The 57,671-nt window shown below is 58.5% G+C and carries 47 protein-coding genes and 3 tRNA genes (1 of these 50 running past the window's edge); 41 read left to right on the top strand and 9 right to left on the bottom strand.

Annotated features, from left to right (window positions below; translation table 11 throughout):
* From scpB to rluB, 3 genes are all read left to right on the top strand, one after another.
* Window positions 1-699: the 3' portion of an SMC-Scp complex subunit ScpB gene (gene scpB, locus PCLY_RS12295; RefSeq protein WP_061239682.1), read on the top strand. 111 nt of this gene lie to the left of the window's left edge; only the last 699 of its 810 coding nucleotides appear in the window; the start codon falls outside the window, past its left edge; it ends in the stop codon at window positions 697-699.
* 96 nt (window positions 700-795) lie between these two features.
* On the top strand, window positions 796-978 hold the full coding sequence (locus PCLY_RS12290) for a DUF1289 domain-containing protein (protein ID WP_061239679.1): 183 nt from the start codon (window positions 796-798) through the stop codon (window positions 976-978).
* Between the two features lie 137 nt (window positions 979-1,115).
* Window positions 1,116-2,273 (top strand): 23S rRNA pseudouridine(2605) synthase RluB, encoded by a 1,158-nt coding sequence (gene rluB / locus PCLY_RS12285; protein ID WP_061239677.1) that lies wholly within the window; start codon window positions 1,116-1,118, stop codon window positions 2,271-2,273.
* A 76-nt stretch (window positions 2,274-2,349) separates the two neighbouring features.
* Here the strand turns inward: rluB and PCLY_RS12280 are convergent, their stop codons facing one another.
* The 5 genes from PCLY_RS12280 to PCLY_RS12260 all read right to left on the bottom strand — a co-directional run bounded on the left by PCLY_RS12280 (window position 2,350) and on the right by PCLY_RS12260 (window position 7,214).
* The gene (locus PCLY_RS12280; protein WP_061239675.1) at window positions 2,350-3,276 is read right to left on the bottom strand and encodes a GGDEF domain-containing protein; all 927 of its coding nucleotides are present in this window, start codon (window positions 3,274-3,276) and stop codon (window positions 2,350-2,352) included.
* Window positions 3,277-3,519: 243 nt separating this feature from the next.
* Entirely contained in the window at window positions 3,520-4,260 is a 741-nt protein-coding gene (locus tag PCLY_RS12275) for a YciK family oxidoreductase (RefSeq protein WP_061239673.1), read from the bottom strand.
* Window positions 4,261-4,347: 87 nt separating this feature from the next.
* Window positions 4,348-5,019, bottom strand: a complete 672-nt coding sequence (gene mupP / locus PCLY_RS12270; protein ID WP_061239671.1) for an N-acetylmuramic acid 6-phosphate phosphatase MupP — start codon at window positions 5,017-5,019, stop codon at window positions 4,348-4,350.
* A 5-nt stretch (window positions 5,020-5,024) separates the two neighbouring features.
* Window positions 5,025-5,723, bottom strand: a complete 699-nt coding sequence (gene ubiG, locus PCLY_RS12265) for a bifunctional 2-polyprenyl-6-hydroxyphenol methylase/3-demethylubiquinol 3-O-methyltransferase UbiG (RefSeq protein ID WP_061239669.1) — start codon at window positions 5,721-5,723, stop codon at window positions 5,025-5,027.
* Window positions 5,724-5,885: 162 nt separating this feature from the next.
* A complete protein-coding gene (locus PCLY_RS12260) occupies window positions 5,886-7,214 on the bottom strand; it encodes a TRZ/ATZ family hydrolase (protein WP_061239667.1) in 1,329 nt (442 codons plus the stop codon).
* Between the two features lie 160 nt (window positions 7,215-7,374).
* On the opposite strand from PCLY_RS12260, the gene mtnA reads away from it, so the two are divergent.
* The 33 genes from mtnA to PCLY_RS12110 all read left to right on the top strand — a co-directional run bounded on the left by mtnA (window position 7,375) and on the right by PCLY_RS12110 (window position 47,791).
* Window positions 7,375-8,451, top strand: a complete 1,077-nt coding sequence (gene mtnA / locus PCLY_RS12255; RefSeq protein ID WP_061239664.1) for an S-methyl-5-thioribose-1-phosphate isomerase — start codon at window positions 7,375-7,377, stop codon at window positions 8,449-8,451.
* 224 nt (window positions 8,452-8,675) lie between these two features.
* Entirely contained in the window at window positions 8,676-11,456 is a 2,781-nt protein-coding gene (gene gyrA, locus PCLY_RS12250; protein WP_061239662.1) for a DNA gyrase subunit A, read from the top strand.
* A 140-nt stretch (window positions 11,457-11,596) separates the two neighbouring features.
* Entirely contained in the window at window positions 11,597-12,682 is a 1,086-nt protein-coding gene (gene serC / locus PCLY_RS12245) for a 3-phosphoserine/phosphohydroxythreonine transaminase (RefSeq protein ID WP_061239660.1), read from the top strand.
* An 11-nt stretch (window positions 12,683-12,693) separates the two neighbouring features.
* Window positions 12,694-13,788: a prephenate dehydratase gene (gene pheA, locus PCLY_RS12240; RefSeq protein WP_061240049.1), complete on the top strand. Its 1,095-nt coding sequence runs from the start codon at window positions 12,694-12,696 to the stop codon at window positions 13,786-13,788.
* Between the two features lie 98 nt (window positions 13,789-13,886).
* Entirely contained in the window at window positions 13,887-14,996 is a 1,110-nt protein-coding gene (hisC, locus tag PCLY_RS12235; protein ID WP_061239658.1) for a histidinol-phosphate transaminase, read from the top strand.
* Window positions 14,997-15,007: 11 nt separating this feature from the next.
* Window positions 15,008-17,233, top strand: coding sequence for a bifunctional prephenate dehydrogenase/3-phosphoshikimate 1-carboxyvinyltransferase (locus tag PCLY_RS12230; protein ID WP_082768069.1), 2,226 nt, complete (start codon window positions 15,008-15,010; stop codon window positions 17,231-17,233).
* Complete coding sequence (gene cmk / locus PCLY_RS12225; protein WP_061239653.1) at window positions 17,230-17,895, top strand: (d)CMP kinase; 666 nt, start codon at window positions 17,230-17,232, stop codon at window positions 17,893-17,895. Before PCLY_RS12230 ends, cmk begins: the two co-directional genes overlap by 4 nt.
* A gap of 149 nt (window positions 17,896-18,044) precedes the next feature.
* Window positions 18,045-19,727, top strand: a complete 1,683-nt coding sequence (gene rpsA / locus PCLY_RS12220) for a 30S ribosomal protein S1 (protein WP_061239651.1) — start codon at window positions 18,045-18,047, stop codon at window positions 19,725-19,727.
* A gap of 308 nt (window positions 19,728-20,035) precedes the next feature.
* Window positions 20,036-20,320, top strand: coding sequence for an integration host factor subunit beta (gene ihfB / locus PCLY_RS12215; protein ID WP_003243558.1), 285 nt, complete (start codon window positions 20,036-20,038; stop codon window positions 20,318-20,320).
* A gap of 204 nt (window positions 20,321-20,524) precedes the next feature.
* The gene (locus PCLY_RS12210) at window positions 20,525-21,988 is read left to right on the top strand and encodes an MBL fold metallo-hydrolase (RefSeq protein WP_061239649.1); all 1,464 of its coding nucleotides are present in this window, start codon (window positions 20,525-20,527) and stop codon (window positions 21,986-21,988) included.
* Window positions 21,989-22,024: 36 nt separating this feature from the next.
* The gene (gene wbpA, locus PCLY_RS12205) at window positions 22,025-23,326 is read left to right on the top strand and encodes a UDP-N-acetyl-D-glucosamine 6-dehydrogenase (RefSeq protein ID WP_156458598.1); all 1,302 of its coding nucleotides are present in this window, start codon (window positions 22,025-22,027) and stop codon (window positions 23,324-23,326) included.
* 66 nt (window positions 23,327-23,392) lie between these two features.
* On the top strand, window positions 23,393-24,343 hold the full coding sequence (locus PCLY_RS12200; protein WP_061239645.1) for a Gfo/Idh/MocA family protein: 951 nt from the start codon (window positions 23,393-23,395) through the stop codon (window positions 24,341-24,343).
* A 4-nt stretch (window positions 24,344-24,347) separates the two neighbouring features.
* A complete protein-coding gene (gene wbpD / locus PCLY_RS12195; protein ID WP_061239643.1) occupies window positions 24,348-24,932 on the top strand; it encodes a UDP-2-acetamido-3-amino-2,3-dideoxy-D-glucuronate N-acetyltransferase in 585 nt (194 codons plus the stop codon).
* A complete protein-coding gene (locus PCLY_RS12190; protein ID WP_061239641.1) occupies window positions 24,929-26,020 on the top strand; it encodes a DegT/DnrJ/EryC1/StrS family aminotransferase in 1,092 nt (363 codons plus the stop codon). The genes wbpD and PCLY_RS12190 overlap by 4 nt, the downstream gene beginning before the upstream one ends.
* A 269-nt stretch (window positions 26,021-26,289) precedes the next feature.
* Window positions 26,290-27,363, top strand: a complete 1,074-nt coding sequence (locus PCLY_RS12185) for a DegT/DnrJ/EryC1/StrS family aminotransferase (protein WP_197432179.1) — start codon at window positions 26,290-26,292, stop codon at window positions 27,361-27,363.
* Entirely contained in the window at window positions 27,353-27,859 is a 507-nt protein-coding gene (locus PCLY_RS25305) for an acyltransferase (protein WP_061239637.1), read from the top strand. The genes PCLY_RS12185 and PCLY_RS25305 overlap by 11 nt, the downstream gene beginning before the upstream one ends.
* Window positions 27,860-27,863: 4 nt before the next feature.
* The gene (locus PCLY_RS12175; protein ID WP_061239635.1) at window positions 27,864-28,817 is read left to right on the top strand and encodes a Gfo/Idh/MocA family protein; all 954 of its coding nucleotides are present in this window, start codon (window positions 27,864-27,866) and stop codon (window positions 28,815-28,817) included.
* Window positions 28,814-29,791 (top strand): NAD-dependent epimerase/dehydratase family protein, encoded by a 978-nt coding sequence (locus PCLY_RS12170; RefSeq protein ID WP_061239633.1) that lies wholly within the window; start codon window positions 28,814-28,816, stop codon window positions 29,789-29,791. The genes PCLY_RS12175 and PCLY_RS12170 overlap by 4 nt, the downstream gene beginning before the upstream one ends.
* On the top strand, window positions 29,788-30,882 hold the full coding sequence (locus PCLY_RS12165) for a DegT/DnrJ/EryC1/StrS family aminotransferase (protein ID WP_061239631.1): 1,095 nt from the start codon (window positions 29,788-29,790) through the stop codon (window positions 30,880-30,882). The genes PCLY_RS12170 and PCLY_RS12165 overlap by 4 nt, the downstream gene beginning before the upstream one ends.
* Window positions 30,879-31,787, top strand: a complete 909-nt coding sequence (locus tag PCLY_RS24520; protein WP_082768067.1) for a methionyl-tRNA formyltransferase — start codon at window positions 30,879-30,881, stop codon at window positions 31,785-31,787. The genes PCLY_RS12165 and PCLY_RS24520 overlap by 4 nt, the downstream gene beginning before the upstream one ends.
* A 12-nt stretch (window positions 31,788-31,799) precedes the next feature.
* Window positions 31,800-32,780 carry a hypothetical protein gene (locus PCLY_RS12160; RefSeq protein ID WP_061239629.1) on the top strand — a complete coding sequence of 327 codons (981 nt, stop codon included), beginning with the start codon at window positions 31,800-31,802 and terminating at the stop codon, window positions 32,778-32,780.
* The gene (locus PCLY_RS24515; RefSeq protein WP_082768066.1) at window positions 32,777-33,793 is read left to right on the top strand and encodes a methionyl-tRNA formyltransferase; all 1,017 of its coding nucleotides are present in this window, start codon (window positions 32,777-32,779) and stop codon (window positions 33,791-33,793) included. The genes PCLY_RS12160 and PCLY_RS24515 overlap by 4 nt, the downstream gene beginning before the upstream one ends.
* A 52-nt stretch (window positions 33,794-33,845) precedes the next feature.
* Entirely contained in the window at window positions 33,846-35,120 is a 1,275-nt protein-coding gene (locus tag PCLY_RS24850) for a glycosyltransferase family protein (RefSeq protein ID WP_156458595.1), read from the top strand.
* Window positions 35,113-36,570, top strand: a complete 1,458-nt coding sequence (locus PCLY_RS12150) for an oligosaccharide flippase family protein (RefSeq protein ID WP_061239625.1) — start codon at window positions 35,113-35,115, stop codon at window positions 36,568-36,570. Before PCLY_RS24850 ends, PCLY_RS12150 begins: the two co-directional genes overlap by 8 nt.
* Before the next feature lie 42 nt (window positions 36,571-36,612).
* A complete protein-coding gene (gene asnB, locus PCLY_RS12145) occupies window positions 36,613-38,499 on the top strand; it encodes an asparagine synthase (glutamine-hydrolyzing) (protein WP_061239624.1) in 1,887 nt (628 codons plus the stop codon).
* Window positions 38,500-38,556: 57 nt separating this feature from the next.
* Window positions 38,557-40,464 carry an acyltransferase family protein gene (locus PCLY_RS24510; RefSeq protein ID WP_197432178.1) on the top strand — a complete coding sequence of 636 codons (1,908 nt, stop codon included), beginning with the start codon at window positions 38,557-38,559 and terminating at the stop codon, window positions 40,462-40,464.
* A 1-nt stretch (window position 40,465) separates the two neighbouring features.
* Window positions 40,466-41,575, top strand: a complete 1,110-nt coding sequence (locus PCLY_RS12140; RefSeq protein ID WP_156458594.1) for a glycosyltransferase family protein — start codon at window positions 40,466-40,468, stop codon at window positions 41,573-41,575.
* Window positions 41,572-42,744 (top strand): glycosyltransferase family 4 protein, encoded by a 1,173-nt coding sequence (locus PCLY_RS12135; protein WP_061239621.1) that lies wholly within the window; start codon window positions 41,572-41,574, stop codon window positions 42,742-42,744. The genes PCLY_RS12140 and PCLY_RS12135 overlap by 4 nt, the downstream gene beginning before the upstream one ends.
* Window positions 42,741-43,334: a sugar transferase gene (locus PCLY_RS12130; RefSeq protein ID WP_061239619.1), complete on the top strand. Its 594-nt coding sequence runs from the start codon at window positions 42,741-42,743 to the stop codon at window positions 43,332-43,334. Before PCLY_RS12135 ends, PCLY_RS12130 begins: the two co-directional genes overlap by 4 nt.
* Window positions 43,331-43,945, top strand: a complete 615-nt coding sequence (locus tag PCLY_RS12125; RefSeq protein WP_061239617.1) for an acetyltransferase — start codon at window positions 43,331-43,333, stop codon at window positions 43,943-43,945. Before PCLY_RS12130 ends, PCLY_RS12125 begins: the two co-directional genes overlap by 4 nt.
* Window positions 43,946-43,998: 53 nt before the next feature.
* Window positions 43,999-45,177 (top strand): DegT/DnrJ/EryC1/StrS family aminotransferase, encoded by a 1,179-nt coding sequence (locus PCLY_RS12120; protein ID WP_061239614.1) that lies wholly within the window; start codon window positions 43,999-44,001, stop codon window positions 45,175-45,177.
* 198 nt (window positions 45,178-45,375) lie between these two features.
* Complete coding sequence (locus tag PCLY_RS12115) at window positions 45,376-47,373, top strand: polysaccharide biosynthesis protein (protein ID WP_061239612.1); 1,998 nt, start codon at window positions 45,376-45,378, stop codon at window positions 47,371-47,373.
* A 94-nt stretch (window positions 47,374-47,467) separates the two neighbouring features.
* Window positions 47,468-47,791, top strand: coding sequence for a ComEA family DNA-binding protein (locus PCLY_RS12110; protein ID WP_061239611.1), 324 nt, complete (start codon window positions 47,468-47,470; stop codon window positions 47,789-47,791).
* Window positions 47,792-48,072: 281 nt separating this feature from the next.
* Here PCLY_RS12110 and PCLY_RS12105 read toward each other — a convergent pair.
* Window positions 48,073-48,148 (bottom strand) — tRNA-Asn (locus PCLY_RS12105).
* 228 nt (window positions 48,149-48,376) lie between these two features.
* Window positions 48,377-49,573, bottom strand: a complete 1,197-nt coding sequence (locus PCLY_RS12100) for an amino acid aminotransferase (RefSeq protein ID WP_061239609.1) — start codon at window positions 49,571-49,573, stop codon at window positions 48,377-48,379.
* Window positions 49,574-49,817: 244 nt separating this feature from the next.
* Between PCLY_RS12100 and uvrB the strand changes: the two genes are divergently transcribed.
* Window positions 49,818-51,833 carry an excinuclease ABC subunit UvrB gene (gene uvrB / locus PCLY_RS12095; protein WP_061239607.1) on the top strand — a complete coding sequence of 672 codons (2,016 nt, stop codon included), beginning with the start codon at window positions 49,818-49,820 and terminating at the stop codon, window positions 51,831-51,833.
* A gap of 130 nt (window positions 51,834-51,963) precedes the next feature.
* Here uvrB and PCLY_RS12090 read toward each other — a convergent pair whose 3' ends face one another.
* Window positions 51,964-53,517 (bottom strand): MDR family MFS transporter, encoded by a 1,554-nt coding sequence (locus PCLY_RS12090; RefSeq protein ID WP_061239605.1) that lies wholly within the window; start codon window positions 53,515-53,517, stop codon window positions 51,964-51,966.
* On the bottom strand, window positions 53,507-54,556 hold the full coding sequence (locus PCLY_RS12085) for an HlyD family secretion protein (protein ID WP_061239603.1): 1,050 nt from the start codon (window positions 54,554-54,556) through the stop codon (window positions 53,507-53,509). Before PCLY_RS12085 ends, PCLY_RS12090 begins: the two co-directional genes overlap by 11 nt.
* Before the next feature lie 107 nt (window positions 54,557-54,663).
* Between PCLY_RS12085 and PCLY_RS12080 the strand changes: the two genes are divergently transcribed.
* The 4 genes from PCLY_RS12080 (at window position 54,664) to PCLY_RS12065 (ending at window position 57,554) form a co-directional block, all read left to right on the top strand.
* Entirely contained in the window at window positions 54,664-55,584 is a 921-nt protein-coding gene (locus PCLY_RS12080; protein ID WP_061239601.1) for a LysR family transcriptional regulator, read from the top strand.
* A 33-nt stretch (window positions 55,585-55,617) separates the two neighbouring features.
* Complete coding sequence (gene gltX / locus PCLY_RS12075) at window positions 55,618-57,099, top strand: glutamate--tRNA ligase (protein WP_061239600.1); 1,482 nt, start codon at window positions 55,618-55,620, stop codon at window positions 57,097-57,099.
* Window positions 57,100-57,342: 243 nt separating this feature from the next.
* A tRNA-Ala gene (locus PCLY_RS12070) sits at window positions 57,343-57,418 on the top strand.
* 60 nt (window positions 57,419-57,478) lie between these two features.
* Window positions 57,479-57,554, top strand: a tRNA-Glu gene (locus PCLY_RS12065).
* Window positions 57,555-57,671 lie beyond the last annotated feature (117 nt).

Genomic DNA, 57,671 nt, shown 5'->3' with positions numbered 1-57,671 from the left:
CGGCCCGAGCCGCAGCAGTTCAAGGCCGCGCTGGAAGTCCTGCGCCAATCCTGCGAGGGGCGTGCCTTCGAGTTGAAAGAGGTGGCCTCGGGCTACCGCCTGCAGGTGCGCGAGCGCTTCGCTCCCTGGGTCGGCCGGCTCTGGGAGGAGCGCCCACAGCGTTATTCCCGCGCCTTGCTGGAAACCCTGGCGCTGATCGCCTACCGCCAGCCGATCACGCGCGGCGAGATCGAGGATGTGCGCGGCGTTGCAGTCAACAGCAACATCACCAAGACCCTGCTCGAGCGTGAATGGATTCGTGTGGTGGGCTATCGCGACGTGCCGGGGCGCCCGGCGATGTTCGCCACGACCAAGGGCTTTCTCGATCACTTCAACCTGAAAAGCCTCGACGAACTGCCGCCGCTCGCCGCCTTGCGCGAGCTGGAACCGGAGCCTGAACTGGCGCTAGACGACGAGGCGGAGGTGCCGGCTGGGCTGCAGGCGCGCGCCGATCTGGCGTTGCAGGAAGATGGCGAGGCCGTCGAGCCGCGTGAGGAAACCAGCTTCCGCAGCCTGCTGGCCGAGCTGGATACCATGGAGCAAGGGCTCAAGACCGATTTCGATGACCTGCGCCTGGCCGAGGAAGACGAGGCAGGTGAGTCTGATGAAGCAGTCGAAGATGACCTGGCCGACCTGGACGGCGATCAGTCGTTGCATTGAGCGCGTTTAAGCCGTTTATCGAATACTTCAATCTCGCTGCCGCTTGCCCGGCCTTTATTCTTGCGCCCATCCGATCCTGCCGTTTCAGGAGATCCCATGAGCAAGAGCCCGTGCATCAAGGTCTGTGAGTTCGAGAAGGACATTTGTCTCGGTTGCGGCCGCAGTCGCCAGGAAATCAAGGGCTGGAAGCGCCTGGGCAAGGGCGAGCGTCTGCTTCTGCTGGCCGAGGCCGATATGCGACTGCTGGCGCTGGAGGCGACCGGGCGGCGCAAGTTCTGATTACGCCGGAATTCGTAAAGCGCGCCGTTCTGCGCTTTTCGCTGTCGCCTGGCCGAGCCTCGGCTACCCTAAGAGCGCTGTAGTGCGTATGATGCGCGCCCTTCGATCATCCTTTACTACACCGGGAGGTGCCCAAGATGACTGAGCACGAACAACCGCGTCCTGCAGGCGAGAAACTGCAGAAAGTCCTGGCCCGTCTCGGGCTGGCTTCGCGCCGCGAAATCGAAACCTGGATCGCCGAAGGGCGGGTCAAGGTCAATGGCGCTGCCGCGACCCTGGGCCAGCGCGTCGATGCCAACGACGCCATCGCCCTCGATGGCCGCTTGCTCAAGCGTGAAGAAATCACCGGCTCGGTACGCCGTGTGCTGATCTACAACAAGCCGGACGGCGAGATCTGCACCCGTGACGACCCGGAAGGCCGCCCGACCGTATTCGACCGCCTGCCGCGTCCCAAAGAAGGGCGCTGGATCAACATCGGTCGCCTCGACATCAACACCACCGGCCTGTTGCTGTTCACCACCGATGGTGAGCTGGCCAACCGCCTGATGCACCCCTCCTATCAGATGGACCGTGAATACGCGGTGCGTGTGCGCGGCGAGGTGACCGAGGAAATGCTGGAGAACCTCAAGACCGGCGTGATGCTCGAAGATGGCCCGGCCAAGTTCACCGACATCAAGGAAGCGCCCGGTGGCGAAGGCTTCAACCACTGGTATCACTGCGTGGTCATGGAAGGGCGCAACCGTGAGGTGCGTCGTCTGTGGGAGTCCCAGGGCTTGGTAGTGAGCCGTCTGAAGCGCGTGCGTTTCGGTCCGGTGTTCCTGACATCCGAACTGACCATGGGCCGCTGGCGGGAAATGGACCAGCGCGAAGTCGACATCCTCAGCGCCGAAGTCGGCCTTACTCCGCAGGCACTGCCGGCGATGAAGGAAAAGACGCGCGAAAAGCTCGACCGCCTGCAGCGCAAGTCGGCCAAGCCTGTGGAAGTGCGTGGCAAGCGTGTATTGCGTCCGGCGAAAGATGAGGCAGGCGCCGAAAACGCTCGCCCGAGCCGTGCTCCGCGCCGCGAGGAAGCCGAGCAGCGTACGCCACGTGGCCCGCGCAAAGAGGGTGGTGAGCGTCGCGAGAATGGTCGTGGCGCACCCATTGCGGAGCGTCCGGGTGACGTCAAGAAGCGCCAGCCGCGTCCGGCCGTTGAGCTGGCCGATCGTCCGGCGCGCAAGCCACGCCCGGCAACGCCTGGTAAGCGCCCGCCGTCTGGTGACGGCCAGCGCCCTGGCTTCGGCCGCAAGCGCTGAGCAACGAAAAGGGACTCCGCGGAGTCCCTTTTTTCATTCTGGCCCGACTTGCATCCGGGCTATGCAGAGCAGCTTTTCAGCCCGCCATGGACAGGCGATTGCGACCTTCGCGCTTGGCGACATACAGCGCGTTGTCAGCGCGGCGCAACAGGCTTTCGCTCGACTCGCCCGGCAGCAGGCTGGAGCAGCCCAGGCTGATGGATACTTCGATGGGTCGGCCGGCATCCAGGCATTGCAGCTCCATCACTGCAAAGCGCAGGCGCTCGCCCACCAGCGCCGCCCCTTCGCGGTTGGTGCCGGAGAGAATGACCAGAAATTCCTCGCCACCGTAGCGAAAGACCATGTCGATGTTACGCAGCTGGTTCTTCAGGGTCTGGGCCACCGCTTTCAGCACCTCGTCGCCAAGCGCATGGCCGTGGTTGTCGTTGATGCTCTTGAAGTGGTCGATGTCGAGCATCAGCAGCGACAAGGGTTGCAGGTTGCGGCGGGCCAGATCCACCTCGCGCTGCAGCACTTGGTCCATGGCGATGCGATTGCCGGTATCGGTCAACGGGTCGCGCAGCGCGCTTTGCAGGGCCGTGCGGTAGAGCAGGGCGTTGCGCAGCGGGAACAGCAGGCTGGCCAGCAAGGATTCCAGCTGGGTCAGTTCATCTTCGGCAAAGCGCTGCTTGCGGCGGAAAATCAGCTCGCCCAGGTATTCGCCCTCATGGCTCAGGCGGTAGCCGGCCGAATGAGGGGCGCGCTCGCCCAGCTCTAGGCGCAGATCGTGCGACGGATGCTGGAAGGCCAATGCATCGAGTGGCACCAGGCGCTGCACTTCGCGAAAGAACAGCGTGAGGATCCGTTCCACGTCCAGGCTGGTCTGCAGTTGCAGGCTCAGTTGGTGGCGCAGCTCGACCAGGCTGGCAGGCTTGAGCGGCAGGTTGCGCGTGCCGGTAAAGCCGAGACGCTGCAATTTGGCAGCGTCGAAATCGATGGTGTTGGACTGGCTGGGGGGGACCATGGAGCTGAACCTCTGGCGCGATGGTGCGACGAGAGGGTTAGAGCGAATTTCATGCCAGGTGGTTCAAGATAGATAAAATCTCTTTTAAATCAGTTTGTTAGGTGTTCTTTAAGGGCGAGGGCCGGCAAGCGATTGCCGGTTGTCTGACGGCGGTACTGGCAATGTGCTGCCGCCCGGCAAGGGGCGCGGCGGATTTCTGTCGTGCCATGGCCCGTTGATTGCCAGCGGGCCATGGCATGGGCCCTATTGCGCGTCGAATGCCTGGCCGTTGACGCCTTTGCTGTCCGGGCCCATCAGGTAGAGGTAGAGCGGCATGATGTCCTCGGGCAGCGGGCGCGTAGCCGGGTTCTCTCCTGGGTAGGCCTGGGCGCGCATGGCCGTGCGGGTCGCCCCCGGATTGATGCTGTTGGCGCGCACGCTGGCGATGCCGTCGAGCTCGTCCGCCATGACCTGCATCAGGCCCTCGGTAGCAAACTTCGATACCGCGTAGGCGCCCCAGTAGGCGCGACCCTTGCGCCCGACGCTGCTGGAGGTGAAGGCGACGGAGGCATCCTCCGAGAGCTTGAGCAGCGGCAGCAGGGTGCTGCTGAGCATGAACATGGCGTTGACGTTGATGTGCATCACGCGCATGAAGTTATCGCCGGACAGCTGCTCCAGCGGCGTGCGTGGGCCGAGGATCGAGGCGTTGTGCAGCAGGCCGTCGAGGCGGCCGAATTCGTTCTCGATCAGCACCGCCAGTTCGTCGTACTGGTGCGGCAGGGCGGTTTCCAGATTGAAGGGGATCACCACCGGCTGCGGGTGACCGGCCGCCTCGATCTCGTCATAAATCTGGCTCAGGTTGGCTTCGGTCTTGCCCAGCAGCAGCACGGTCGCGCCGTGGGCGGCGAAAGTCTTGGCGGCGGCGGCGCCGATACCGCGGCCGGCACCGGTGATCAGGATGACGCGATCCTTGAGCAGGTCGGGGCGGGCGGTGTAATCGAACATGTTCTGGGTCCTTCGGGGAGCATTGATTGGTGCGGCGGGCCTGACCCGCCAAATAGCCTGACGACGGGCGGCGCCCGCTTTATACCTTCAGCAGCTGCACAGGGCGCGGTCGAGAATCGCGCGCAGCTCCTGGGGCTGGTCGACGACCACGTCGGCGCCCCAGTTGCGCGGGTTGTCTTCGGGGTGGATATAGCCGTAGGTCACCGCCGCAGTACGGCAGCCGGCGGCGCGGCCGGACTCTATATCGCGGGCATCGTCGCCGATGAACAGCACTTCCTCGGGTTTGACTCCCATTTGCTGGCAGGCGAGCAGCAGCATGTCCGGCGCCGGTTTGCTCTGCTCGACGTGGTCGGGGCAAACCAGTACCGCCGAGCGCCCCGCCAGATTCAGGCCTTGCATGATCGGTTCGGCGTAGCGCAGCGGCTTGTTGGTGGCAACGCCCCACAGCAGGCGTGCCTGTTCGATGTCGTCGAGCAGGGCTTCGATGCCGTCGAACGGGCGGGTGAGCACGGCGCAGTGTTGCTGGTAGCGCTCCAGAAACTCCTGGCGCAGGGCTTCGAAGGCTGCCGAGTCCGGGGCTGCGTCGAAGGCGCAGGCGACCATGGCGCGTGCGCCACCGGATACCTGGTCACGAATGGCCTTGTCTGCCAGGGGCGGCAGGCCGCGGGCGGCGCGCATGGCCTGGGTGATTGCGATGAAGTCCGGCGCCGAGTCGAGCAGGGTGCCGTCCATGTCGAAAAGAACTGCTTTCAAACGCATGCGGGCTACTCCTTGCGCAGCGTCTGGATCATGTAATTGACGTCGACGTCAGCTTCCAGTTTGTAGTGCTTGGTCAGCGGGTTGTAGGTCAGGCCGATGATGTCCTTGACCTCCAGCCCGGCTGCGCGGCTCCAGGCGCCCAGTTCGGAGGGGCGGATGAACTTCTTGAAGTCGTGGGTACCGCGTGGCAGCAGGCGCAGGATGTATTCGGCGCCGATCACGGCGAACAGGTACGCCTTGGGGTTGCGGTTGATGGTGGAGAAGAACACCTGGCCACCCGGCTTGACCAGCTTGTGGCAGGCGCGGATGACCGAGGACGGATCGGGTACGTGCTCGAGCATCTCCAGGCAGGTGACGACATCGAACTGGCCCGGCATTTCCTCGGCCAGGGCTTCGGCGGTGATCTGCCGGTAATCGACTTCCACGCCGGATTCCAGCTGGTGCAACTGCGCGACCGAAAGCGGCGCCTCACCCATGTCGATGCCCATGACGGTGGCGCCCCGCTGGGCCATGGCTTCGCTGAGAATGCCGCCGCCGCAGCCGACGTCCAGCACACGTTTGCCGGCGAGGCCGACGCGCTCATCGATCCAGTTGACCCGCAGCGGGTTGATGTCGTGCAGAGGTTTGAACTCGCTTTGAAGGTCCCACCAGCGGTGTGCCAGGGCCTCGAATTTGGCGATTTCGGCGCGGTCGACGTTGCTCATAAGCATCTCTATTCAAAGCGTGGAAAGCGTACTGCCGCTATGTTGCCAGTTTAAGAACGGGCGTGGGGCGGCGCGGATTCGTTCAATGTATGTCAGTTTGTCGCAGTCGTTTCGAGAGCGTAGCCCGGATGCAATCCGGGGTGGCTGCATTCTTCCCGGATTTCATCCGGGCTGCCTTTGGGCAATCCTGGTTCCCCATTCCCTGGCCTTGGCGATCAGCTCGCTTTCGTCCATGCGGGTCAGGCGCCCATCGTCCAGCAGCTGCTTGCCGCCCACCCAAAGGTGTTTCACGCAGTCGCGGCCGCTGGCGTAGACGAGCTGCGATACCGGGTCGTAGATCGGTTGCTGGGCCAGGCCGGAAAGGTCGAAGGCGACCACGTCGGCCAGCTTGTCCAGTTCCAGCGAGCCGGTCTGTGTGTCCAGTCCCAGTGCGCGGGCGCCATTCAGGGTCGCCATGCGCAGGGCGCTGTGGGCATTGAGGGCGGTGGCCGAGCCGGCGACGGCCTTGGCCAGCAGGGCGGCGGTACGGGTTTCGCCGAGCAGATCGAGGTCGTTGTTGCTGGCGGCGCCGTCGGTGCCGATGGCGACATTGACGCCGGCCTGCCACAGACGTTCGACCGGACAGAAGCCGCTGGCCAGCTTCAGGTTGGACTCGGGGCAATGCACGATGCTGCAGTTGTGTTCCACCAGCAGCTCCAGATCCTCGTCATCGATCTGGGTCATGTGCACGGCCTGAAAGCGCGGGCCGAGCAGGCCGAGGCGAGCCAGGCGCGCCAGTGGGCGCTCACCGTGTTTGCTGACGGCGTCGGCCACTTCCTGCGCGGTTTCGTGCACGTGCATATGAATGCCGGCGTCCAGCTCGTCAGCCAGCACGCGTATCTGCTCGAGCTTGTCGTCGCTGACGGTGTAGGGCGCGTGCGGACCGAAGGCGATGCGGATGCGTGGGTGCTGCTTGAGGTCATCGAACAGTTGCAGGCCCTTGCGCAGCGCCTCGTCGGCATTGAGGGCGCCGGGCACGGGAAAGTCCAGCACCGGGATCGTGATCTGCGCCCGCATGCCTGCCTTGTGCACGCACTCGACTGCTGTCTGTGGGTAGAAATACATGTCGGAGAAGCAACTGATGCCGCCCTTGATCTGTTCGGCGATGGCCAGGTCGGTACCGTCGCGGACGAAATCCTCGTCGACCCATTTCCCTTCGGCTGGCCAGATGTGTTCATGCAGCCAGGTCATCAGCGGCAGGTCATCGGCAATGCCGCGCAGCAGCGTCATGGCTGCATGGCCGTGAGCATTGATCAGCCCGGGGGCGAGCAGGCACTGCGGCAGCTCTCGCACTTGTGTCGCGGGGTGGCGCAGCGCCTCTGCGCGCGGTGCGATCAGTGCGATGCGTCCGTCGCGGATGCCCAGGCCGTGATCGCGCAGCACCACGCCCGCCGGCTCCACGGGCACCAGCCAGGTGGGCAGCAGCAACAGGTCGAGAGGGGCTTCGGGCATGGAGGGTTGTCCGTCTGGCTTGATCGGTGCAGGGAAGGTCGCCAGTGTATAGATGAACGCGCGCAGCTTGAAGCCGTGAGGGGCTGCCGGATTGTTCGGTTGGTGCCTGCCAGTCTGCGTATAATCGGCGATTTTTTGGCGGTGCAGGATGGAGTGCGTGATGCGCGAGCAATTGCTGGCGGTGGAGAAGGTTCAGGCAATCGAGTGGCGCGACGGTGCGTTGTATTTGCTCGATCAGCGCCTGCTGCCGCATCGGCAGACCTGGTTGCGCTTTGACTCCGCTGCCGAAGTGGCGGATGCGATTCGCGACATGGTGGTGCGCGGTGCGCCGGCCATTGGCATCGCTGCAGCCTATGGTCTGGTGCTGGGCGCCCGTGCTCGGCTGCAGGCGGGCGGTGACTGGCGTGAGGCGCTGGACGCCGATTTTGCCTGTCTCGAGCGCTCGCGCCCTACTGCGGTCAATCTGTCCTGGGCGTTGCAGCGTATGCGTGAACGCCTGGCGCGGATCAAGGACGGCGATGACGCTCTGGCACTGCTCGAAGCCGAGGCGATTGGCATTCATGTCAGTGATCGCGAAGCCAATCTGACCATGGCGCAGCTGGGTATGGAGCTGATCCGCAAGCATCAGGGCAACCCGCAGGTGCTGCTGACCCACTGCAATGCCGGCGCTCTGGCCACTGGCGGCTTCGGCACGGCGCTCGGGGTGATCCGCGCGGCGCACCTGGAGGGCCTGGTCGAGCATATTTATGTCGATGAAACCCGCCCCTGGCTGCAAGGCGCCCGGCTGACTGCCTGGGAGCTGGCTGGCGATGGCGTGCCGGTCAGCCTCAATGCTGATGCGGCGGCAGCGCACCTGATGAAGACCAAGGGCATTACCTGGGTGATAGTCGGGGCTGATCGCATCACCGCCAACGGCGACGTGGCCAACAAGATCGGCACCTACCAGCTGGCCGTCAATGCCATGCATCACGGTGTGCGCCTGATGGTGGTGGCGCCGAGCTCGACCATCGACATGAGCCTGGAAAGCGGCGAAGACATCCTGCTCGAGGAGCGCGATGGTCGTGAGTTGCTGGAGATGGCGGGGCAGCGCGTGGCGGCGGACGTGCCTGCGGTCAATCCGGTGTTCGATGTGACGCCTGCGGATCTGGTCGATTACCTCGTGACCGAGAAGGGGGTGGTCGAGCGTCCCGACAGCGCCAAGATGGCGCAACTGATGTGCCGCAAGCGCCTGCACTGAACCTGCCGCGCACGCCCCTCTGCGGGGTAGGTGTGTGGCACGCTTTGTGGTAATCTCCGGCAGTTTTCAAGGGGGCTGACTAAAGCCGCCTTCACTGCATCGAATCGTGACATAACTCGTTGATTTGTCGTGAGTCGCTGATGGCTTGAGGCTATCGCGACGTGCTCCATGGCGTTCAGGAAGAATGACGCGGAGTTTCACCAGAAAAAGGAACCAGGCTTCTCATGGGCGAACTGGCCAAAGAAATCCTCCCGGTCAATATCGAAGACGAGCTGAAACAGTCCTACCTCGACTACGCGATGAGCGTGATCGTCGGGCGTGCGCTGCCGGATGCGCGCGATGGCTTGAAGCCGGTCCACCGCCGTGTGCTCTATGCCATGAGCGAGCTGGGCAACGACTGGAACAAGCCCTACAAGAAATCCGCCCGTGTGGTCGGTGACGTGATTGGTAAATACCACCCGCACGGCGACACAGCGGTGTACGACACCATCGTGCGTATGGCGCAGGACTTCTCCCTGCGCTACCTGCTGGTCGACGGTCAGGGCAACTTCGGTTCGGTCGACGGCGACAACGCCGCTGCCATGCGATACACCGAAGTGCGCATGACCAAGCTGGCCCACGAGCTGCTGGCCGACCTGGAAAAAGAAACCGTCGACTGGGTGCCCAACTACGACGGCACCGAGCAGATTCCGGCGGTAATGCCGACCAAGGTACCGAACCTGCTGGTCAACGGCTCGTCCGGTATCGCCGTGGGCATGGCCACCAACATCCCGCCGCACAACCTCACCGAAGTGATCGATGGCTGCCTGGCGCTGATGGATAACGCCGAGCTGACCGTCGATGAGCTGATGCAGTACATCCCCGGCCCTGACTTCCCCACTGCGGGCATCATCAACGGCCGTGCCGGCATCATCGAGGCTTATCGCACCGGCCGTGGGCGCATCTACGTGCGCGCCCGGGTCGAAGTGGAGGACATCGACAAGGTCGGCGGTCGCCAGCAACTGGTGGTGACCGAGCTGCCTTACCAGCTGAACAAGGCGCGTCTGATCGAGAAGATCGCCGAGCTGGTCAAAGAGAAGAAGATCGAAGGCATCACCGAGCTGCGTGACGAATCCGACAAGGACGGCATGCGCGTGGTGATCGAACTGCGCCGTGGCGAGGTGCCGGAGGTCGTGCTCAACAACCTCTACGCCCAGACCCAGATGCAGAGCGTGTTCGGCATCAACGTCGTGGCGCTGGTCGACGGTCAGCCGAAGACCATGAATCTCAAGGACATGCTCGAGGTATTCGTCCGTCACCGTCGTGAAGTGGTGACCCGGCGTACTGTCTACGAGCTGCGCAAGGCCCGCGAGCGCGGCCATATTCTCGAAGGTCAGGCGGTCGCGCTGTCGAACATCGACCCGGTGATCGAGCTGATCAAGAGCTCGCCGACCCCGGCCGAGGCCAAGGAACGCCTGATTGCCACGGCCTGGGCCTCCAGTGCCGTGGAAGCCATGGTCGAGCGTGCCGGTGCCGACTCCTGCCGCCCGGAAGGGTTGGATGAGCAGTACGGTCTGCGTGACGGCAAGTACTACCTGTCGCCGGAGCAGGCTCAGGCCATCCTCGAACTGCGCCTGCACCGCCTGACCGGTCTGGAGCACGAGAAGCTGCTGGCCGAGTATCAGGAAATCCTCGCTCTGATCGGTGAGCTGATCCGTATCCTGACCAACCCCGAGCGCCTGATGGAAGTCATCCGCGAGGAGCTGGAGAAGGTCAAGGCCGAGTTCGGCGACAAGCGCCGTACCGAGATCATCGCCTCGCGTCAGGACCTGACCATTGCCGACCTGATCACCGAGGAGGAGCGTGTCGTCACCATCTCCCACGGTGGCTACGCCAAGAGTCAGCCGCTGGCCTCCTACGAGGCGCAGCGTCGCGGCGGCAAGGGCAAGTCCGCCACTGGCGTGAAGGACGAGGATTACGTCGAGCACCTGCTGGTGGCCAACAGTCATGCGACCCTGCTGCTGTTCTCCAGCAAGGGCAAGGTGTACTGGTTGCGCACCTTCGAAATTCCCGAGGCCTCGCGTGCCGCCCGTGGTCGTCCGCTGGTCAACCTGCTGCCGCTGGATGAGGGCGAGCGCATCACCGCGATGCTGCAGATCGACCTCGAAGCCCTGCAGCAGAGCGCCGGTGCCGACGAAGATCTGGACGACGAAGGCGTGGTGATCGAAGGCGAAGCCGTCGAAGTGGTCGAAGCCGAGGAAGTCGAAGAAGTCGAGGGCGAAACCCCTGAGCTGGTCGCCGAGCCGACAGGCGCCTTCATCTTCATGGCCACCGCCTTCGGTACTGTGAAGAAGACCCCGCTGGTGCAGTTCAGCCGTCCGCGTAGCGCCGGCCTGATTGCCCTGAAGCTGGAAGAGGGTGACACCCTGATCGCTGCCGCCATCACCGACGGTGCCAAGGAAGTCATGTTGTTCTCCGATGCCGGCAAGGTGTTGCGTTTCGCCGAGAGCAAGGTTCGCACCATGGGCCGTACCGCGCGTGGTGTGCGTGGCATGCGTCTGGGCAAGGATCAGGAACTGATCTCCATGCTGATTCCGGAGTCCGGTGCGCAAATCCTCACTGCCTCCGAACGCGGTTTCGGCAAGCGCACCGGCCTGGGCAAGTTCCCGCGTCGTGGTCGTGGCGGCCAGGGCGTAATCGCCATGGTCACCAGCGAGCGTAACGGCAAGCTGGTCGGCGCCATCCAGGTGCAGGACGGCGAGGAAATCATGTTGATTTCCGACCAGGGCACCCTGGTGCGTACTCGTGTCGACGAGGTCTCCAGCTCCGGCCGTAACACTCAGGGTGTGACCCTGATCAAGCTGGCTAAGGATGAGACTCTGGTTGGCCTGGAGCGCGTGCAGGAGCCGACTCCGGTAGACGAGGACGAACTGGTCGAAGGCGAAGAGAGCGTTGAAGTCGCCGAAAACGCCGAAGCACCGGTTGCCGACGCCGAGGAAGGCAGCGAGGAAGGCAGCGAGGAATAAAGTCGGGCTTTGTGGGAGGGGCCGGGCGGCGTTCCGATTAGCGGCGACAGTCGCGGCTAAAGCCCCTCCCACGGCACGGCAGACAGTTTGGACATGCCATCGCCTGGTGGTGGCGTTCTGTGAATCTGAGAGAGACAGACGTGAGCAAGCGAGCTTTTAACTTCTGCGCCGGCCCGGCCGCGCTGCCGACCGCTGTACTGCAACGCGCCCAGGCCGAGATGCTCGACTGGCAAGGCAAGGGCCTGTCGGTGATGGAGATGAGCCATCGTAGCGACGAGTACGTGGCCATCGCCAGTCAGGCCGAACAGGACCTGCGCGATCTGCTCGCTGTGCCCAACGATTACAAGGTGCTGTTCCTGCAGGGCGGTGCCAGCCAGCAATTCGCCGAGATTCCGCTGAACCTGCTGCCGGAAGATGGCGTGGCCGACTACGTCGAAACCGGTATCTGGTCGAAGAAGGCCATCGAAGAAGCCCGTCGCTACGGTGCGATCAACGTCGCCGCCAGCGCCAAGGCGCATGACTACTTCGCCATCCCCGGGCAGAACGACTGGCAGTTGTCGAAGAATGCCGCCTACGTGCATTACTGCAGCAACGAGACCATCGGTGGTCTGCAGTTCGACTGGGTGCCGCAAACCGGTGACACGCCGCTGGTGGTGGACATGTCCTCGGACATCCTCTCGCGTCCTACCGATGTGTCGCAGTTCGGCCTGATCTACGCCGGCGCGCAGAAGAACATCGGTCCCAGCGGGCTGGTGGTGGTGATCGTGCGTGAAGACCTGCTCGGTCGTGCGCGCTCCAGCTGCCCGACCATGCTCGACTACAAGGTCTCGGCCGACAACGGCTCGATGTACAACACGCCTGCGACCTATTCCTGGTACCTGTCCGGCCTGGTCTTCCAGTGGCTGAAGGAGCAGGGCGGCGTCGAGGCCATGGAACGCATCAACCGCGCCAAGAAAGACCTGCTGTACAAGGCCATCGATGGCAGCGACTTCTACAGCAACCCCATCGCCCACAACGCGCGCTCCTGGATGAACGTGCCGTTCCGCCTGGCGGACGAGAAGCTGGACAAGGTGTTCCTGGCTGGCGCCGATGAGCGTGGTCTGCTCAACCTCAAGGGCCATCGTTCGGTAGGCGGCATGCGTGCCTCCATCTATAACGCTGTCGGTCTGGATGCGGTCGAGGCGCTGGTGGCCTACATGGCCGAGTTCGAGAAGGAGCATGGCTAATGACGGATGTAATCTCTGAGCAGGAGCTGCAAGCGCTGCGGGTTCGTATCGATAACCTCGACGAGCGTATTCTCGAGCTGATCAGCGACCGCGCGCGCTGCGCCGAAGAAGTGGCGCGGGTGAAGATGAAGGAACTCAAGGAAGGCGAGTCGCCGGTCTTCTACCGTCCCGAACGCGAGGCTCAGGTACTCAAGCGCGTGATGGAGCGCAATCAGGGGCCGCTGGGCAACGAGGAAATGGCGCGGCTGTTCCGCGAAATCATGTCCTCCTGCCTGGCCCTGGAAAACCCGCTGAAAGTGGCTTACCTCGGCCCGGAAGGCACCTTCAGCCAAGCCGCGGCGATGAAGCACTTCGGTCACGCGGTGATCAGCGTGCCGATGGCGGCCATCGACGAGGTGTTCCGTGAAGTGGCCGCTGGTGCGGTGAACTTCGGCGTGGTGCCTGTGGAGAATTCTACCGAGGGCGCGATCAATCACACGCTGGACAGTTTCCTCGAACACGACATGGTCATCTGTGGCGAGGTGGAGCTGCGCATTCACCATCACCTGCTGGTGGGCGAGACCACCAAGACCGACAAGATCACCCGCATCTACTCCCATGCCCAGTCGCTGGCGCAGTGCCGCAAATGGCTGGATGCGCACTATCCGAATGTCGAACGCGTGGCGGTTTCCAGCAACGCCGATGCCGCCAAGCGGGTCAAGAGCGAGTGGAACAGTGCGGCCATCGCCGGCGACATGGCGGCCAATCTGTATGGCCTGACCAAGCTGGCGGAGAAGATCGAGGATCGTCCGGACAACTCCACGCGGTTTCTCATCATCGGCAGCCAGGAAGTGCCGCCGACTGGCGACGACAAGACCTCGATCATCGTCTCCATGCGCAACAAGCCGGGCGCGCTGCACGAACTGCTGGTGCCGTTCCACAACAACGGTATCGACCTGACCCGCATCGAAACCCGCCCGTCGCGCAGCGGCAAGTGGACCTATGTGTTCTTCATCGATTTCGTCGGTCATCACCGCGATCCGCTGATCAAGGATGTGCTGGAGAAGCTGGCGCAGGAAGCAGTGGCGCTGAAGGTGCTGGGTTCCTATCCGAAGGCGGTGCTGTAAAACCGCGCCGTTGTAGGGGCGGCTTTAGCCGCGATACTCGTGACTGACGTCGCTCCTGCGAAGCCTGTGGTGCTCGGTCGAGACAATGAGGTTGTGTAATGAGTTGCGATTTCCTGACCCTGGCCCAGCCAGGGGTGCAAAAACTGTCCCCTTATGTGCCGGGCAAGCCGGTCGATGAGCTGGCCCGTGAGCTGGGGCTCGACCCGGCCGGTATCGTCAAGCTGGCCAGCAACGAAAACCCCCTCGGCCCCAGCGACAAGGTGCTGGCGGCGATTCGCGCCGAGCTGGACGAACTGACCCGTTATCCCGATGGTAATGGCTTCACCCTCAAGAGCGCCCTGGCCGCGCGTTACGGCGTCGATGCGGCGCAGGTGACCCTGGGCAACGGCTCCAACGATATCCTCGAGCTGGTTGCCCGTGCTTACTTGGCGCCGGGCCTCAATGCCGTGTTCAGCGACTACGCCTTCGCCGTGTACCCCATCGCCACCCAGGCCGTTGGCGCGCAGGGCAAGATCGTGCCGGCCAGGGAATACGGTCATGACCTGCAGGCGATGCTTGCCGCCATTGATGACAACACGCGCGTGGTGTTCATCGCCAACCCGAACAACCCGACCGGCACCTGGTTCGGTCCCGAGGCCCTGGAAAACTTCCTGGCCAAGGTGCCAGAGTCGGTGCTGGTGGTGCTGGACGAGGCCTATATTGAATACGCCGAGGGCGACGAGCTGCCGGACGGCCTGGATTACCTGGCGCGCTACCCCAATCTGCTGGTTTCGCGCACCTTCTCCAAGGCCTATGGTCTGGCGTCGCTGCGCGTCGGTTATGCGATCAGCTCGCCGGCCATCGCAGATGTGCTCAATCGCGTACGTCAGCCGTTCAACGTAAACAGTCTGGCCCTGGCCGCTGCCTGTGCAGCGCTGGCCGATACCGCGTATTTGGCTGAAAGTCGTCGTCTCAACGATGCCGGCATGCAGCAGTTGGAAGACGGCTTGCGTGCGCTGGGCCTGAGCTGGATTCCCTCCAAGGGCAACTTCATCGCCGTCGATTTCGCGCGCGACACCGCTGCGATCAACCAGGCGCTGCTGCGTGAAGGGGTGATCGTGCGACCGATGGCCGGTTACCGCATGCCGAATTTCCTGCGGGTCTCCATCGGTTTGCCGAAAGAGAATGCGCGCTTCCTCGAGGCCCTGGCCAAGGTGCTGTCGGCGTGACTGTCACTGCAATGCAATCGAGCCCCCCTAAGATCGGCCGCCTGGTGGTGGTCGGCCTGGGGCTGATCGGCGGTTCCTTCGCCAAAGGCTTGCGCGAGCGCGGCTTGTGCCGCGAGGTGGTTGGTGTCGATCTGGATGCCGAATCACGTCGTCTGGCGGTCCAGTTGGGTGTGGTCGATCGTTGCGAGAGTGATTTGGCTGCCGCCTGTCAGGGGGCGGAGGTCATTCAGCTGGCTGTGCCTATCCTGGCCATGGAGAGAGTGTTGGCCGAGTTGGCCGGGCTTGATCTTGGCAACGCCGTGCTGACCGACGTAGGCAGTGCCAAGGGCAATGTCGTGCGCGCTGCGCGTCAGGCATTCTCCGGCAAGGCTGTGCGGCTGGTGCCTGGTCATCCCATCGCGGGCTCGGAGCAAAGCGGGGTGGAGGCGGCCAACGCCGAGTTGTTCCGTCGGCACAAGGTCATCCTGACGCCTTGCGAATACAGCGATGAGGCGGCTCTGGTTCTGGTCGAAGGGCTGTGGCGCGAGCTGGGTGCGGATGTCGAGTCGATGGCAGTCGAGCATCACGATCAGGTGTTGGCTGCAACCAGTCATCTGCCGCATCTGCTGGCTTTCACCCTGGTCGACTCGCTGGCAAAGCGCAGCGAGAACCTGGAAATATTCCGCTATGCCGCTGGCGGTTTTCGCGACTTCACGCGGATCGCCGGCAGTGATCCGGTGATGTGGCACGACATCTTCCTCGCCAACCGCGAGGCGGTGCTGCGCACACTGGATACATTTCGCGACGACCTCGACGCTCTGCGCGACGCGGTCGACGCCGGGGATGGGCATCAACTGCTGGGCGTGTTCACTCGCGCCCGCGTTGCCCGCGAACATTTCAGCAAAATTCTGGCCCGTAGGGCCTATGTGGACGCTATGCACTCGACCGATCTGATTTTCCTGGCAAAACCCGGTAGCAGCCTGTCCGGACGTATCCGCGTACCTGGTGACAAATCCATTTCGCACCGCTCGATCATGCTGGGTTCGCTGGCCGAAGGTACTACCGAGGTCGAGGGTTTCCTCGAGGGCGAAGATGCTCTGGCCACGCTGCAGGCGTTCCGTGATATGGGCGTCGTCATCGAGGGGCCACACCATGGTCGTGTGACCATCCACGGTGTTGGCCTCAATGGCCTCAAGGCGCCGGCCGGCCCGCTGTACATGGGCAACTCGGGCACCTCCATGCGCCTGCTCTCTGGGCTTCTGGCCGCTCAGCCGTTCGACACCACCCTGACCGGTGACGCCTCGCTGTCCAAGCGCCCCATGAATCGTGTGGCCAGGCCGCTGCGCGAGATGGGGGCGGTGATCGAGACCGGCCCTGAGGGTCGCCCGCCGCTGAATATCAAGGGCGGCCAGCGCCTGACCGGTATGGACTACGACATGCCGATGGCCAGTGCCCAGGTCAAATCCTGCCTGCTGCTGGCTGGGCTTTACGCCGCCGGCAAGACCTCCGTGACCGAACCGGCGCCGACTCGTGACCACACCGAGCGCATGCTGCGCGGCTTCGGCTACCCGGTGAGCGTTGAGGGCAGCACCGCCTGCGTCGAGTCCGGGCACAAGCTCAGTGCGACGCGCATCGAAGTGCCTGCCGATATTTCCTCGGCAGCGTTCTTCCTGGTCGCGGCGAGTATTGCCGAAGGTTCCGAGCTGGTGCTGGAGCACGTTGGCATCAACCCGACCCGTACTGGCGTGATCGACATTCTCAAGCTGATGGGTGGCGACATCACCCTGGAAAATCAGCGTGAAGTGGGTGGCGAGCCGGTGGCGGACATTCGTGTTCGTGCAGCCAGGCTCAAGGGCATCGACATTCCGGAAAATCTGGTGCCGTTGGCCATCGATGAGTTCCCGGTGCTGTTCGTCGCTGCTGCCTGTGCCGAAGGGCGTACGGTGCTGCGTGGGGCCGAAGAGCTGCGGGTCAAGGAATCCGACCGTATTCAGGTCATGGCTGACGGCCTCATCGCCCTTGGCGTCAAGGCCGAGCCCACGCCGGACGGCATCGTCATCGAAGGTGGCGCTATCGGCGGTGGCGAAGTCTGGGCGCACGGTGACCACCGTATCGCCATGTCTTTTAGTGTTGCCTCGCTGCGCGCCAGTGCACCCATTCGTATCCACGACTGCGCCAACGTCGCCACTTCCTTCCCCAACTTCCTCGCCCTGGCGGCGGAAGTGGGGATCAAAGTGGCTGTAGAGGGCAACGCATGACTGCCCCGGTAATCACCGTCGATGGGCCGAGCGGGTCAGGCAAGGGCACCGTCTGTGCGTTGTTGGCCAAACAGCTGGGCTGGAATCTGCTCGACTCCGGTGCGCTGTATCGTCTGCTGGCCTTCGCTGCCGGTAACCATGGCATCGACCTGACCAACGAAGAGGCGCTCAAGCAATTGGCGGCGCATCTCGATGTGCAGTTCATCGACAAGCGCATCATCCTCGAAGGCGAGGAGGTGACCGATGCCATTCGTAACGAGCAGGTGGGAGCGGGCGCTTCCATGGTTGCCTCGCTGCCGGCCGTGCGCGAAGCACTGCTGCAGCGCCAGCGCGCTTTTCGGGAAATGCCCGGCCTGGTGGCCGACGGCCGTGACATGGGCACGGTGGTGTTCACCGACGCGCCGCTGAAGGTTTTTCTGACCGCCAGCGCCGAGGAGCGTGCCCGTCGCCGTTACCTGCAGTTGAAGGCCAAGGGCGATGATGTTAATCTCGCGAGTCTTCTTGATGAGATACGGGCACGCGATGAGCGTGATACCCAGCGTGCGGTGGCTCCGCTCAAGCCGGCAGCCGACGCAATCGTGCTGGATTCCACCGAACTCTCCATCGAGCAAGTGCTTGAACGAATTCTGAGCGAGGTTGCTGATCGCGATCTCGCCGGCTAAGGGTTCTCGGTTGCCTTAAATCGACGAACTCGCAAGGAGGCATACGGGAGACCAGTCCTTGTCCCGTAGGCCTCTTTTTACATGAACGAACCCACATGGTCTGGAATGTGGTTTGGGCGAATCCCCGCCCTTGATCAACAGGAATCAACATGAGCGAAAGCTTTGCAGAACTATTTGAAGAAAGCCTGAAATCCCTCGACATGCAGCCGGGCGCCATCATCACCGGTATCGTGGTCGACATCGACGGTGACTGGGTTACCGTCCACGCCGGTCTGAAGTCCGAGGGCGTCATCCCGCTCGACCAGTTCTTCAACGAACAAGGCGAGCTGACCATCAAGGTCGGTGACGAAGTCCACGTCGCGCTGGACGCGGTTGAAGATGGCTTCGGTGAAACCAAGCTGTCCCGCGAGAAAGCCAAGCGCGCTGAATCCTGGCTGGTTCTGGAAGCTGCGTTCAACGCTGAAGAAGTGGTCAAGGGCGTTATCAACGGTAAGGTCAAAGGCGGCTTCACCGTTGACGTCAACGGTATCCGTGCGTTCCTGCCGGGTTCCCTGGTTGACGTCCGTCCGGTGCGTGATACCACCCACCTGGAAGGCAAAGAGCTGGAATTCAAGGTCATCAAGCTCGACCAGAAGCGCAACAACGTTGTCGTTTCCCGTCGCAGCGTCCTGGAAGCCGAGAACAGCGCCGAGCGCGAAGCTCTGCTGGAATCCCTGCAGGAAGGTCAGCAAGTCAAAGGTATCGTCAAGAACCTCACCGACTACGGTGCGTTCGTTGACCTGGGCGGCGTAGATGGCCTGCTGCACATCACCGACATGGCTTGGAAGCGCATCAAGCACCCGTCCGAGATCGTCAACGTTGGCGACGAGATCGACGTCAAGGTTCTGAAGTACGATCGCGAGCGTAATCGCGTATCCCTGGGCCTGAAGCAACTGGGCGAAGACCCATGGGTTGCCATCAAGGCTCGCTACCCGGAAAACACCCGCGTTGTTGCCCGTGTCACCAACCTCACCGACTACGGCTGCTTCGCCGAGCTGGAAGAGGGCGTGGAAGGCCTGGTACACGTTTCCGAAATGGACTGGACCAACAAGAACATCCACCCGTCGAAGGTCGTCAACGTCGGCGACGAAGTGGAAGTCATGGTTCTGGACATCGACGAAGAGCGTCGTCGTATCTCTCTGGGTATCAAGCAGTGCAAGACCAACCCGTGGGAAGACTTCTCCGGTCAGTTCAACAAGGGTGACAAGATCTCCGGCACCATCAAGTCGATCACCGATTTCGGTATCTTCATTGGTCTGGACGGCGGCATCGACGGCTTGGTTCACCTGTCCGACATCTCCTGGAACGAAGCCGGCGAAGAAGCTGTGCGTCGCTTCAAGAAGGGCGACGAGCTGGAAACCGTCATCCTGTCGGTTGACCCGGAGCGCGAGCGCATCTCCCTGGGCATCAAGCAGCTGGAAGACGATCCGTTCAGCAACTACGTCTCCATCAACGACAAGGGCACCATCGTCCGTGGCGTTGTGAAAGAAGTAGATGCCAAGGGCGCCATCATCGACCTGGGCAACGAGATCGAAGCTACCCTGAAAGCCTCCGAAATCAGCCGTGACCGCGTTGAAGACGCGCGCAACGTCCTGAAAGAAGGCGACGAAGTAGAAGCGAAGATCATCAGCGTCGACCGCAAGTCCCGCGTCATCAGCCTGTCCGTCAAGTCGAAAGACGTTGAAGACGAGAAGGACGCGATGAAGGAACTGCGTAACAAGCAAGACGTTGAAAGCACCGGCCCGACCACCATTGGTGATCTGATCCGTGCTCAGATGGAAAACCAGAACTAAGTTCGGGTAATTCATCGAAGAAAAGGGCGGCCCTCGGGCCGCCCTTTTTTCGTTTTGGGGGTTCCTTTAGCGTCTTCTGCGTGTCCTGGCTTGCTTCCCGGCGTCCGCTCTCGGGCATGCATTTCTTTGCTCGTATCTTTAAAGAGCGGCGTGCTATCTACTTGTAGCTGGCACTAATGAAATCGTTATATGGGCGTTTACTTCCAATGTTGTGCTAACACCTTGTTTTTCAGGCTGTTCAAAAGCTGATCAGCGTGCTACAACCGAACCGTCGAGTCTTCTAGCCGCTTGAAAAAGAAGGGAAAACCATGACCAAGTCGGAGTTGATCGAAAGAATTGTCACTCACCAAGGTCAGCTGTCCTCCAAGGATGTCGAGTTGGCCATCAAGACCATGCTTGAGCAAATGTCCCAGGCGCTGGCCACGGGCGATCGCATCGAGATTCGCGGCTTTGGCAGCTTCTCGCTGCACTACCGCGCACCGCGTGTAGGGCGCAACCCGAAGACGGGCCAGTCCGTGCGTCTGGATGGCAAGTTCGTGCCGCACTTCAAGCCGGGCAAGGAGCTGCGTGATCGGGTCAATGAGGATGAGTGATTCGCGTGGATCTCAAGTCGGTTCGCTGGCGTCATTACTTCGTTATGCTTGCCAAATAGAAAAAAAACGTCAGAATGTGCGGGCTTTCACGCTGGTGGCTTTTTGATGTTGCTTTAGGTTGGTTCTCGTTTAGTCGTGTGTGGACGTATTGCGCATTCTCGGGCTGAGTCCCTTTAGATAGAGCTAGTGTTAAGGGATTGACTCGTGCGGTACCCCTCCATTATTCACCATGGCGCTGTCACCGGCGTTACGGGCTCATGCCATCAGCTACAGATGGACGATGAGCACGCGCTGCTGATCGACTGCGGCCTCTTTCAAGGCGCTGAAACTTCCCCTGAAGGTCGAGCAGGCGCCGGCAAGCTTGCCATCGATTTCTCTCTGGACGGCATCAAGGCTCTGGTCGCGACGCATGTTCATATCGACCACGTTGGCCGCATCCCCTACCTGCTTGCAGCCGGCTTCAAAGGGCCGATTCTCTGTAGTGAGCCATCAGCTAAACTCCTGCCAATCGTGCTGGAAGATGCCTTCAAGCTCGGCTTTAGCCGAGATCAGAGACAGGTTCAGCGCTATCTCAAGCTGATCGAGCAACGCATCGTCGCGCTTCCCTACAAACAATGGTTCACCTTGGTGGATAGCAAGCAGCTGAAAGCCAGCATCCGGCTGCAGCGGGCCGGGCATATCCTTGGCTCCGCGTATGTTGAGGTCGATCTGCATTACCTCACTACAGGTGAGAAAAAGCGCATTGTTTTCTCCGGCGATCTGGGTGCGCCTCATGCGCCCATCCTGCCAGCGCCGAAAGCGCCGCATAAAGCCGATGTCCTGGTTATCGAAAGTACCTACGGTGATCGTTTGCATGAGGATCGTCGCACGCGCCGTAAGCGCCTGGAGATGGTGCTGGAACATGCGCTGAGCAATAACGGTACGGTGCTGATTCCCGCCTTCAGCATCGGGCGAACGCAAGAGCTGCTCTACGAGCTGGAAGACATCATTCATCGCCGATCGCTCAAGGCAGTAGCGAGCCAGTCGCAAGCCACCGGCTTGGCCAGGGCGAAACGCGCATCGCTCGACTGGTCGAACCTGCCGATCATTCTTGATTCCCCCCTGGCCAGCCGTTTCACCCAGGTCTACCGGGAGCTCGATCATTTCTGGGATGCCGAGGCAAAGGCGCGCTTGAAGGAAGGGCGCAATCCGCTGACCTTCCGTAACCTGCTTACGGTGGATAGCCACAAGGCCCACCTCGCCATGGTCAATCGCCTGGCTCAAACTGCGCAGCCCGCCATCGTGATTGCCGGTAACGGCATGTGCTCCAGTGGGCGTATCGTCAATTACCTGAAAGCCATGCTTGGCGATGAGCGGCACGACGTGCTGTTCGTTGGTTACCAGGCCGAAGGCTCACCGAGAAGACAGATCCAGCGTTTCGGGCCGCGTAATGGCTATGTGGAATTTGACGGGCAGCGCTATGACATTCGGGCTCAGGTGCATACCATAGGTGGTTATTCTGCCCATGCAGATCAAACGGGTCTGGTGAGCTTTGTTACCCGGATGACGCACTGGCCGTCAGAGGTTCGCGTTGTACATGGCGAGTCTCAGGCCAAGCAGCAATTAGCAACGGTTCTGCAGCAGCGTTATGCCGCGACTGACAAAACCTTAAAGATAGTAATTCCGTGACGTTTTTGATGGGGTGTAATAGTGAAGGCTGATTCGCTGCAGGCGTATATCGATAAATTCAAAAGTCGAGATGCCCTGATAGGTATCGTCGGTCTCGGCTATGTCGGTTTGCCGTTGATGCTGCGTTACAACGCCATCGGTTTTCGCGTGCTCGGCATTGATATCGATGCAGTCAAGGTTGACAAGCTCAATGCTGGTCAGAGCTACATCGAGCATATTGCCAGTGATCATATATCGAAAGCGCGTGCGAGCGGTTTTGAAGCGACCTGCGATTTTGCTCGAGCCAGCGAATGTGACGCATTGATTCTCTGTGTGCCGACTCCGCTCAACAAGTATCGCGAGCCCGATATGAGCTTCGTGATCAATACCACGAACGCGATTACGCCGTATCTACGTGCTGGGCAAGTAGTTTCCTTGGAAAGCACAACATATCCCGGCACCACTGAAGAAGAATTACTGCCGCGTGTTGAATCGACAGGTCTGAGGGTCGGCGAGAGTGTTTTCCTGGTTTACTCGCCAGAGCGTGAAGATCCGGGCAACCCAGATTTCGAGACACGCACCATTCCCAAGGTTATCGGTGGCCACACGCCGAACTGCCTTGAAGTCGGTATTGCCCTGTACGAGCAGGCCATCGACCAGGTCGTGCCAGTCAGCTCGACGAAAGCGGCGGAAATGACCAAGCTACTGGAGAACATTCACCGTGCGGTGAACATTGGCTTGGTCAATGAAATGAAGGTGGTCGCTGACCGCATGGGTATCGATATCTTCGAGGTGGTCGATGCTGCTGCGACCAAACCCTTTGGCTTCACCCCTTACTATCCCGGGCCGGGCCTGGGCGGGCACTGCATCCCGATCGATCCGTTCTACCTGACCTGGAAGGCGCGTGAGTACGGCTTGCATACCCGCTTCATCGAACTGTCTGGGGAAGTAAATCAGGCCATGCCTGAATATGTCCTTGGCAAGCTTATGGATGGTCTGAACGATCGAGGGCAGGCTCTCAGGGGTAGTCGAGTTCTGATATTGGGTATCGCCTACAAGAAGAATGTCGACGACATGCGCGAATCTCCCTCAGTAGAAATCATGGAACTCATAGAGGCAAAAGGTGGTGTTGTTGCTTACAGCGATCCGCATGTACCTACATTCCCCCAGATGCGTGAGCATCATTTCGATCTGCGCAGCGAGCCTCTGAGCGCTGAGAACATCGCCAGTTTCGACGCCGTGGTGCTGGCCACCGATCATGAGCGTTTCGATTACGAGCTGATCAAAACTAATGCGCGCCTTATCGTCGATACTCGTGGCAAGTATCGCGCTCCGTACCCGAACGTCATCAAGGCCTGATCCTGCTTTGCGGGTTGGCATGCGCTGTATGTATGGCGGCCCGTTATCCCTTTGCGAGACACCATCATGAAAAGATTCGCTCTCGTCGGCGCTGCCGGCTATATCGCGCCTCGCCATATGCGCGCCATCAAGGACACCGGCAACCAGTTGGTCTGTGCCTATGACATCAACGATTCGGTCGGTATCATCGACAGCATCTCGCCGCAAAGCGAGTTTTTCACCGAGTTCGAGCGGTTCCACGATTATGCTTCGCGCCTCAAGCGTGATCCGTCGACTACTCTCGATTACGTCTCTATATGCTCGCCAAACTATCTGCACCATCCCCATATCACGGCTGGCTTGCGTCTCGGCTGTGACGTCATCTGTGAAAAGCCGCTGGTGCCGACCTCTGAGCTGCTCGATGACCTTTCCCTGGTTGAGCGTGAAACCGGCAAGCGTCTCTACAATATTCTGCAGCTTAGGCATCACCAAGCCATCATCGATCTGAAACAGCGCGTGGGCGCGGGCGACAAAGCGCGCAAGCACGAAGTCGAGCTGACCTACATCACCAGCCGCGGCAGGTGGTACATGGAGAGCTGGAAGGGCGATCCGCGCAAGTCCTTTGGTGTCGCCACGAACATTGGTGTGCATTTCTTCGACATGCTGCATTTCATCTTCGGCGCGCTGCAGCGCAACGTGGTGCACTACGTCGATAACTACAAGGCTACCGGCTACCTAGAGTACGAAAATGCTCGCGTTCGCTGGTTCCTCTCCATCGATGCGAATGATCTGCCTGATGCAGTAAAGGGCAAGAAGCCGACTTACCGGTCCATCACCTGCGATGGTGTCGAGATAGAGTTTTCCGAGGGCTTTACTGACCTGCACACTGTCAGCTACCAAGCTATTCTCGATGGCAAAGGCTATGGAATCGAGGACGCTCGCCACTGCGTGGAAACCGTTGAGACCATCCGCACCCTGGCCGCTACTCGCGCTCAGAACGGTGAAGATCATCCGTTCCTTGCGCGCCTGCTGGGTTGAGCTTATGAGCCACTACCAGCATCCCAGCGCCATCGTCGATGAAGGCGCACAGATTGGCGAAGGTTCGCGCATCTGGCATTTCGTCCACGTATGCGCGGGCGCTCGGATTGGCAAATGTGTGTCCCTAGGGCAAAACGTATTCGTCGGCAACAAGGTGCTGATCGGCCACCACTGCAAGATCCAGAACAACGTCTCGGTGTATGACAACGTCACACTTGAGGAAGGCGTCTTCTGCGGTCCAAGCATGGTCTTCACCAACGTCTACAACCCGCGTTCGCTGATCGAACGCAAGAGCGAATACCGCGACACCTTGGTGAAGAAGGGTGCCACGCTGGGGGCCAACTGCACCATCGTCTGTGGCGTCACCATCGGGGAGTTCGCCTTCATTGGTGCAGGCGCGGTCGTCAACAAGGACGTGCCGGCCTATGCACTGATGGTAGGTGTTCCTGCCCGGCATATAGGCTGGATGAGCGAGCATGGCGAGCAGTTGGATCTGCCACTCACCGGGGAGGGGAGTGCGCTATGTATTCACTCAGGGGAGCGCTATGTGCTCGAGGGCGGCATTCTGAGAAAGGAGCAAGCGCAGTGATCGAATTCATCGATCTCAAGAAGCAGCAGGCGCTGATCAAAGACAAGATCGATGCCAACATCCAGCGGGTGCTGGCCCACGGTCAGTACATTCTTGGCCCAGAAGTGGCCGAACTGGAGGAAAAGCTGGCGGCCTTCGTGGGCGCCAAGTACTGCATCAGCGTGGCCAATGGTACCGATGCGCTGCAGATTGCTCAGATGGCGCTGGGTGTCGGTCCGGGCGATGAAGTGATTACCCCTGGGTTCACCTACATCGCGACTGCAGAAACCGTCGCTCTGTTAGGGGCCAAACCGGTGTATGTGGACATCGATCCGCGTACCTACAACCTGGATCCTCAGCTGCTCGAGGCTGCAATTACGCAGCGCACTAAAGCGATCATCCCTGTTTCATTGTATGGCCAATGCGCCGATTTCGATGCGATCAATGCTATCGCCGCCCGGCATGGCATCCCCGTGATCGAGGACGCCGCGCAGAGCTTCGGTGCCACGTACAAGGGCAAGCGCTCGTGCAATTTGACCACCATTGCCTGCACCAGCTTCTTCCCAAGTAAGCCCTTGGGTTGCTATGGCGACGGTGGAGCAATCTTCACCAACGATGACGAATTGGCCAAGGTAATGCGCCAGATCGCGCGTCATGGTCAGGATCGTCGCTACCACCATATTCGTGTGGGCGTTAACAGCCGCCTAGACACCCTTCAGGCGGCAATTCTGCTGCCCAAGCTGGAAATATTCCCGCGCGAACTGGAGCGGCGTGAGCAAGTCGCCCATGATTACAGTCGTCTGCTGGGAGATGCCGGTATTGCCGCACCATTTGTTGAGACGCATAACTGCAGCGCTTGGGCCCAGTACACTGTGCAGGTGGCCGGACGCGATAAAGTGCAGGAGAGTCTCAAGGCTGCCGGCATCCCTACTGCGGTGCACTACCCGATTCCGCTCAACCGCCAACCGGCGGTGAAGGATGATGCTGCATGCCTACTGGTGGGTGATGCCATTGCAGAGCGAGTTATGAGTTTGCCTATGCATCCCTATCTCGATGATTCCTCGCAGCGTGTCATCATCCAAACATTGCAAGAGAGTTTGGGAGCATGAGTGGTAAGGTCGCCGCGAGAGTCTTGCGTTCCTGACAGAATGAAGTCTCTTTCTGATTTGGGACAGGGTTTGCCCTGCGGTGTCGGTAAAAATCAGGCCGAGATGTGGCTGGATGATCGTTCAGGCCCGCGGCACCCTATGTTTATTGTGCTTAACCCCTCTCGCTGTTACAGCGCCGGCAGCTCCGGTCGCCTCGTCAAGGAGATTGAAAAATTAACGTTCCCTTTATTGACCTCAAGCGCTTGGAGCCCGATTTCCACACGGCGCTGATGGAAAAATTCCATACCATGACCCTGGGCGCGCAATTCATCGGCGGTGCTGAGGTCGCTACGCTTGAAAACCGTCTGCAGGCCGAACTGCAGGTCGCGCATGCGGTGAGTTGCGCCAACGGTACCGATGCCCTGCAACTGGCGCTGCGTGCGGTTGGCGTGGGCGAGGGCGACGTGGTGCTGGTGCCGAACGTGACCTTCTGGGCGACCTTCGAGGCGGTAGTGAATGTCGGCGCCAAACCTGTGACGGTAGACGCCGACCTCAGCGATGGCGGCGTGTGTTTCGATGCCTTTGCTCAGGCCATCCGCGAGTCCCGGCCCAAGGCGGCACTGGTGGCGCACCTGTATGGCTGGGGTACTGCCCGCCTGCTTGAATTGCGTGCATTGTGCCGCGATCAGGGCGTGGTGCTGGTGGAGGACGGCGCCCAGTCCTTTGGCGCCCGTTATCAGGGCGAGCCCATCTATAAGGGCGCGTACATATCTACCACCTCCTTCTATCCGGCCAAGGTGCTGGGCGCTGCCGGTGACGGCGGTGCAGTGTTCACCGACGATGCCGAGTTGGCCGACAAGGTCCGCCGCCTGGGCAACCATGGCCGCACCGCCCACTACGGCTACGGTGACGTGGGCTGGAACTCGCGCCTGGACTCGCTGCAGGCGGCCTTCCTCAACCTGGCGCTGGATCACATCGATGCACGGATAGCCTCGCGCCGCGAAGCCGTGGCGTTTTACCAGAAGCACCTTCCGGCCACCGGCATCCAGTTAATGAATGCGCCGGCCGGCTATGAAGAAAATGGCTACTGCAATGTCTGCTTAGTGCCGGATGCCGCATTAAAGGCCAGCCTGGAGGCCCGCCTCAAGGCCGAAGGCATTGGGTTTGGCAACATCTATCCCAGCGTCATGTCCAGTCAGCCAGGGGCTGCGGCCTATATCAAGGGCCACTTTGGCGGCCAGATCGGCGAGCAGCTGTGCGCCTCGGTGTTGAACCTGCCGCTGTTCCCCTACATGACTGAAGCCGAGCAACTGCGCGTAGTCGACGTGGTCGGTTCGGTTCTCGGAGGTGGAAATGTCCGCTAATGACATCTACATCCACCCCAGCGCCAATGTTTCAGACAAGGCCAGCATCGGTGCTGGCAGCAAGGTCTGGATCAACGTGCAGATCCGCGAGAACGCGGTGATCGGCGAGGGCTGCATCCTATCCAAGGATGTCTACATTGACCACGCAGTGAAGATCGGCAACCGCTGCAAGATCCAGAACAGCGTCTCGGTTTACAACGGCGTAGAGATCGGCGACGACGTCTTCGTCGGGCCCAATGCCTGCTTCACTAACGACAAGGTGCCGCGCGCCTTCAATGCCGACTGGATGATCACTCCGACGCGCATCGACGACGGTGCCAGCATCGGCGCTAATGCTACCATCGTATGCGGCATCACCATCGGCGAGTTCGCCATGGTTGCCGCGGGCAGCGTGGTGACTAAGGACGTTGCGCCCTACACCCTGGTTATGGGTAACCCCGCACGTGCGGTGGCTCGTATCGACCGTGAAGGTAATCGCGTTTCTGGAGATGTTTGACGTTATGCAACAAGTGCTCAAGGTAGGCCTCATCGGCCTTGGTAACATGGGGCGCAACCACCTGCGCGTACTGTCGATGCTCAAGGGGGTCGACTTGGCCTTTGTCGCCGATGCCAATGCCGAAGTCGCCGCTAGGGCCGGCGAGGCGCATGGCATCCCAGGCGTGGTCGACCCGACACCGCTGCTGGCCGATGTCGATGCGGTGGTGATCTGCACGCCGACCGTGACCCACGCCGACTACATTCGCCTGGCCGCTGCCCATGTGAAGAATATCTTCGTCGAGAAGCCGCTGGCTGCCACCCTGGAAGAGGCGCAGGAAATCGCGGCGTTTGCCCGCGAGAAGGGGCTCAACGTGCAGGTGGGCTTCATCGAGCGCTTCAATCCGGCGGTACAGGCACTGAAGACCGTGCTTGATCGCACCGAACGCGTCATTAGCCTGGACTTCACCCGAACCAACAAAGTCAGCGCGCGCATCACCGATGTCGACGTGGTCACCGATCTGATGATCCACGACATCGACCTGGCCCTGTACCTCAACGGCCCTGCCCAGTCGGTAGCCGCCCACGGCTTCGCACACGGCAATATGATCGACTTCGCCTCGGCACTCATTACTCACGAAAACGGCCAGTTTTCGCGCATCCAGGCCAGTCGTGTGACGGACAAAAAAATTCGCCAGATCGAAGGCACCTGCGTCGACATGTTCGTCGACTGTGATCTTCTGCGTAAGGAAATCCTGATCAACCGCCAGTCCGAGGCGCGTGACAGCGGCAGCCTGCCCTATGCCATATCGGCTATCCAAGAAAGTGTGGCGGTTGCTCCGCAGGAAGCCCTGCTGACTGAACTACAGGTGTTCATGTCCAGCTGCCGTCAGTTGGGAGCAGGGCAGGTTCCGGGTGTCGACGCCGGCGTCGACGCAATGAAGATATGTGCACAAATTCAGGCGGCGGTTCAGGCATGACGATTCGAGAAGGTTTTGCGGGCAAGGGTGTTCTAGTCACGGGCGGCGCCGGCTTCATCGGCAGCCACCTGGTGGACCGCTTGCTGGCCGAAGGTGCCGCTCACGTGGTGGTGATCGACAACCTCTTCGTCGGCTCCGAAGACAACCTGGTCGAGGCCCTGGCCAGCGGCAAGGCCACCTTCTACCGTGATGACGCTGAGCTGAGCACCAGCCTGGAGTACATATTTGCCAACCACGTCATCGACGTGGTGTTCAACTGCGCGACCAAGGCGCTGAACTACTCCTTCCTCAATCCGGCCAACGCGTTCGACACCAATGTCAAGGTGGTGCTGAACCTGCTTGAGCTGCAGCGTCGCGGGTTGTTCAAGACTCTCTGCCACTTCTCCACCTCGGAGGTGTATGGCTCGGCCGTGTACGAGCCGATGGATGAAGCTCATCCGCGTAATCCCACTACGACCTATGCAGCGGGCAAGGCTGCCGCGGACCTTGCGGTGGAAAGCTATGTGCGTATGTTCTGCGTAGACGCTTACATCGTTCGCCCGTTCAACAACTACGGACCTCGGCAGAATCACAAAGGCATGCTGGCTGGCGTGATTCCGATCACTGCCGTGCGCCTGCTCACTGGCGGCACTCCGGAAATCCATGGCGAAGGCACGCAGAGCCGCGATTTCATATACGTCCACGACACCGTAGATGCTGTGGTTAAGCTGCACGCAGTGCTGCCGTCCGGTGAAACGGTGAACATCTCCACCGATAACCAAATCTCGATCAATGAGTTGATCCCGAGGATATGTGCCCACTACAGCTACAGTGGTGAGATCCTGCGCAAACCTGCACGCCATTCCGACGTGCTGTCGCACAATGCCAGTAACGAGAAGGTGAAGGGGCTGATTAAATATCGCCTGACCCCATTCGAAGAGGGGCTTAGCGAAACTCTCGGCTGGTATACCCATTTGATCGGAAACCGTACATGAGCCAGATCCGTTTGATGAAGCCCTATATCGGTTTCGATGAAGTCGAAGGCGAGATGCGGCAAATATTTGAAAGTGGCATTTTTACCCGTGGGCAACACGTGGATGCGTTTCGTAAAGAAATATGCGCCTATACCGGTGCACGGCACACGCATCTGGCCACTTCTGCCACTACTGCGCTAAGCGTTTGTCTGAAGCTGATTGGGATTGAGCCGGGTGACGAAGTTGTAGTTTCCGATTTCTCTTTCCCCGCCACAGCAAACGTTGTGGAGGACCTGGGAGCGCGTCCTGTCTTTGCCGATGTATCGCTCGATACCTACAATATGCTGCCCAGCGCATTGCGCGCTTGCATGAGTGCAAAAACCAAAGCTGTTATCGCTGTTGATGCGTTCGGTAATCCCAGTGGAATGCATGAAATCGCTGCAATCTGCAAAGAGTATGGGGTGCCGTTCATCGAGGATGCCGCTTGCGCCATCGGCAGCAGCGAACAGGGCGTACGTGTGGGGAATATAGCGGATCTGACCTGCTTCAGTTTTCATCCTCGCAAGCTCTTGACCACTGGTGAGGGCGGTGCGATCACCACGAATCGTGATGATTGGTCTGCATGGTTCGACGTGAAACTCAATCATGGGGCCAGCGGTATGCTGGGTTATGGTCTTGATTTCATTGACCATGGCTACAACTATCGTCTTTCCGAGCCTCAAGCGCTAATGGGGCGCGTGCAGTTGCGCAAATTGGACGCCATCGTTGCGGAGCGTAACGAGATCAGAGCTGAATATGTGCGCTTACTAGGTGGTGCTGGTTTCTTACCGCAACAACGCGCTGTGGATGTGGTCCACAACGTGCAGTCCTTGGTTTTCCGGGTTCCGGACGGTGTTGATCGGGATGCGCTGATCAGCGGCTTGCGCGAAGATGGTATCGAAACCACCATCGGTACTTACTGCCTGAGCGGCACGACGTACTATCGTGGACGTTATTCGGACGTTCAGCCCAATTCAGAGTTATTGCAGCGGCAGACTATAACACTGCCCTGCTATCAGGGTATTGATGCGCTGCGTGTAAGTGAAACCATCCTGCGCCGGAGCGACCAGTGAGCCGTACCTTGGTGTTCATGGGAAGCAAGGCCGCGGGTCTGCTACTTTGTGAAACTATCTGTGAGCTGTTACCTGGCTGTCTTGCTGCAATTTTTTGCCCTGATGACACAGCGGATGATCGCTCCGTTCTTGCATCTTTTAGTTCATTGGCGGAGCAGCATTCGATACCGTTGCACGTCGTTGCCACTCGTGTTGAGACATTACGCTGGCTTGACCACTATGATGCACGGATTGCACTAGTTCATGGTTGGTATCAGATTATTCCAGTGGATGGTGCCTGCGAATTTTACGGATTTCATTATTCGCCATTGCCAAAGTATAGAGGAAATGCACCGCTGGTTTGGCAAATCATCAATGGCGAAAAAGAGATTGGGGTAAGCTTCTTTCGGTTTTCAGCTGGGATGGATGAAGGGCCTTTAATTGCACAGGCAGCAGCGCCTCTATCTGAAAATGAAAATATCGGTGATGCCTTAAATAAAGCAAACGAGTTGATGTTGAGCCTGGCTCGTCTGCATGTTCGCTCATTAGCATCTGGCGAGATTGTACTGAATCCGCAACCAGAGACTGGTGCTTCGTATTGTGGAATAAGAGTGCCTACGGACGGAAGGATAGATTGGCATCAGCCCTCCAAGAAAGTTCACGACTTCATTAGGGCTCAATCAAAGCCTTATCCTGGTGCATTTACCCACGATGCTGATGGGCGCGTGGTCCGTATATGGTCCTCTTCCTTGGATTCTCGCCAAATATACGGTGTGCCAGGCAGTATCATCGATATAGGGCAAAGTGGTGTGTCGGTCGCCTGTGGAGGCGGTGGGGTTATTTTGCATAGTGTGAGTGTTGATCGCGATACTACCTGGCATAACGCTGCTGAGTTGATTCGCTCTATTAAGATGCGCTTTATATAGCTGGATGATGATATGCCTTCGGTAACAGGTTTTTCTGAGTCGGACTACCGGCGTCTGGTTTTAGATACTCAGCGGCAATACGAATTTTTCGGATTCGACGTGTTAGGCATGAGTGCTTTGCCTGCCAAGCTTGCTATTCTACGTCATGACATCGATTTCTCACCTGAGCGTGCGCTAGCAATCGCCAAGATTGAGGCGGAACTTGGTGTTTTCTCCAGTTACACAGTTCTTTTAACCGGCGAGTACTACAGCCCGTTTGAGAAGAGTGTTCAGCGTGCACTAATTGAAATAGACCGTTTGGGGCATGATGTTGGATTGCACTTTGATGCTCAATGGCATTCCGTAGCTCAAGAGGGTGGCTTGGAGTATGCGTTGCGAAGTGAAGTATCAACGCTGAAGCGAATTCTGGAGAAAAAGGATGATATCAAGTTCTTTTCTTTCCATAATACGACTCCTTTTACCATGGCATGCAAAAAGCGATCTTATGCTGACCTATGGAACGCTTATGCTGGTGCTTTGCAGGAAGAGGTCCAATACACAAGCGACTCGAATGGGTATTGGATTTATCGAAGTTGGGATGAGTTGATTGGTCAGCAGCATGATCGAATTCAAGTTCTAACTCACCCGGAGTGGTGGTGTAAAGAAGACGCGGAGCCCGGGGAGAAAATTGCTCAATCCATACTTTCTAGAGCTGTCCAGGGCTGGAGTGAATACGACCAGCTTTTAAGGGGGTTGAATCGATTAAACGTGACAGGCCTAGACGATGCGACATTTGGCGAAGTGCCGCAGGATGTGGCTGTCCTCCGGTTTCTATGGCTAGCGGGGTTAAAGGAGTTGGCGTGTCAGGGGGCTTTAACAAAGGCGTCCCAGAAAGCCGTTGGTCATGATGTTATTAATGATGAGATTTTCGGGCGTCTCCTTGCGGGCACTCTAGATAACGTTGAGTTGAAGCAAATTTTTGAAAAATCCATAAAGGTTATATTAGCTCGATGACTCTCAAGGTGCTGGTTCTTTGTTCACTCGAAACTGGCTGGGACTCAGTTGTAAGTGTGGCTCAGCAAGGAGCACATATTGCAGCTGTTATCGGACTCGACCATGACTCATGTGACCAGGACAAGGTCAGTGGCGTATTCGACGTTGAGAAAAGCTGCCAGAAGTTGGGGGTTTCGTTCATTAAGGTAAAGGATTACTCGTTGCGCGCCCGCGAGGACAAACTCGCTATTTCTGCTGTTTCCTACGATTTGATTTGGGTGGCAGGCTGGCAGCGGTTGGTGCCTGAATGGCTTATTGAGTCTGCGCGAATGGGGGTTCTGGGGGTTCATGGGAGCCCCGATGGGATTTCCGGGGGGCGAGGTCGCTCCCCTCAGAATTGGGCTCTGCTGTTAGGCTGCACTCGATTTGATATTGCGCTTTTCTTGATTAGGAAAGGTGTGGATGACGGACCCGTAATTTTAGAGCGCAGTTTTTTCTATAACGAAAGTGATGATATTAGAAGTTCGTATTATAAAGCATCATTGCTGATTTCTGAGATGGTGTTAGAAGTTCTGAATCATCCTGGTCGACTTTGTTCGGCTAGGCCTCAGAGCGGTGATTCATTCTATTTCCCGCAGCGACTTCCTGATGATGGTCGCGTGGACTGGTTCCAGCCTGTCTCTGTAATAGCGAGGCATTGTCGCGCGTTGACCAGACCATATCCGGGCATTCGGACCAAATGTAACGGAATTGTTTTGAGAGTCTGGCAATGCCAGCCATTTGATGATCGAATGAATGGAGCGGTTGGTCAAATTTCTACAGTTTTTGCTGATGGATGTTTCTTGGTTAATTGTGCAGATGGTCGGTTGCTTGTTCGTGAATGGTCTTCCGACGACGCTCAATGGGAGCCGTTTGCGAATATGCTTTTGGAGTCGGTTCCATTTCTTGATCAGCTATCCAGGGTCGTTGAGCGGCACACCGAAAAATTTCCTGATCAGCCAGTCAGTGACCGTATTTGTCGACTTGTTATTTAGTGCTTGATGGTGGGGTTTTATTTTGAGCTCATTTCGAATCTGCGTTGGCGTAATGGAAATTTCAGGACTGGCAAGCGGATTGGTACGCGGTTTTCGTGCGCTGGGGCGAGATGCTGATCTTGTTCTTGGATACAGACACCCCTTTGATTATGAAACCTTCGGGGATGTGTCTAGAGTGGCGCGTCTTTGGGCAAAAATCGGAACGCTGAGAACTGCAAGTAAAAATTTTTTTTTGAAGGTTCTTTGGGTGTTGTTGCATCGTATTATCGGGTGGATCGTTTTTCTTCGTTGCCTTCCTGCATATGACGCTTTTATTTTTACCTTTGGCCAGAGCTTTACCGGCGGAAAACTGGAGCTTCTATTGTTGAAAATGCTGGGGAAGAAGGTCGTTTTTATATATGTTGGTTCTGACTCTCGGCCTCCTTATCTTGATGGTGGAGCCGTGCCTGTGGCTGTGGCTGTTGGCGGGGTTTCTCGTGTTGTTCGCATGGCACGGAAAAAATTTAAAATGGTACGATTTCAGGAGAAGTATGCTGATTATGTTGTGAATTCTCCTTCGTCTGCCCAGTTTCACTCTCGGAAATTTATAAATTGGTTTTCTATGGGTGTTCCTATTTCTTGCGTGGAAACAGGGGGAGAGCCTTGGAAACGTTCCGATGATGTGATTCGAATCTTGCACAGTCCTTCGAATTCTCTGCTAAAAGGCTCTGATCTTATAAAGGCCGCTATAGAAAACTTGTCGAAAAAAGGACACCGGATAGAATTGGTTCTGGCGTCTGGTCTGCCTAACTCAGTTGTTCGAGAGATGATTGAGGACTGTGATTTCGTTGTTGATCAAGCTTATTCAGATAGTCCGATGGCAGTTTTTGCAGCTGAAGCTGCTAGTTTTTCAAAGCCTGCGGTTGTGGCAGGGTACTATGCGCAAAAAATTTGTAGTGTTGTGTCTTCCGAGGACATGCCTCCGTCGCTTTATGTGATGCCAGATGAACTTGAGGCTGCGATTGAGAAAGTTATTTCTGACTCAGCCTTTAGACAGGCGCTTGGGCGAAAGGCAAACGAGTTCATAACTAAACGCTGGTCGTGTATGGAAGTTGCCAGAAGGTACTCCGATCTATTGGCTGGAAAGGTACCAGAGGACTGGTATTTGTATCCGTCTAGTTTAAATTATGTGGGCGGCTGGGGGGCTTCAGCTGACAGAATAAAGTCCGTTGTTTCTCTCATAATAGAAAATTATGGTTCTGAGGCGCTTTTGCTAGATGATCAGCCGATTTTGAAGGCGGAGCTTTGTCGGTTGGCTGCTTCACCGGTCGAGGCTCAGTGTGCTTAAGGCGGTCCTGCGCGACAGCCTCGTCTACGGTCTGGCCTCGCTACTGTCCAAGGGCCTAGCGATCTTCCTGTTACCACTCTACACCCGGGTGCTGTCCCCGAGTGACTACGGCGCTTATGACCTGCTGATTACCCTCGGTGCGTTGGCCAACTTAGTGGTGGCCTTGGAGATTTCCCAGGGGCTGGCGCGCCATTGGGCCGATACGGCCGAGCCGGCAGAGCGCAGACGCCTCGCCAGCACCAGCCTATGGTTCAGTGTTTTGATGTACTCGCTGTTTCTGATTTTCGGCCTGCTGGCTGCGTCGCAGTTCAACGCGCTGCTCTTGGGTGATGCTCGCTACCTGAATGCGTTTCGCCTAGGGGTCGGCTTCATTGCGGTCAACGGCATCTATTATCTGTTGCTCAACCAGTTCCGCTGGGAGCTGCGTAGTAAGGCCTATGCCCTAACCAGCGTGGCTTATGCGTTGTTCACGCTGCTGTTTGCCATGGTCTTTTGTCTGTGGTTGGATTTGGGACTGGTCGGGGTGATGCAAGCCCAACTGATGGCGGCGCTGCTGGCCTGCCTGCTGTGCCTATGGCTGCTGCGCCGAACCTTCGGTTGGCTGTTCGATGTGGGTCAGCTACACGCAATGTTGCGTTTCTCGGCACCGCTGGTGCCGGCTGGCCTGGCAGTCTTCATCAGCTTGTATATCAACCGCTTTGCCCTCAATCACTTCGGCAACCTGGAAGATGTGGGTCATTTCGGTATTGGCAGCCGTATCGCCGCCCTGTCGGCGTTGCTGATTCTGGGAATTCAGGCGGCGCTGACGCCGCTGGTCTACCAGCACTACCGAGACCCGCAGACGCCTGGGCAGATTGCTCGCCTATTCAGTTGGTTCATGGCAGTGGCGCTAGTAGGCTGCCTGTTCCTGGCGCTGTTCGCTCGCGAGCTGCTGATGCTTTTCGCTACTCCGGAGTTCATGGCTGGTGCGGCGCTGGTGGGTGTGCTGGCGCCGGCGCTGCTGCTGTCGCAGATGTATATCTTCGCGCCGGGCATCGCCATTGCGAAGAAGACCCTCTGGCAGCTTTGGGTGACGCTGCTCTCGGCGGCGGCCAGCGTGGCCGGTAACTGGGTGCTGGTACCTCTGTGGGGTATTTGGGGGGCGGCGCTAGCCACCTTGCTAGCATCCTCGCTGTTCTTCTTTTGCTGGCTGTCGCTCAGTCAACGTCTGTACAGAATTCCCTACGCCTGGCGGGCGTTGCTGCTGTCGAGTCTGGGTTTCGTAGTGTGCGCCGGGGTGGGCATGCAGCTTGAGGCAACGGGGCTGGCGTTGCCTCTGAAGCTGTTGCTCAAGAGTCTGCTGATGTGTGTGCTGCTGGCGTTGGTCGTGGTGTGCGGGCTATTGCCCCTGGCGGATCTGCGGGCCGTGGTGCAGCAACTACGTCGCGTGTTTGGCTCTGCTCGTGTGTGATTTGCAAGGCGGGATCGCCTTGTCTTTGGAGATTGGATAGTCATGTGCGGTATCACGGGGGGATGGTGGCCTGGCCGGCCGGCCACGCTGGATGAAAGGTTAGCCCAGGCGTTGGCTGCGATGGACAGGCGTGGCCCAGATGACCGCGGTTATATGCTGTACCCAGGATCGAGTGGAGTCACTGCGCTTGGGCATACACGGCTGTCGATCATCGACCTTTCCGCAGCCGGGCATCAGCCTATGGAGTCACAGGGCAAGTCCGTTTCTATCGTTTTCAACGGCGAGATCTACAACTACCGCGAGCTGCGCGCGGAGCTTGAGCCGCTGGGGTATCGCTTCGTTTCTGGTTCGGACACCGAGGTGCTGCTTGCCGCTTGGCGACAGTGGGGGCGTGCGTGCCTGCCGCGGCTGGTGGGCATGTTTGCCTTCGTGGTGTTCGACAGTGTGCGTGGCACTCTCACCTGCGTGCGCGATGCCTTCGGTATCAAGCCGTTCTTCTATACCCGGGAGCAGGGCGGCTTCCTGTTCGCCTCTGAGGTGGCGGCGATCAAGGCGCTCAAGCAGGAGCGGGTGCAGCTGAACTGGCAGCGCGCCTACGATTATCTGGTGCATGCCGACTACGACAGTGGCGCACACAGCTTCTTCGATGGCGTGTTGCACCTGTTGCCCGGCCATCTGGTCGAACTGGACCTGGCTTCTGGTGCGCTGGGTGAGCCGCAGCGCTGGTGGTCGCCGCGCATCGAGGAGCGCGGCGACCTCAGTTTTGCCGATGCAACCGAGCAGTTGCGCGAGCACTTTCTGGCCAGTGTACGCCTGCATCTGCGCAGCGACGTGCCGCTGGGCGCGGCTCTGTCTGGAGGTATCGACTCTTCGGCGGTTGTGTGTGCCATGCGCCACATAGAACCCGATCTACCGATCAATACCTTTAGCTATATCGCTGATGGTAGCAGCGTATCGGAGGAGGTTTGGGTCGATCTGGTTAACCAGCACGTGGGGGCTCAGCCGCACAAGATTACAGTTGGTGGTGCTGAGTTGGCGCGAGACCTCGAAGATATGATCATCGCTCAGGGTGAGCCCTTCGGCAGTACCAGTATCTACGCACAATATCGAGTGTTTCAGCTAGCTCGTGAACATGGCATCACAGTAACCTTGGATGGACAGGGCGCAGATGAGTTGTTAGCTGGCTACAACGGCTATCCCGGGCCACGACTGCACAGCCTTCTCGATAACGGAGAGCTGCAGCGCGCTTGGAAATTTCTAGATGCTTGGGCAGAGTGGCCTGGGCGAAGCCGGATGTCCGGCGTGAAGCATGCAATTGCGCACATGACGAGCGGTAAGTTGCACGATCTGTTGCGCCGAATGGGGGGGGCGTATAGTGCCGCCTCCTGGATTAACTCAGATCTATTGCGTGAGCGGGGTATCTCATGTGGTTTTCCGCACACGGTTCCTCTGCACAACGAACGAGGGCGTCGCGTAGTTGAAGAGTTGGCTATTGCGTTGACTCAGCGGGGGTTGCCGGCACTGCTGCGACATGGCGACCGCAATTCGATGCGTTTTTCGGTAGAAAGTAGAGTGCCTTTCCTGACGACTGATATGGCGGATTTGCTGTTGTCGATGCCTGAGCACTATCTGATTTCTGATGCAGGTGAAACCAAGCATGTATTTCGTGCTGCAATGCGCGGCATTGTGCCTGACGAGATACTTGATAGACGCGACAAAATAGGATTTGAAACGCCTGAGTATGCGTGGCTGAGAACAATGTCGAATACGATAAGGGATTGGTTGAAGGTCGACTTGGGGCTACCTTTTCTTGATCAGGCGGAAATCCTTAAAGAATTTGACCTGATTATGCAGGGGAAGAAGAGGTTTTCTTGGCAGGTATGGCGATGGATAAATTTTTGCCGTTGGTATGAAATTTCTTTTAGGTAATATTAATTTTTTGCTCTCCGGTATTTTTATTAAATTTATTTAAATTCATGGTGGTGTGTGAACACGTATCGAGCAGATATTGATGGGTTGCGTGCTATAGCAGTATTGGCGGTATTGATTAATCATCTTGATTCGACCTTTCTTCCCGGGGGGTTTGTTGGTGTAGATATTTTTTTTGTGATTTCGGGCTTTCTGATTACTGCGCAAATTTATAAGAAAATACAGGAAGGCAAATTTTCTCTGTCAGAGTTTTATCAGAGAAGAGTCAATAGGCTTGCTCCAGCTTTAATTGCTCTAATCGGCGGAGTTTTGCTGCTCGGTTTTTTCTTGCTGTCGCCTTTGGATTTTCATAGAACTTCGGTGTCCTCCGTGTTTTCTCTGGCAGGTCTCTCGAATTTCTATTTTTGGCGTGAGTACGGAAACTATTTTTCGGCTGGCGCTGCTGATGCAGTTCTGTTGCATACGTGGTCATTAGGCGTTGAGGAGCAATTTTATTTTCTGTGGCCTCTGTGTTTTTTGGTGCTCTATGGTCTGCTAGGAAGATATTTTCGGTTTTTTGCTTTATTTGTTTTTATGATCTTGTTGTTTTTCTCTGAATGGGCTTCGAGAAGTTTTCCTTCGGCAGCATATTATTTACTCCCTACAAGGGCTTTTGAGCTTTTGCTCGGAGGGCTGCTGGCTCTTTTTGTCAGTGGGATCAGGTGCAATAATAGTCTGTTATTGTGGTTTTCTAAGTGCCTAGGGTTGTTGTTAATTTTTTATTCTTTTTTCTATTTCTCAGCTTCTACAGTATTTCCAGGAGTTAATGCGTTAATACCTTGTGTTGGCGCTGCTTTGATAGTTTTTAGTGGGAGTATGTCTTCGCCGGTCAGGGTGTTGATGCTGAGGCCTTTGGTTTTTTTGGGAGTGATTTCCTATTCTCTATATCTGTGGCACTGGCCAGTTATTGTTTTTGTTAAATATTTTTACGTTGATGTTGGCTTGTGGGTTTCTTTTTGGATTGTTGGGTGCTCTATTTTTTTAGGTTGGCTGTCGTGGCGCTACATAGAAACTCCATTTCGAGCGTCCGGCAATCATTTTAAAGGGCGTCAGGTTTTTTCAAGGAAAGTACTTCTGCCTCTGGCTACTTTTGTAGGTGTTGCATTTATTTCCTCAGCTACAGATGGATTTTCCTTCCGCTTTCCTCCTGAAGTACAAGCTATGGAGCATTCGCTCTCAACTCGCCCCAACGAGTTGAGAGCGGGATGCCACGTACCAAGCGTTCTATATGCAACCCCGATAGATGAAAATTGTGTTTTAGGTTCTCTCGCGCATCAAGCAGATGGGCTTTTAATTGGTGATTCTTATGCAAATCACTTTAGCGGAATGATAGACGTCTTGGCTAAGGAGGCTGGTGTTTCGATTGTGGATTACACAATGGATGCCTGTCCACCTTTGTATAGGTACTTAGATAGGGCGGCTGTGGCAGGGCGTGGGGAGCAGTGTAAGTTTCGTAATGATTATATATTTGATCGTATTAAGGAAGGTAGGTATTCCTTCGTTGTTTTGGCTGCAAGTTGGCCTTCCGATGAGGGGGCTGGAGATTATTTGCTGAATAGTTTGGATGTCATATCCTCTGCTGGTGCGTCTGTGGTAGTGGTGTTAAAAAATCAGACCATTAAGCATGCAAATACCTGCTCTGTAAGAAGTATCATGTATGGCGCTTATGAGTGTCGGGTGTCCCGTGATGCTAGGCAGGTTTACTGGGAGCGGGTTCGCGAACGCTATCCTGATGTGATTTTCATCGATCCTAACGAAGTGATTTGTGCTGGGAATTATTGCAGTCCGGTCGTTGATGGTGTTCTGCTTTACCGTGATGAGGGACATCTGAACGATGAAGGGGCACGAAAAATTGGCGGTTTAATGTTGAGCCATTATTCAGCGGAGATTGTGAAAACGTGGTTTCCTATAACGGGGCGTCAGTAGTATGAAAGTTCTTCACTGTGCAGCCCTGCTTTCGCCACCCTCAGGTGTTGTGAGTCAGATGGAGTCTGAGCAATTCGCAGCGTCAAAAGTGGGCATTGAATGGCATGTGCGGATGTTTTGTCCTAGGGGAAGTTGCGTTCAGTCTACTATCGCTCATCATTCTCGGTGGTTGGGCGAAAAGAAGAATAACGCTTTCTGGAAAGCGTATGCCTGGTTACTCCTGCGTGTTGAATATCACCACTGGTTGTATTCATTAGGTAGGGAGTATGATGCTTTCGTTCTTCGCTACTATGTGCACGACCCCTTCCAGTTATTATTCATATTACTTTGTAACCGACCTGTCTATCTCGTGCATCACACGCTTGAGGTGCCCGAGCTGGCCATGGGCGGAGGGTATTTAGGGCGATTACGTTCCGGGCTGGACTCCTTGATCGGAAAATATGCCATTAAAAAATCTGCCGGTACTATTGCGGTCACTCAGGAAATTCTCGATTACGAACGCAAGCGTGCTCAGGTCGGCAGTCGTAAAGACTTCCTATATCCCAATGGGGTTTTTTTTGACCAGGGACCTGTCCCTGATAGTCGCCCTGAAGTCCCAGAGCTGTTGTTCGTGGCGGGTCATTTCGCCTCATGGCACGGGCTCGATCTATTGTTAGATGAGATATCCACGAGCAGCGATCAGTTTGTGTTGCACCTTGTAGGTGATTTATCTGAAGGCGACCACGCTCGAGCTTCTGGGGATAAGCGGATCGTTCTTCATGGCCGTTTAGCTGCAAGTGCTATTAGAAAGGTTGCCGAGAGCTGTTCGCTTGGGCTGTCTTCATTCGCGCTGGATCGCAAGGGAATGACGGAGGCTTGTACGCTCAAGGTACGAGAGTATCTCGTGATGGGGCTTCCAGTGTACGCGGGGCATAAAGAGGTGTTTCCTACCTCTTTCGACTTTTATCGTAATGGCGCAATTTCGTTGCCTGACATTCTGTCATTTGCACGAAGCGTAAGCTCGGTTTCTCGGGAGCAAGTGGCAGCGTCCGCCAAGCCTTACATCGACAAGGCGGCCATTCTTGATACCCTCTATCGTGCTTTGATCGATGCGCAGGAAGCTCAGAATTGAGTCACGTTGACGATAAAGTCGGTGCTGAGAAGGCGACGCTACTGATAGTCACTACCGTTCCAGAGACTCTGCTCACGATCCTCAAGGAGCAGCCGGCTTTTCTTTCCAGGTATTTTTCCCTGCGACTTGCCACGGCTCCTGGGGCCGACGCGGAACAAGTCGCTGAGCGGGAAAAGGTTGAAGTTATTGGCGTGCCGATGGTGCGGGGCATAAGCCCTGTTCGTGATCTGCTGTCAGTTGGGCGAATGGCTTTTCTGTTGCGCAAATTAAGGCCTTACGCGGTTCATTCCTATACCCCTAAAGCTGGCCTTGTAACGATGCTCGCCGCCTGGCTCTGTCGCGTGCCTGTGCGTATCCACACATTTACTGGGTTAATCTTTCCCACTGCCGCCGGGGCTAAGCAAAGGTTGCTGATTTGGATCGACAGGCTGATCTGCGCTTGTGCCACGAAGGTCGTTCCCGAGGGGCAGGGCGTTGCTGATGACTTGCGTCGATTTGGTATTACAGCCAAGCCTCTACAGGTGATTGGTTCCGGTAACATCGCAGGCGTTAATACGGCCTACTTCAATCCGGAAAACGAGGCTGCGATTGAGCGTGGCACGCTGCTTCGTAGCTCTTTGGGGATTGCGGATACCGCGTTTGTCTTCTGTTTCGTTGGGCGTTTGAACCGTGATAAAGGCCTGTTCGAATTGGCGCGTGCCTTTGAGCAGATTTCTGGTGCGCACCTTTTGCTTGTTGGCGCTCATGATCAAACCGCGCCTCTCGATGCGCAGACCAGGCAGATTCTTGACGAACATCCGCAAGTCCATCATCTCGGTTTTCAGGAGGATATTCGGGGTGCGTTGTCGTGCGCCGATATACTGGTCCTGCCAAGCTACCGGGAAGGTTTTCCGAACGTTCTGCTGCAAGCGGGGGCAATGGCTCTACCCGCAATCGTTTCTGATGTGAATGGCTGCAACGAGGTCATCACTCCCGGCTTGAATGGATGGATCGTACCTGCGCGGGACTGTGATGCCCTGCGGCAGGCTATGCACGTAGCAATGAGTACGCCTGAGGAGACTCTCAGAACCATGGGGCGAGAGGCGCGATTGCACGTTGAGAGATGTTTTGAGCAGGAAGCGCATTGGCATCGTATGGTTGATTTCTACAAGCGAGAGTTGGGGCTTTGAAGCGTCTATTTGATTTGGTAATCGCGTCGTTTGCGCTGTTACTGCTTTTTCCAGTCCTGTTGCTGGTTGCCTGGTTGGTGCATCGGCGTCTTGGCGGTCCTGTTCTGTTTCGTCAGGTTCGTCCGGGTCTACACGGAAAGCCGTTTGAAATGGTCAAGTTTCGTACGATGCGAGACGCAGTCGATACTGAGGGCAATGCTTTGCCTGATGCCGAGCGGCTGACCCCTTTTGGGCGTTTTCTTCGATCAACAAGTTTGGATGAGTTGCCTGAGCTCTGGAATGTCATAAAGGGTGATATGAGCCTGGTTGGGCCTCGTCCTTTGTTAATGGAGTACTTACCTCTGTACAGCGTGGAGCAGGCCCGCAGGCATGAGGTGCGCCCTGGTATTACAGGCTGGGCTCAGGTCAATGGTCGCAATGCGGTCAGTTGGCCAGAAAAGTTCGCTCTGGATATTTGGTATGTGGACAACCGCTCCCTGTTACTTGATATCCGGATCCTCCTTTTGACCATCAAGAAGGTTTTTGTTCGAGAGGGTATTAGTGCGGAAGGACAGGCGACTGCGTCCAGGTTTACAGGAGACGAAAAGTGACGCGCTTGGCCATTCTTGGTGCTAGCGGGCATGGCAAGGTTGTTGCCGATCTCGCTGAGCAGTGTGGCTGGGAGGTGGTTTTCTTTGATGATGCCTTCCCACAATTGCAGCTCAATGGCGCCTGGAAGGTTGTGGGCAATACAGCAGACCTTCTTCATCAAATAGATAAATACCCGGAGGTCGCGGTCGCGATTGGTCATAACCGCACCAGGCTCGCCAAGCTGGCATCGCTGCGAAACTCAGGTTTTACTGCTGTGACGCTGGTGCATCCGCGGGCATTTGTCAGTCCCCGGGCTGTACTTGGGGCTGGAGTGGTCGTTTTTGCAGGGGCGATCGTCAATGCATTCGCCAATGTTGGGGATGGTTGTATCCTTAACACGCTCTGCAGCGTGGACCATGACTGTGAACTGGGGGCTGGTGTCCATATCAGTCCTGGCGTGAACCTTGCGGGCTCTGTCGTTGTAGGTGAGGCCAGTTGGATAGGTATAGGTGCTAGTGTACGTCAGCTCCTTGAGATAGGTAGTGACGTGATAGTTGGTGCCGGTGCTGCTGTAGTAAACGATATTCAGGACGGTCTAACTGTCGTAGGCGTTCCAGCGAAAAGCAGGTAGCCATTGCTCTGTGAGAGATGGCTTCTCACGGTTAACGTATTAGAGATTTCTTTGTGTTGAATAGCTCTTTCTCTCCTTGGCCGTCTTTCTCTGTAGAAGAGGCTGATGCCGCGCGTGACGTCATTCTTTCCAATCGTGTGAATTACTGGACTGGTAACGAGGGGCGCGAGTTCGAAAAGGAATTTGCTGCCTGGGTAGGTAGCGAGCATGCCGTTGCCCTGGCTAACGGTACGGTTGCGCTTGATTTGGCTCTCAAGGCGCTTGGGATCGGGCCGGGAGATGAGGTGGTAGTGACGCCGCGAACGTTTCTGGCATCGGTTTCTTCGGTAGTAAATGCTGGTGCCGTTCCGGTATTCGCCGATGTTGACTGCGACTCGCAGAACATCACGGCCGAGACCATTTCTGTTGTACTGACCGCACGCACCAAGGCAGTGATATGCGTGCACCTGGCGGGCTGGCCGTGCGACATGGATCCCATCATGGAGCTTGCTGCTCAGCACGACCTAAAGGTCATTGAAGATTGCGCTCAGGCTCATGGGGCTCAGTACAAGGGGCGCTCGGTAGGCTCCATAGGGCATGTGGGAGCCTGGTCGTTCTGTCAGGACAAGATCATGACTACCGGTGGCGAGGGCGGCATGGTGACCACGAATGATCGTGATCTCTGGTCCCGGATGTGGTCGTACAAGGATCATGGCAAAAGTTGGGAGGCCGTCTACGAGCGTCAGCATGCGCCAGGCTTCAGGTGGGTGCACGAGAGTTTTGGTACCAACTGGCGGATGTTGGAAGTGCAAGCCGTAATAGGGCGGATACAGTTGCGTCGGATGAGTGACTGGCAGTCCAGCCGTTTAGCTAATGCTCGGCAGATCTGGTCGTGCGCCCGAGGTTTGGTTGGCTTGCGAGTCCCTGAGGTTCCTTCCTGCATCACGCATGCAGCCTATAAGTGCTATGTCTTCGTTGAGGTTGAAAAACTCAGGGATGGTTGGACGCGTGACCGGATTCTGAACGAGATTTCTGCGCGAGGCGTTCCCTGTTTTTCAGGCTCTTGCTCTGAGGTTTATCTAGAAAAGGCATTCGATGATACGGGCTGGCGGCCAGAAGCCCCTTTGCCTGTGGCCCGCCGCCTTGGTGAAGAAAGCTTGATGTTCCTGGTGCATCCGACATTGACTGCTGATGAACTGGCTAAGACTTGTCTTGTTCTTTCGGACGTAATGAAGCTCGCCGCCGATCAGTGATAACGGTATCGGCATTAACTGATTCAGCGCGGTGTTGGATTTTCAGCATCAGCCAGAGAGCCTCCATAGAGCTTCTCTGACTGACGAAACCTGACCATCGAAGGTGTAGGCAGAGCTGGTTGTTTCGATGGATAAGCTTATCCATAGGTAGCATGCTGCTGGCGTCGATAGGTTTATTGCTTTCAAGGAATAGGTGGGATGTTAAGGGCGGCTGATTGTCTGCGCACGCGTCTGATTGGATTGTCACGGCGTTCGAAGCGTCTTCTGCAGGTCGGTGCGGATATCGTGTTGATCTGGATTGCCCTTTGGCTGGCCTTCGTGGTCCGCCTCGGAGATTTGGGCGCGGCCGAGCCATTTGGTGGCCACGCCTGGCTGTTCGCTTGCGCGCCGGTATTGGCCATTCCGATCTTCATCCGTATGGGCATGTACCGGGCGGTGATGCGTTATTTTGGCAACGATGCTCTTAAAAGTATTTTCAAGGCCGTTTCGCTTTCTGCGCTGCTGCTCGCTCTGCTGGTTTACTGGTATCGAGACTCCAGCGCGTTGATCCCGCGCTCCATGGTATTCAATTACTGGTGGCTCAGCCTGATGTTGGTCGGTGGGCTGCGTTTGATCATGCGTCAGTACTTTATGGGGGATTGGCTAGACCCCTTGGGGCGGGAGGCAGAGGGCGGACGAGACATTTCACGCGTAGCTATTTATGGTGCCGGAACTGCAGGTAACCAGTTGGTGGCAGCATTGCGCTTGAGTCGGGCCATGCGTGTAGTAGCTTTCGTGGACGACGATCCAGGCGTGGCTAATCGCGTCATCGCTGGTGTAAGAGTCTACAAGCCCAAGCATATTCAGCAGATGATCGACGAGACGAGGGCTGAAGAAATTCTGCTAGCGTTACCCTCTGCTTCTCGAATGCGGCGGCGGGAGATCCTTCATGCGCTGGAACCCTATGCCCTTCATGTGCGTAGTGTCCCTGGCTTTACTGATCTGGCCAGCGGGCGCGTGAAGGTCGAAGACATTCAGGAAGTCGATATCGCCGACCTTCTGGGTCGTGATGCTGTGCCGCCTCGACAGGATCTGTTCGAGCGCTGCATCAAGAACCAGGTGGTGCTGGTGACCGGCGCTGGCGGCTCCATTGGTTCGGAGTTGTGTCGGCAGATCCTGGCGAGCGGCGCTCGTACGTTGCTGCTTTTCGAACACAGCGAATTCAATCTTTACAGTATCCATGGTGAGTTGCAGCAGCGAATCGAACGGGAGTCACTGCCGATCAAGTTGGTGCCGATTCTCGGGTCTATCCGCAACTTTGAGCGTTTGTTCGATATTCTGCAGACTTGGCGTGTAAACACCGTTTATCACGCGGCTGCTTACAAGCATGTGCCGATGGTCGAGCATAACGTTGCCGAAGGTGTGCTCAATAACCTGGTCGGTACGCTCAATGCCGCGCAGGCCTCGATCAAGGCGGGTGTTGCCAATTTTGTGCTGATCTCCACCGACAAGGCGGTGCGGCCGACTAACGTCATGGGCAGTACCAAGCGCTTGGCTGAGATGGTGTTGCAGGCGCTGAGTCGTGAATCTGCGCCATTGTTGTTCGGTGATGAGCTGGGTGTTCATCACGTCAACAAGACCCGTTTCACCATGGTGCGCTTCGGTAATGTGCTTGGTTCTTCCGGTTCGGTGATTCCGCTGTTCAGAGAGCAGATCAAGCAAGGCGGGCCGGTGACGGTGACGCATCCGAACATTACCCGCTATTTCATGACGATCCCCGAGGCGGCGCAGCTCGTCATCCAGGCGGGTTCGTTGGGGCAGGGCGGTGATGTCTTCGTGTTGGACATGGGTGAGCCGGTGAAGATCGCTGATCTTGCCGAAAAGATGATTCGGCTGTCCGGCTTGAGTGTGCGGGATGAGCGTACTCCTCATGGCGATATATCCATCGAGTTCACCGGGTTGCGCCCGGGCGAGAAACTCTATGAGGAGCTATTGATTGGCGAGGACGTGAAGCCGACCGAGCATCCGATGATCATGCGCGCGGAAGAGGACATGTTGCCCTGGGGCGAACTCAAGGCCCGTTTGCAGGAGTTGTTGGCTGCGGTCAGTGAGGATGATTACGCTCGCGTGCGAGTGCTTCTTCGCGAAACGGTGCATGGGTATGTGCCGGAAGGTGAGATCGTCGACTGGATTCATCTCCGAAACCGGGAGCGTTGAGGCTTTGATTTGACAGCTGGAAGATAGCGTCTAGGTTGATTCTTGTGGGGTTTCAAACCTCACTTGGATCTAATTACGACAAGGAATGCACATCATGCAAAAACTCCGTCTATCTTCCCTGCTGTTTGCTGTTCTCGCTTCTTTCTCTCTGGCTGCTGCCGCAGCTGAAACTCCGAAAACCGAAAGTGCCAAGCCTGCTGCGGTTCAGTTGGCACAGGTCGCTGTGGTCAATCTCAATACCGCCGATGCTGCAACGCTGCAGCGTGAGTTGTTGGGTATTGGTGCGACCAAGGCGCAGGCGATCGTGGCGTACCGCGAGGAGCATGGTAACTTCGCTTCGGTCGATGAGTTGCTTGAGGTGAAGGGGATCGGTGAGGCGACGCTGGAGAAGAATCGCGACAAGTTGAGTGTGAACTGACGCCTGGCGGCGTTTCTGTTTGGGCCGGTCTCTGACCGGCCTTTTGCGTTTGTAGGGTGCACGAATTGTCGTGGGGAAGGCGGCAAGCCCTGCGAAAAGCGTTCCGCAGGCACAAAAAAGCCCCGGTATGAACCGAGGCCGCGACCTGGACTCGACAGCGTAGCTGAACGCGCTTCAGTGCGGCCCCGAAGGGGTGAGCGGAGCGAATAACCTGGGACACAGTCCCTGGTGAGAGTCCGCAGGCAATAAAAAACCCAGCAGTTAGGCTGGGTTCTTGAATTTGGCTCCGCGACCTGGACTCGAACCAGGGACCCAATGATTAACAGTCATTTGCTCTACCGACTGAGCTATCGCGGAACAACGGCGCGTATGTTACTGATTAAAAAAGAGAAGTCAACACTTTGTGGCGGCTTCTGCATAGTGTGGATACGGTTGGTTCTGCGTCGCTATCGTGGGAGGGGCTTTAGCCGCGACAGTGTTGGTGGATCGCGGCTGAAACGGAATGTCGCCCAGCCACTCCTACAGTTGTTCGATACAAATAAAAACGCCGGCTTATGGGCCGGCGTTTTTATTCATTGCCAGGGCTTACAGCACGGCATGGATCGCGCGGGTGACGCTGTCCAGGTTGCCTTGGTTCAGCGCGGCGACGCAGATACGGCCAGTGCCGACGGCGTAGATGCCGAACTCTTCCTTGAGGCGCTCGACTTGCTCCACGGTGAGGCCGGAGTACGAGAACATGCCGCGCTGCTGCGCGACGAAGCCGAAGTCGCGTTTGGCGCCCAGTGCGGCGAGTTGCTCGACCATGGCCAGGCGCATGCTGCGAATGCGGTCGCGCATTTCGCCCAGCTCGGCTTCCCACATGGCGCGCAGTTCGGGGCTGTTCAGTACGTTGGCGACCACGGTGGCGCCATGGGTCGGCGGGTTGGAGTAGTTGGTGCGAATCACGCGCTTGAGCTGCGACAGCACGCGGGTCGATTCTTCGCGGCTGGCGGTGACCAGCGACAGGGCGCCGACGCGCTCGCCATACAGCGAGAACGACTTGGAGAAGGAGCTGGAGACAAAGAACTCCAGGCCCGACTCGGCGAACAGGCGCACGGCTTCGGCGTCCTGGTCGATGCCGTCACCGAAGCCCTGATAGGCGATGTCGAGGAAGGGCACATGCTCGCGCTCGCGCAGGACTTCCAGCACGGCTTTCCAGTCTTCCAGCTGCAGGTCGACGCCGGTCGGGTTGTGGCAGCAGGCGTGCAGTACGACGATGGAGCGTGCTGGCAGGTTACGCAGGTCTTCGAGCATGCCGCCGCGGTTCACGCCGTTGCTGAACGGGTCGTAGTAGCGGTAGTTCTGCACCGGGAAGCCGGCGGACTCGAACAGGGCGCGGTGGTTTTCCCAGCTCGGATCGCTGATGGCCACTGTGGCGTCTGGCAGCAGGCGCTTGAGGTAGTCGGCGCCGATTTTCAGTGCGCCGGTGCCGCCCAGGGCCTGGGTGGTGATCACGCGACCGGTTTCGATCAGGGCTGCGCCCTTGCCGAACAGCAGTTCCTGCACGGCCTTGTCGTAGGCGGCGATGCCTTCGATCGGCAGGTAACCACGCGGTGCGTGGGCCTCGATGCGCGCTTTTTCGGCTTCTGCGACGGCGCGCAGCAGCGGAATTCGCCCCTCCTCGTTGTAGTAGACGCCCACGCCAAGGTTGACCTTGGTAGTGCGGGTGTCCGCGTTGAATGCTTCGTTGAGGCCCAGGATGGGATCGCGCGGAGCCATTTCGACGGCAGAGAAGAGACTCATGATGGGTGTGGCAACTCGAGTGAGGGGTGGGTGGCCAGGCGTCCCCGACAAAAGCGCTAGGGGGCGCGTAATCGGGGCGTTAGTATAACGACCCTGAATCCAGGGGGCGACAGCGCAAAGCCCTGAATTAAGGCCTTTTGCCAGGTAATTCGACTCTACTTGGACTTATCGCTGGATCGCCCCGCAATTCATGGCTTTTGACGCAGTCCGAGCGGATGCGTCACAGTCATTCGTCGAGGTGTGCATGTCCGAGTTTCAGTTGGTGACCCGCTTCAAACCTGCCGGCGATCAGCCCGAGGCAATCAGGCAGATGGTCGAGGGGCTGGAGGCCGGTCTGTCGCACCAGACCCTGCTGGGTGTAACCGGCTCGGGCAAGACCTTTTCCATCGCCAACGTGATTGCCCAGGTGCAGCGCCCGACCCTGGTGCTGGCGCCGAACAAGACCTTGGCCGCGCAGCTCTACGGCGAGTTCAAGGCATTCTTCCCGAACAACGCGGTGGAGTATTTCGTCTCCTACTACGACTACTACCAGCCGGAAGCCTACGTGCCGTCGTCGGATACCTTCATCGAGAAGGACGCGTCGATCAATGATCATATCGAGCAGATGCGTCTGTCGGCGACCAAGGCGCTGATCGAGCGCAAGGACGTCATCGTGGTCTGCACCGTGTCGTCGATCTACGGTTTGGGCAGCCCCGAGGAGTACCTGAAAATGGTGCTGCACCTCGACCGCGGCGACAAGATGGATCAGCGCGCCTTGCTGCGCCGCCTGGCCGAGTTGCAGTACACGCGCAATGACATGGATTTTGCCCGCGCCACCTTCCGTGTGCGTGGTGATGTGATCGACGTTTTTCCGGCGGAATCGGATCTCGAGGCCATTCGCGTCGAGCTGTTCGATGACGAGGTGGAGAGCATCAGCGCCTTCGATCCGCTGACCGGCGAGGTGATCCAGAAACTGCCGCGCTTCACCTTCTATCCCAAGAGTCACTACGTCACGCCGCGCGAAACCCTGCTGGAGGCGGTGGAGCACATTAAGGTCGAGCTGCAGCAGCGTCTGGAGTACCTGCGCGGAGCGAACAAACTGGTGGAGGCGCAGCGCCTGGAACAGCGCACGCGCTTCGATCTGGAGATGATCCTCGAACTCGGCTACTGCAACGGCATCGAGAACTACTCGCGCTACCTCTCGGGCCGCCCATCTGGCGCGCCGCCGCCCACTCTGTACGACTACCTGCCGGACGAGGCGCTGCTGGTGATCGACGAATCCCACGTCTCGGTGCCGCAGGTTGGCGCGATGTACAAGGGCGACCGCTCGCGCAAGGAGACCCTGGTGGAATACGGCTTCCGCCTGCCGTCGGCGCTGGATAACCGGCCGATGCGCTTCGAGGAGTGGGAGGCGGCCAGCCCGCAGACCATTTTCGTTTCTGCCACGCCTGGGCCCTACGAGGCCGAGCATGCCGGGCGCGTGGTGGAGCAGTTGGTGCGACCGACCGGCCTGGTCGACCCGCAGATCGAGGTGCGCCCGGCGCGCACTCAGGTCGATGATTTGCTTTCGGAGATCCGCTTGCGGGTGGCGTCGGGGGATCGCGTGTTGGTCACCACCCTGACCAAGCGCATGGCCGAAGATTTGACCGATTATCTGGGCGATCACGACGTCAAGGTGCGCTATCTGCACTCGGACATCGACACCGTGGAGCGGGTGGAGATCATTCGCGATCTGCGCCTGGGCGCGTTTGACGTGCTGGTGGGCATCAACCTGTTGCGCGAGGGCCTGGACATGCCCGAGGTGTCGCTGGTGGCGATCCTCGATGCGGACAAGGAGGGCTTCCTGCGCAGCGAGCGCTCGCTGATCCAGACCATCGGCCGCGCGGCGCGCAACCTAAACGGCAGGGCGATCCTCTACGCCGACAACATGACCGGCTCGATGCAGCGTGCCATCGGCGAGACCGAACGCCGCCGCGCCAAGCAGATCGCCTTCAACGAGGCCAATGGCATCGTGCCCAAGGGCGTGCAGAAGGACGTCAAGGACATTCTCGAGGGGGCCGTCGTGCCGGGCGCGCGCAGCAACAAGCGCAAGGGCATGGCCAAGGCGGCGGAGGAGAGCGCCCGTTACGAGAACGAGCTGCGCTCGCCCAGCGAGATCACCAAGCGCATTCGTCAGTTGGAGGAGAAGATGTATGCCCTGGCGCGCGATCTGGAGTTCGAAGCCGCAGCGCAGTTGCGTGACGAGATTCAGAAGCTGCGGGATCGGTTGCTGCAAGTCTGATCTCGGGCGGTCGCCCCCGGATTGCATCCGGGCTACGCCTCTGCGTGTCGCGTAGGGTGGATCACGCTTCATCGATCCACCGCCCCGTGGTGGATGCAAAAGGCGGCATCCACCCTACGTGGTAGGCGCCTCAATGCGCCGCACTGCCGCCTGCCATGTTCTGCGGCAGCTTTCGCGTCAGCAGAATCGCCAGCATGCTCACCGCCAGGGCGATGCCGATGAAATGGAAGGCATCGTTGTAGGCCATGATGATCGCCTGTTCATGCACGATCTGGCTGAGCTTGGCCAGGGCCGCCTGTTCGCTGCCCAGCGTCTGCGTCAGCAGGTGCAGGCGCTCTTCCACCTGCGGGTTGGTCGGCACGATGGATTCGCGCAGGTAGTCGAAGTAGACCTTGGCCCGAGCGTCGAGCAGGGTGGCCAGCAGAGCGATGCCGATGGCGCCGCCGAGGTTGCGCAGGATGTTGAACAGGCTGGAGGCCGAGCCGGCATCCTGCGGCATGATGTAGGCCGTGGCGATCAGCGACACCGTGACCATCACCAGCGGTTGGCCGAGGGCACGGACGATCTGGATATGGTTGAACTGCGGGCCGGCGAAGTCCGGGTTGAGCACGCCGGAGAAGAAACTCGCCGCGCCGAACAGGGCGAAACCCAGGGCGCACAGCCATTTCGGCGAGATGATCTTCATCAGCTTGGGCACCAGCGGGATGAGGAACAGCTGTGGCACGCCCATCCACATGATTACTTCGCCGATCTGCATGGCGTTGTAGCCCTGGATCTGCGCCAGATACAGCGGCAGCACGTAGATCGAGCCGTACAACCCCACGCCAAGCCCCAGGCTGGAGATGCTGGCCAGGCCGAAGTTGCGCTCGCGCAGCACGCCCAGGTTGATCAGTGGGTTGGGGCGGGAGATCTGCAGGATGACGAACAGGATCAGGCTGACCAGCGCCACGCTGCCCAGGCCCACGATCAGCTGCGACTCCAGCCAGTCCTTGCGATGCCCTTCTTCGAGAAACACCTGCAGGCAGCCCAGGCCCAGGCCCAGGGTGACGATGCCGGCGTAGTCGGTGGTCTTCAGCAGTTCCCAGTGCGGCGCCTTCTTCTCCAGGCCGTAGAGCAGGCCGGCGATCATGATCAGGCCGGGCGGCACGTTGATGTAGAAGATGTATTCCCAGCCCCAGTTTTCGGTCAGCCAGCCGCCCAGTGTCGGCCCGATGGAAGGGGCGAAGGTAGCCGTGATGGCGAACAGGGCCATGCCCTTGGCACGGTGATGTTCGGGCAGCTTGATCAGCGTCATGGTGAACGCCAGTGGGATCAGTGCGCCGCCGGTGAAGCCCTGCAGCGCGCGAAACACGATCATGCTCTCCAGGCTCCAGGCCATGGAGCACAGCAGCGAGGCGATCAGAAATCCCACCGACACCCAGACCGCCAGGCGCCGCGCCGAGAGCAGCTGCACCAGCCAGGCGGTCAGCGGGATCATGATGATCTCGGCCACCAGATAGGACGTGGAAATCCACGAGCCTTCCTCCAGTGTCGCGGACAGCGCGCCCTGGATGTCCTTGAGCGAGGAGTTGGTGATCTGGATGTCCAGCACCGCCATGAAGGCGCCGAGCATGGCGCTCATCACGGCGATCCAGTCGCGGCGGCTGGGCTCTGCCGTCGCGCGGATCAGTGCATCACCCGCCATGGCTGTCGTCGCTGCGCAGGTCCACGCTGACGTCTACCGACATGCCGGGGCGAATCAGTCCGCGCAGCGGGTTGTCGGCGGCGAAGGTCAGTTTGACCGGGATGCGTTGCACCACCTTGGTGAAGTTGCCGGTGGCGTTGTCTGGCGGCAGCAGGCTGAATTGCGCGCCCGAGGCTGCGAACAGGCTGTCGATGTGGCCTTCGATGGGCGTGTCCGGGTAGCTGTCGAACAGCAGCTCTGCCTTCTGCCCCGGGCGCATGCGGCCGATCTGGGTTTCCTTGAAGTTGGCCTGGATCCAGATGTCCTGGTCCGGCACCAGCGACAACAGATAGGCGCCGCTCTGTACCACCTGGCCTTCACGCGCGGAGCGCTGGCCGACGATGCCGCTGATCGGCGCAAGGATCTGCGTGCGCGACAGGTTGAGGTCGGCCTGCTCCAGATCGGCCTGGGCGGAGAGAATCAACGCGTCCAGGCGCTTGAGCTCGGCGTCCAGGCTGGCGACCTGTTGACGCTGCGCTTGCAGGTCGGCCTGAGCCTTGGCCACCTGCGAGCGGGCCACGCGGTTGTCGGCCGCCAGTGTGGTGACCCGTTCTTCGGAGACATAACCAGGCTTGCGCAGGGTCTGCGCGCGGCCGAGATCGAGCTTGGCACGATCAAGAGTCGCCAGGCTGGCCGCGACGTCGGCCTGGCTGGCGGCAATCAGGCTGGCTTGCTGGTCGAGCTTGCTTTGCGCCTGGGCGCGTTCGGCCCGATGGGTTTCCAGGGCGGCGAGGGCGCGCTGGCGGGCCAGGCGAAAATCGCTGTTCTCCAATTCGACCAGCAACTGGCCGGCTTCCACGGGCTGATTGTCCCGTACCAGCACCTTCTCGATGCGCGCGTTCAACTGACTGGAGACGCGCGTGATCTCGCCCTGCACATAGGCGTTGTCAGTGCTCTCGTGGTAACGGCCGACCAGTAGCCAGTGGGCGAGCAGGGCGCCAGCGATCAGCACCAGCAGGATCACGAAGACGAAAAGACGGCGTTGCAGTTTGACGGGCATGCTTGAGGCTCGGGACGCGGCAGGGAAATGTAAGTAAATTTAACATTGTTCCCTTTGCGCTAGTAGACTCTAGGTCCGGCATGCTTTGTTGCGTATGAGGAACAATAATGGGGCTTGATGATGCACTGATCTTTACCCGGGTGGTGGAGTGTCACAGCTTCACCCAGGCTGCGACCCATCTTGGTATGCAGAAGTCGACCGTGAGCCGGCGCATCGCGCTGCTCGAGGAGCGTCTTGGGGTGCGCCTGCTCAATCGCACCACGCGCAAGTTGCGCCTGACCGAAGTCGGGCAGGCCTATTACGAGCGCTGTCGGCAGATCATGCTCGACTTCGCCGAGGCCGAGCAGGCGGTGATGCAGTTGCAGCGCGAGCCCTCGGGGCTGCTGCGGATCACTTCGCCAATCGAGTTCGGCCAGTTGTTCCTCGGGCGTGTGCTGGGCGAGTTCATGCGCCAGTACCCGCAGATCGATGCCGAGGTCGAGTTGACCTCGCGCGCCGTGGATCCGTTGGAGGAGGGCGTGGACATCGCCATCCAGGTCGGCCAGCCGCAGGATTCCACCTTGATCGCGCGCAAACTGTTCGAGAGCGGCCGGCGCCTGTGCGCGAGCCCTGCCTATCTGGCCGCACATGGCACGCCGCGCAGTGTCGCCGAGCTGGAGGGGCATCGGGCGATCCTCCTGCAGCACGATGCCCCGCGCTACTGGCCACTGCTGGGCGAGCATCTGCCCTGTCAGCGGGTGATGACCTGCAACAACATCACCTTCGCCCGTGAGGCGACCCTCGCTGGCGCGGGTATTTCCGGGCTGCCGGTGATGATCAGCGAGGATGCGGTGCGCAGTGGGCGCCTAGTCGAGCTGTTGCCTGAAGCGCGACTGCCGGTGGGCGAGGTCTATGCGATCTACCCGTCACGGCGCTTCCAGGCGATGAAGGTCAAGACTTTCCTCGACTTCCTCATCACCAGCTTGCCCATCACCCGTGGCGGGTTGCTGGAGCCAGGGGCCGCCGGCCTGCTAACATCGCCCGCTTGATTCAAACCTCGTGTCTTCCTTCCGAGAGCATTCATGACCACCGTCCGTACCCGTATCGCGCCATCGCCAACCGGCGACCCTCATGTTGGCACCGCCTACATTGCACTGTTCAACCTGTGCTTCGCTCGCCAGCACGGTGGCCAGTTCATCCTGCGCATCGAAGACACCGACCAGTTGCGTTCGACCCGCGAATCAGAGCAGCAGATCTTCGATGCCCTGCGCTGGCTGGGCATCGAGTGGGACGAGGGCCCGGACGTCGGTGGCCCGCACGGCCCGTATCGGCAGAGCGAGCGTGGCGAGATCTACAAGAAATACTCCGACGAGCTGGTCGCCAAGGGCCATGCCTTCCCGTGCTTCTGCTCCGCCGAGCGCCTCGATGAAGTGCGCGCGCAGCAGATGGCCAACAAGGAAACCCCGCGTTACGACGGTCACTGCATGCACATGGAGCCGGCCGAGGCACAGCGTCGCATTGCTGCGGGCGAATCGCACGTGGTACGCATGAAGGTGCCGAGCGAGGGCGTCTGCGTGGTGCCGGACATGCTGCGTGGCGATGTCGAGATCCCGTGGGATCGTATGGACATGCAGGTGCTGATGAAGGCTGACGGCCTGCCCACCTACTTCCTGGCCAACGTGGTCGATGACCACCTGATGGGCATCACCCACGTGTTGCGCGGCGAGGAATGGCTGCCGTCGGCGCCCAAGCTGATCAAACTCTACGAATACTTCGGCTGGGAGCAGCCGGCGCTGTGCTACATGCCGCTGCTGCGCAATCCGGACAAGAGCAAGCTGTCCAAGCGCAAGAACCCCACCAGCATCACCTTCTACGAGCGCATGGGCTATCTGCCGCAGGCCATGCTCAACTACCTGGGGCGCATGGGCTGGTCGATGCCGGACGAGCGCGAGAAGTTCTCCCTGGCTGAGATGATCGAGCACTTCGACATCAACCGTGTGTCGCTGGGCGGACCGATCTTCGATCTGGAGAAGCTGTCCTGGCTCAACGGTCAGTGGCTGCGCGAGCTGCCGGTGGAAACCTTTGCCGCTGAAGTGCAGAAGTGGGCGTTGAATCCTGACTACCTGATGAAGATCGCGCCGCACGTGCAGGGCAGGGTGGAAACCTTCAGCCAGATCGCACCGTTGGCCGGTTTCTTCTTTTCTGGTGGTCTGAACCTGGATGCCAAGCTGTTCGAGCACAAGAAGCTCTCGGCCGATCAGGTGCGCCAGCTGATGCAACTGATCCTGTGGAAGCTCGAGTCGCTGCGCCAGTGGGAAAAGGAGCGCATCACCGGCTGCATCCAGGCCGTGGTCGAGCATCTGGAGCTGAAGCTGCGTGATGCCATGCCGCTGATGTTCGCCGCGATCACCGGTCAGGCCAGCTCGGTGTCGGTACTCGACGCCATGGAAATCCTCGGCCCGGATCTGACTCGTTTCCGTCTGCGCCAGGCGCTGGAGCTGCTCGGCGGTACCTCGAAGAAAGAGGCCAAGGAGTGGGAGAAGCTGCTGGCGGCCATCAACTGAGCTGAGGCGTGAACCTGTAGCAGAGGCTTTAGCCGCGGCGGCTGGTGTTGTCGCGGCTACGACTGCATGGATGCAGGAGGTAGAACGAAGCAGGATGCCAGGGTCGCAAGCCCCTTCCACAGTCAACTTTTACCCTCCGCGGGCTCTAAGTAATTGTTCTAGTGGCAAAAACTTTGGGCCGGCAGGAAAAATGTTGTTGACAGGCAATCGGGGCGCTCTTAACATGCGCCCCGTCCTCGAGATGGGGCTATAGCTCAGCTGGGAGAGCGCTTGCATGGCATGCAAGAGGTCAACGGTTCGATCCCGTTTAGCTCCACCAATCTCGGCTCCTTAGGGAGTGCCAGAATCGATGCGAGTCGGTTCACGATCAGGGTCTTGCGTCCCCTTCGTCTAGTGGCCTAGGACACCGCCCTTTCACGGCGGTAACAGGGGTTCGAGTCCCCTAGGGGACGCCACTTATTCCAGCCGCAACGCCCAGGCGTTGCAGCCGACCGCAAGGTTTCGGGGCTATAGCTCAGCTGGGAGAGCGCTTGCATGGCATGCAAGAGGTCAACGGTTCGATCCCGTTTAGC

Source organism: Ectopseudomonas composti (genome assembly GCF_001567565.1).
In the GTDB taxonomy this organism is placed as follows: Bacteria; Pseudomonadota; Gammaproteobacteria; order Pseudomonadales; family Pseudomonadaceae; genus Aquipseudomonas; species Aquipseudomonas composti_A.
Note: the sequence above shows the minus strand (reverse complement) of the source record. Positions and strands in the feature narration are given on the sequence as shown.

Coding starts and splice junctions, on each gene's coding strand:
- PCLY_RS12290 (WP_061239679.1), top strand. CDS start 796: ATGAGCAAGAGCCCGTGCATCAAGGTCTGTGAGTTCGAGAAGGACATT.
- PCLY_RS12260 (WP_061239667.1), bottom strand. CDS start 7,214: ATGCCCGAAGCCCCTCTCGACCTGTTGCTGCTGCCCACCTGGCTGGTG.
- PCLY_RS12090 (WP_061239605.1), bottom strand. CDS start 53,517: ATGGCGGGTGATGCACTGATCCGCGCGACGGCAGAGCCCAGCCGCCGC.
- ihfB (WP_003243558.1), top strand. CDS start 20,036: ATGACCAAGTCGGAGTTGATCGAAAGAATTGTCACTCACCAAGGTCAG.
- PCLY_RS12085 (WP_061239603.1), bottom strand. CDS start 54,556: ATGCCCGTCAAACTGCAACGCCGTCTTTTCGTCTTCGTGATCCTGCTG.
- cmk (WP_061239653.1), top strand. CDS start 17,230: ATGACTGCCCCGGTAATCACCGTCGATGGGCCGAGCGGGTCAGGCAAG.
- rluB (WP_061239677.1), top strand. CDS start 1,116: ATGACTGAGCACGAACAACCGCGTCCTGCAGGCGAGAAACTGCAGAAA.
- asnB (WP_061239624.1), top strand. CDS start 36,613: ATGTGCGGTATCACGGGGGGATGGTGGCCTGGCCGGCCGGCCACGCTG.
- gltX (WP_061239600.1), top strand. CDS start 55,618: ATGACCACCGTCCGTACCCGTATCGCGCCATCGCCAACCGGCGACCCT.
- PCLY_RS12140 (WP_156458594.1), top strand. CDS start 40,466: ATGAAAGTTCTTCACTGTGCAGCCCTGCTTTCGCCACCCTCAGGTGTT.
- PCLY_RS12230 (WP_082768069.1), top strand. CDS start 15,008: ATGCAATCGAGCCCCCCTAAGATCGGCCGCCTGGTGGTGGTCGGCCTG.
- PCLY_RS12115 (WP_061239612.1), top strand. CDS start 45,376: ATGTTAAGGGCGGCTGATTGTCTGCGCACGCGTCTGATTGGATTGTCA.
- PCLY_RS24850 (WP_156458595.1), top strand. CDS start 33,846: ATGGAAATTTCAGGACTGGCAAGCGGATTGGTACGCGGTTTTCGTGCG.
- mupP (WP_061239671.1), bottom strand. CDS start 5,019: ATGCGTTTGAAAGCAGTTCTTTTCGACATGGACGGCACCCTGCTCGAC.
- PCLY_RS24515 (WP_082768066.1), top strand. CDS start 32,777: ATGACTCTCAAGGTGCTGGTTCTTTGTTCACTCGAAACTGGCTGGGAC.
- PCLY_RS12110 (WP_061239611.1), top strand. CDS start 47,468: ATGCAAAAACTCCGTCTATCTTCCCTGCTGTTTGCTGTTCTCGCTTCT.
- PCLY_RS12170 (WP_061239633.1), top strand. CDS start 28,814: ATGACGATTCGAGAAGGTTTTGCGGGCAAGGGTGTTCTAGTCACGGGC.
- uvrB (WP_061239607.1), top strand. CDS start 49,818: ATGTCCGAGTTTCAGTTGGTGACCCGCTTCAAACCTGCCGGCGATCAG.
- PCLY_RS12175 (WP_061239635.1), top strand. CDS start 27,864: ATGCAACAAGTGCTCAAGGTAGGCCTCATCGGCCTTGGTAACATGGGG.
- PCLY_RS12200 (WP_061239645.1), top strand. CDS start 23,393: ATGAAAAGATTCGCTCTCGTCGGCGCTGCCGGCTATATCGCGCCTCGC.
- PCLY_RS12165 (WP_061239631.1), top strand. CDS start 29,788: ATGAGCCAGATCCGTTTGATGAAGCCCTATATCGGTTTCGATGAAGTC.
- wbpD (WP_061239643.1), top strand. CDS start 24,348: ATGAGCCACTACCAGCATCCCAGCGCCATCGTCGATGAAGGCGCACAG.
- PCLY_RS12275 (WP_061239673.1), bottom strand. CDS start 4,260: ATGTTCGATTACACCGCCCGCCCCGACCTGCTCAAGGATCGCGTCATC.
- mtnA (WP_061239664.1), top strand. CDS start 7,375: ATGCGCGAGCAATTGCTGGCGGTGGAGAAGGTTCAGGCAATCGAGTGG.
- PCLY_RS12100 (WP_061239609.1), bottom strand. CDS start 49,573: ATGAGTCTCTTCTCTGCCGTCGAAATGGCTCCGCGCGATCCCATCCTG.
- rpsA (WP_061239651.1), top strand. CDS start 18,045: ATGAGCGAAAGCTTTGCAGAACTATTTGAAGAAAGCCTGAAATCCCTC.
- gyrA (WP_061239662.1), top strand. CDS start 8,676: ATGGGCGAACTGGCCAAAGAAATCCTCCCGGTCAATATCGAAGACGAG.
- PCLY_RS25305 (WP_061239637.1), top strand. CDS start 27,353: ATGTCCGCTAATGACATCTACATCCACCCCAGCGCCAATGTTTCAGAC.
- PCLY_RS12185 (WP_197432179.1), top strand. CDS start 26,290: ATGGAAAAATTCCATACCATGACCCTGGGCGCGCAATTCATCGGCGGT.
- PCLY_RS12160 (WP_061239629.1), top strand. CDS start 31,800: ATGCCTTCGGTAACAGGTTTTTCTGAGTCGGACTACCGGCGTCTGGTT.
- PCLY_RS12280 (WP_061239675.1), bottom strand. CDS start 3,276: ATGGTCCCCCCCAGCCAGTCCAACACCATCGATTTCGACGCTGCCAAA.
- hisC (WP_061239658.1), top strand. CDS start 13,887: ATGAGTTGCGATTTCCTGACCCTGGCCCAGCCAGGGGTGCAAAAACTG.
- ubiG (WP_061239669.1), bottom strand. CDS start 5,723: ATGAGCAACGTCGACCGCGCCGAAATCGCCAAATTCGAGGCCCTGGCA.
- PCLY_RS12080 (WP_061239601.1), top strand. CDS start 54,664: ATGGGGCTTGATGATGCACTGATCTTTACCCGGGTGGTGGAGTGTCAC.